This is a genomic window from Streptomyces chattanoogensis, assembly GCF_001294335.1.
Classification (GTDB): domain Bacteria; phylum Actinomycetota; class Actinomycetes; order Streptomycetales; family Streptomycetaceae; genus Streptomyces; species Streptomyces chattanoogensis.
Genome location: NZ_LGKG01000046.1, coordinates 1 through 53,760 on the forward strand (window position 1 = coordinate 1; position 53,760 = coordinate 53,760).

General features: G+C 69.0%; 61 protein-coding genes and 6 pseudogenes (1 of these 67 only partly in view). 37 read left to right on the forward strand and 30 right to left on the reverse strand.

What is annotated here, in order from left to right:
• The 3 genes from ADL29_RS07510 to ADL29_RS07520 all read left to right on the forward strand — a co-directional run.
• Positions 1 to 420 (forward strand): DUF4097 family beta strand repeat-containing protein (locus tag ADL29_RS07510; RefSeq protein WP_157878414.1); only part of this gene is annotated, 420 nt, incomplete at its 5' end.
• Between the two features lie 233 nt (positions 421 to 653).
• Positions 654 to 1,895, forward strand: coding sequence for a serine hydrolase domain-containing protein (locus ADL29_RS07515; RefSeq protein WP_053922933.1), 1,242 nt, complete (start codon positions 654 to 656; stop codon positions 1,893 to 1,895).
• 427 nt (positions 1,896 to 2,322) lie between these two features.
• Complete coding sequence (locus tag ADL29_RS07520) at positions 2,323 to 2,541, forward strand: EF-hand domain-containing protein (RefSeq protein WP_053922934.1); 219 nt, start codon at positions 2,323 to 2,325, stop codon at positions 2,539 to 2,541.
• A 284-nt stretch (positions 2,542 to 2,825) separates the two neighbouring features.
• Here the strand turns inward: ADL29_RS07520 and ADL29_RS07525 are convergent, their stop codons facing one another.
• On the reverse strand, positions 2,826 to 3,071 hold the full coding sequence (locus ADL29_RS07525; protein WP_053922935.1) for a hypothetical protein: 246 nt from the start codon (positions 3,069 to 3,071) through the stop codon (positions 2,826 to 2,828).
• Positions 3,072 to 3,201: 130 nt separating this feature from the next.
• Here ADL29_RS07525 and ADL29_RS07530 point away from each other — a divergent pair, with 130 nt between their 5' ends.
• Entirely contained in the window at positions 3,202 to 3,456 is a 255-nt protein-coding gene (locus ADL29_RS07530) for a hypothetical protein (protein WP_053922936.1), read from the forward strand.
• Between the two features lie 40 nt (positions 3,457 to 3,496).
• On the opposite strand, the gene ADL29_RS07535 is transcribed toward ADL29_RS07530, so the two are convergent.
• Positions 3,497 to 3,736, reverse strand: a complete 240-nt coding sequence (locus ADL29_RS07535) for a hypothetical protein (protein WP_063788410.1) — start codon at positions 3,734 to 3,736, stop codon at positions 3,497 to 3,499.
• 185 nt (positions 3,737 to 3,921) lie between these two features.
• Here ADL29_RS07535 and ADL29_RS07540 point away from each other — a divergent pair, with 185 nt between their 5' ends.
• Positions 3,922 to 4,806: an alpha/beta fold hydrolase gene (locus ADL29_RS07540; RefSeq protein WP_053922937.1), complete on the forward strand. Its 885-nt coding sequence runs from the start codon at positions 3,922 to 3,924 to the stop codon at positions 4,804 to 4,806.
• Positions 4,807 to 4,828: 22 nt separating this feature from the next.
• Here ADL29_RS07540 and ADL29_RS07545 read toward each other — a convergent pair whose 3' ends face one another.
• The 3 genes and pseudogenes from ADL29_RS07545 to ADL29_RS44965 form a co-directional block, all read right to left on the reverse strand.
• A complete protein-coding gene (locus ADL29_RS07545) occupies positions 4,829 to 5,284 on the reverse strand; it encodes a hypothetical protein (protein ID WP_157878415.1) in 456 nt (151 codons plus the stop codon).
• Positions 5,281 to 5,814: an RNA polymerase sigma factor gene (locus ADL29_RS07550; RefSeq protein WP_046925076.1), complete on the reverse strand. Its 534-nt coding sequence runs from the start codon at positions 5,812 to 5,814 to the stop codon at positions 5,281 to 5,283. Before ADL29_RS07550 ends, ADL29_RS07545 begins: the two co-directional genes overlap by 4 nt.
• 254 nt (positions 5,815 to 6,068) lie before the next feature.
• Positions 6,069 to 6,203, reverse strand: a pseudogene (locus ADL29_RS44965) (DUF4442 domain-containing protein); the annotation flags it as partial.
• A gap of 3 nt (positions 6,204 to 6,206) precedes the next feature.
• Here ADL29_RS44965 and ADL29_RS46800 point away from each other — a divergent pair.
• Positions 6,207 to 6,323 (forward strand): annotated as a pseudogene (locus tag ADL29_RS46800) (ATP-binding protein); the annotation flags it as partial.
• A gap of 119 nt (positions 6,324 to 6,442) precedes the next feature.
• Here the strand turns inward: ADL29_RS46800 and ADL29_RS07560 are convergent.
• Entirely contained in the window at positions 6,443 to 7,264 is an 822-nt protein-coding gene (locus ADL29_RS07560; RefSeq protein WP_053922940.1) for an alpha/beta fold hydrolase, read from the reverse strand.
• Between the two features lie 1,117 nt (positions 7,265 to 8,381).
• On the opposite strand from ADL29_RS07560, the gene ADL29_RS07565 reads away from it, so the two are divergent.
• From ADL29_RS07565 to ADL29_RS07580, 4 genes are all read left to right on the forward strand, one after another.
• A complete protein-coding gene (locus ADL29_RS07565; RefSeq protein WP_157878416.1) occupies positions 8,382 to 8,741 on the forward strand; it encodes a hypothetical protein in 360 nt (119 codons plus the stop codon).
• A 94-nt stretch (positions 8,742 to 8,835) separates the two neighbouring features.
• Entirely contained in the window at positions 8,836 to 9,507 is a 672-nt protein-coding gene (locus tag ADL29_RS07570) for an ABC transporter ATP-binding protein (RefSeq protein WP_053922942.1), read from the forward strand.
• A complete protein-coding gene (locus tag ADL29_RS07575) occupies positions 9,504 to 11,690 on the forward strand; it encodes a hypothetical protein (RefSeq protein WP_063788411.1) in 2,187 nt (728 codons plus the stop codon). The genes ADL29_RS07570 and ADL29_RS07575 overlap by 4 nt, the downstream gene beginning before the upstream one ends.
• A gap of 493 nt (positions 11,691 to 12,183) precedes the next feature.
• Positions 12,184 to 13,326, forward strand: a complete 1,143-nt coding sequence (locus tag ADL29_RS07580) for a hypothetical protein (protein ID WP_245689212.1) — start codon at positions 12,184 to 12,186, stop codon at positions 13,324 to 13,326.
• 66 nt (positions 13,327 to 13,392) lie between these two features.
• On the opposite strand, the pseudogene ADL29_RS42400 reads toward ADL29_RS07580, so the two are convergent.
• Positions 13,393 to 13,536, reverse strand: a pseudogene (locus tag ADL29_RS42400) (IS5/IS1182 family transposase); the annotation flags it as partial.
• A gap of 181 nt (positions 13,537 to 13,717) precedes the next feature.
• Between ADL29_RS42400 and ADL29_RS07585 the strand changes: the two are divergent.
• Positions 13,718 to 14,257, forward strand: a complete 540-nt coding sequence (locus tag ADL29_RS07585) for a hypothetical protein (RefSeq protein WP_053922945.1) — start codon at positions 13,718 to 13,720, stop codon at positions 14,255 to 14,257.
• 33 nt (positions 14,258 to 14,290) lie between these two features.
• Here the strand turns inward: ADL29_RS07585 and ADL29_RS43355 are convergent, their stop codons facing one another.
• Positions 14,291 to 14,464: a hypothetical protein gene (locus ADL29_RS43355; RefSeq protein WP_157878417.1), complete on the reverse strand. Its 174-nt coding sequence runs from the start codon at positions 14,462 to 14,464 to the stop codon at positions 14,291 to 14,293.
• A gap of 11 nt (positions 14,465 to 14,475) precedes the next feature.
• Between ADL29_RS43355 and ADL29_RS42405 the strand changes: the two are divergent.
• Positions 14,476 to 14,583 (forward strand): annotated as a pseudogene (locus tag ADL29_RS42405) (IS5/IS1182 family transposase); the annotation flags it as partial.
• Here ADL29_RS42405 and ADL29_RS44970 read toward each other — a convergent pair.
• From ADL29_RS44970 to ADL29_RS07600, 4 genes and pseudogenes are all read right to left on the reverse strand, one after another.
• Positions 14,570 to 14,677: pseudogene (locus tag ADL29_RS44970) on the reverse strand (IS5 family transposase); the annotation flags it as partial. The pseudogenes ADL29_RS42405 and ADL29_RS44970 overlap by 14 nt on opposite strands.
• Before the next feature lie 124 nt (positions 14,678 to 14,801).
• Entirely contained in the window at positions 14,802 to 15,035 is a 234-nt protein-coding gene (locus tag ADL29_RS07590) for a helix-turn-helix domain-containing protein (RefSeq protein ID WP_053922946.1), read from the reverse strand.
• Positions 15,035 to 15,619: a DUF2975 domain-containing protein gene (locus tag ADL29_RS07595; RefSeq protein ID WP_053922947.1), complete on the reverse strand. Its 585-nt coding sequence runs from the start codon at positions 15,617 to 15,619 to the stop codon at positions 15,035 to 15,037. The genes ADL29_RS07590 and ADL29_RS07595 overlap by 1 nt, the downstream gene beginning before the upstream one ends.
• A 394-nt stretch (positions 15,620 to 16,013) precedes the next feature.
• The gene (locus ADL29_RS07600) at positions 16,014 to 16,913 is read right to left on the reverse strand and encodes a bifunctional helix-turn-helix transcriptional regulator/GNAT family N-acetyltransferase (protein WP_053922948.1); all 900 of its coding nucleotides are present in this window, start codon (positions 16,911 to 16,913) and stop codon (positions 16,014 to 16,016) included.
• A gap of 268 nt (positions 16,914 to 17,181) precedes the next feature.
• Here ADL29_RS07600 and ADL29_RS07605 point away from each other — a divergent pair, with 268 nt between their 5' ends.
• The 3 genes from ADL29_RS07605 to ADL29_RS07615 are packed head-to-tail and all read left to right on the forward strand — an operon-like array spanning position 17,182 to position 19,629.
• Positions 17,182 to 17,757 (forward strand): hypothetical protein, encoded by a 576-nt coding sequence (locus ADL29_RS07605; RefSeq protein WP_053922949.1) that lies wholly within the window; start codon positions 17,182 to 17,184, stop codon positions 17,755 to 17,757.
• Between the two features lie 37 nt (positions 17,758 to 17,794).
• A complete protein-coding gene (locus tag ADL29_RS07610; protein WP_053922950.1) occupies positions 17,795 to 18,967 on the forward strand; it encodes a sensor histidine kinase in 1,173 nt (390 codons plus the stop codon).
• Positions 18,964 to 19,629, forward strand: coding sequence for a response regulator (locus tag ADL29_RS07615; protein WP_053922951.1), 666 nt, complete (start codon positions 18,964 to 18,966; stop codon positions 19,627 to 19,629). The genes ADL29_RS07610 and ADL29_RS07615 overlap by 4 nt, the downstream gene beginning before the upstream one ends.
• 618 nt (positions 19,630 to 20,247) lie before the next feature.
• Here ADL29_RS07615 and ADL29_RS07620 read toward each other — a convergent pair.
• Positions 20,248 to 21,495 carry an MFS transporter gene (locus ADL29_RS07620; RefSeq protein ID WP_053922952.1) on the reverse strand — a complete coding sequence of 416 codons (1,248 nt, stop codon included), beginning with the start codon at positions 21,493 to 21,495 and terminating at the stop codon, positions 20,248 to 20,250.
• A 301-nt stretch (positions 21,496 to 21,796) separates the two neighbouring features.
• On the opposite strand from ADL29_RS07620, the gene ADL29_RS07625 reads away from it, so the two are divergent.
• Positions 21,797 to 22,486, forward strand: a complete 690-nt coding sequence (locus ADL29_RS07625; protein ID WP_053922953.1) for a FadR/GntR family transcriptional regulator — start codon at positions 21,797 to 21,799, stop codon at positions 22,484 to 22,486.
• Between the two features lie 327 nt (positions 22,487 to 22,813).
• On the opposite strand, the gene ADL29_RS07630 is transcribed toward ADL29_RS07625, so the two are convergent.
• Complete coding sequence (locus ADL29_RS07630; protein WP_053922954.1) at positions 22,814 to 23,383, reverse strand: helix-turn-helix domain-containing protein; 570 nt, start codon at positions 23,381 to 23,383, stop codon at positions 22,814 to 22,816.
• 66 nt (positions 23,384 to 23,449) lie between these two features.
• Here ADL29_RS07630 and ADL29_RS07635 point away from each other — a divergent pair, with 66 nt between their 5' ends.
• Together ADL29_RS07635 and ADL29_RS07640 are read left to right on the forward strand one after the other, a co-directional pair.
• Entirely contained in the window at positions 23,450 to 24,130 is a 681-nt protein-coding gene (locus tag ADL29_RS07635) for an AzlC family ABC transporter permease (RefSeq protein ID WP_053922955.1), read from the forward strand.
• Entirely contained in the window at positions 24,127 to 24,462 is a 336-nt protein-coding gene (locus tag ADL29_RS07640) for an AzlD domain-containing protein (RefSeq protein WP_053922956.1), read from the forward strand. Before ADL29_RS07635 ends, ADL29_RS07640 begins: the two co-directional genes overlap by 4 nt.
• A 216-nt stretch (positions 24,463 to 24,678) precedes the next feature.
• Here the strand turns inward: ADL29_RS07640 and ADL29_RS07645 are convergent, their stop codons facing one another.
• Positions 24,679 to 25,149: a pyridoxamine 5'-phosphate oxidase family protein gene (locus ADL29_RS07645; protein WP_053922957.1), complete on the reverse strand. Its 471-nt coding sequence runs from the start codon at positions 25,147 to 25,149 to the stop codon at positions 24,679 to 24,681.
• Positions 25,150 to 25,515: 366 nt separating this feature from the next.
• Between ADL29_RS07645 and ADL29_RS07650 the strand changes: the two genes are divergently transcribed.
• Positions 25,516 to 26,157, forward strand: coding sequence for a hypothetical protein (locus ADL29_RS07650; protein WP_053922958.1), 642 nt, complete (start codon positions 25,516 to 25,518; stop codon positions 26,155 to 26,157).
• Positions 26,158 to 26,307: 150 nt separating this feature from the next.
• Here ADL29_RS07650 and ADL29_RS07655 read toward each other — a convergent pair whose 3' ends face one another.
• Positions 26,308 to 27,039 carry a DUF899 domain-containing protein gene (locus ADL29_RS07655; RefSeq protein ID WP_053922959.1) on the reverse strand — a complete coding sequence of 244 codons (732 nt, stop codon included), beginning with the start codon at positions 27,037 to 27,039 and terminating at the stop codon, positions 26,308 to 26,310.
• 632 nt (positions 27,040 to 27,671) lie between these two features.
• Between ADL29_RS07655 and ADL29_RS07660 the strand changes: the two genes are divergently transcribed.
• From ADL29_RS07660 to ADL29_RS07670, 5 genes are all read left to right on the forward strand, one after another.
• Positions 27,672 to 29,102 carry an MDR family MFS transporter gene (locus ADL29_RS07660; protein WP_245689213.1) on the forward strand — a complete coding sequence of 477 codons (1,431 nt, stop codon included), beginning with the start codon at positions 27,672 to 27,674 and terminating at the stop codon, positions 29,100 to 29,102.
• A 426-nt stretch (positions 29,103 to 29,528) separates the two neighbouring features.
• On the forward strand, positions 29,529 to 29,690 hold the full coding sequence (locus ADL29_RS43360) for a hypothetical protein (protein ID WP_157878418.1): 162 nt from the start codon (positions 29,529 to 29,531) through the stop codon (positions 29,688 to 29,690).
• A complete protein-coding gene (locus ADL29_RS46215; protein ID WP_342671144.1) occupies positions 29,687 to 29,899 on the forward strand; it encodes a hypothetical protein in 213 nt (70 codons plus the stop codon). Before ADL29_RS43360 ends, ADL29_RS46215 begins: the two co-directional genes overlap by 4 nt.
• A gap of 90 nt (positions 29,900 to 29,989) precedes the next feature.
• Entirely contained in the window at positions 29,990 to 30,238 is a 249-nt protein-coding gene (locus ADL29_RS46220) for an RNA polymerase sigma factor (protein WP_342671146.1), read from the forward strand.
• Positions 30,238 to 30,939: a hypothetical protein gene (locus tag ADL29_RS07670; RefSeq protein WP_053922961.1), complete on the forward strand. Its 702-nt coding sequence runs from the start codon at positions 30,238 to 30,240 to the stop codon at positions 30,937 to 30,939. The genes ADL29_RS46220 and ADL29_RS07670 overlap by 1 nt, the downstream gene beginning before the upstream one ends.
• Here ADL29_RS07670 and ADL29_RS46495 read toward each other — a convergent pair.
• The gene (locus tag ADL29_RS46495; RefSeq protein WP_053922962.1) at positions 30,923 to 31,201 is read right to left on the reverse strand and encodes an alcohol dehydrogenase catalytic domain-containing protein; all 279 of its coding nucleotides are present in this window, start codon (positions 31,199 to 31,201) and stop codon (positions 30,923 to 30,925) included. The genes ADL29_RS07670 and ADL29_RS46495 overlap by 17 nt on opposite strands.
• 250 nt (positions 31,202 to 31,451) lie before the next feature.
• Here ADL29_RS46495 and ADL29_RS07680 point away from each other — a divergent pair, with 250 nt between their 5' ends.
• Positions 31,452 to 34,568: a DUF4132 domain-containing protein gene (locus ADL29_RS07680; protein WP_169795202.1), complete on the forward strand. Its 3,117-nt coding sequence runs from the start codon at positions 31,452 to 31,454 to the stop codon at positions 34,566 to 34,568.
• 135 nt (positions 34,569 to 34,703) lie between these two features.
• Here the strand turns inward: ADL29_RS07680 and ADL29_RS07685 are convergent, their stop codons facing one another.
• From ADL29_RS07685 to ADL29_RS07710, 5 genes are all read right to left on the reverse strand, one after another.
• Positions 34,704 to 34,976, reverse strand: a complete 273-nt coding sequence (locus ADL29_RS07685) for a heavy-metal-associated domain-containing protein (protein WP_245689214.1) — start codon at positions 34,974 to 34,976, stop codon at positions 34,704 to 34,706.
• A gap of 33 nt (positions 34,977 to 35,009) precedes the next feature.
• Positions 35,010 to 36,134, reverse strand: coding sequence for an urease accessory protein UreH domain-containing protein (locus tag ADL29_RS07690; RefSeq protein ID WP_053922964.1), 1,125 nt, complete (start codon positions 36,132 to 36,134; stop codon positions 35,010 to 35,012).
• A 681-nt stretch (positions 36,135 to 36,815) separates the two neighbouring features.
• On the reverse strand, positions 36,816 to 37,466 hold the full coding sequence (locus ADL29_RS07700) for a class I SAM-dependent methyltransferase (protein ID WP_053922966.1): 651 nt from the start codon (positions 37,464 to 37,466) through the stop codon (positions 36,816 to 36,818).
• Between the two features lie 288 nt (positions 37,467 to 37,754).
• Positions 37,755 to 38,021: a hypothetical protein gene (locus ADL29_RS07705; RefSeq protein ID WP_053922967.1), complete on the reverse strand. Its 267-nt coding sequence runs from the start codon at positions 38,019 to 38,021 to the stop codon at positions 37,755 to 37,757.
• 487 nt (positions 38,022 to 38,508) lie between these two features.
• The gene (locus ADL29_RS07710) at positions 38,509 to 39,144 is read right to left on the reverse strand and encodes a TetR/AcrR family transcriptional regulator (RefSeq protein ID WP_053922968.1); all 636 of its coding nucleotides are present in this window, start codon (positions 39,142 to 39,144) and stop codon (positions 38,509 to 38,511) included.
• 269 nt (positions 39,145 to 39,413) lie between these two features.
• Here ADL29_RS07710 and ADL29_RS07715 point away from each other — a divergent pair, with 269 nt between their 5' ends.
• Positions 39,414 to 39,812, forward strand: a complete 399-nt coding sequence (locus ADL29_RS07715) for a VOC family protein (RefSeq protein WP_053922969.1) — start codon at positions 39,414 to 39,416, stop codon at positions 39,810 to 39,812.
• Between the two features lie 77 nt (positions 39,813 to 39,889).
• Here the strand turns inward: ADL29_RS07715 and ADL29_RS07720 are convergent, their stop codons facing one another.
• From ADL29_RS07720 to ADL29_RS07730, 4 genes and pseudogenes are all read right to left on the reverse strand, one after another.
• The gene (locus tag ADL29_RS07720) at positions 39,890 to 40,414 is read right to left on the reverse strand and encodes a P-loop nucleotide/nucleoside kinase family protein (protein ID WP_053922970.1); all 525 of its coding nucleotides are present in this window, start codon (positions 40,412 to 40,414) and stop codon (positions 39,890 to 39,892) included.
• 103 nt (positions 40,415 to 40,517) lie between these two features.
• Positions 40,518 to 40,658, reverse strand: a pseudogene (locus tag ADL29_RS44975) (GNAT family N-acetyltransferase); the annotation flags it as partial.
• Positions 40,659 to 40,663: 5 nt separating this feature from the next.
• Positions 40,664 to 41,338, reverse strand: coding sequence for a hypothetical protein (locus ADL29_RS07725; protein ID WP_157878419.1), 675 nt, complete (start codon positions 41,336 to 41,338; stop codon positions 40,664 to 40,666).
• Between the two features lie 241 nt (positions 41,339 to 41,579).
• Complete coding sequence (locus tag ADL29_RS07730; protein WP_053922972.1) at positions 41,580 to 41,996, reverse strand: hypothetical protein; 417 nt, start codon at positions 41,994 to 41,996, stop codon at positions 41,580 to 41,582.
• On the opposite strand from ADL29_RS07730, the gene ADL29_RS45975 reads away from it, so the two are divergent.
• Complete coding sequence (locus ADL29_RS45975) at positions 41,887 to 42,312, forward strand: baeRF2 domain-containing protein (protein ID WP_281181790.1); 426 nt, start codon at positions 41,887 to 41,889, stop codon at positions 42,310 to 42,312. The genes ADL29_RS07730 and ADL29_RS45975 overlap by 110 nt on opposite strands.
• A gap of 104 nt (positions 42,313 to 42,416) precedes the next feature.
• Positions 42,417 to 42,764 carry a VOC family protein gene (locus tag ADL29_RS07740; protein ID WP_053922974.1) on the forward strand — a complete coding sequence of 116 codons (348 nt, stop codon included), beginning with the start codon at positions 42,417 to 42,419 and terminating at the stop codon, positions 42,762 to 42,764.
• Between the two features lie 79 nt (positions 42,765 to 42,843).
• On the opposite strand, the gene ADL29_RS07745 is transcribed toward ADL29_RS07740, so the two are convergent.
• Positions 42,844 to 43,362, reverse strand: coding sequence for a type II toxin-antitoxin system HicB family antitoxin (locus tag ADL29_RS07745; RefSeq protein WP_053922975.1), 519 nt, complete (start codon positions 43,360 to 43,362; stop codon positions 42,844 to 42,846).
• Between the two features lie 788 nt (positions 43,363 to 44,150).
• Between ADL29_RS07745 and ADL29_RS07750 the strand changes: the two genes are divergently transcribed.
• The 3 genes from ADL29_RS07750 to ADL29_RS07760 all read left to right on the forward strand — a co-directional run bounded on the left by ADL29_RS07750 (position 44,151) and on the right by ADL29_RS07760 (position 46,933).
• Positions 44,151 to 44,582, forward strand: coding sequence for a hypothetical protein (locus ADL29_RS07750; protein ID WP_425424210.1), 432 nt, complete (start codon positions 44,151 to 44,153; stop codon positions 44,580 to 44,582).
• A gap of 591 nt (positions 44,583 to 45,173) precedes the next feature.
• On the forward strand, positions 45,174 to 46,316 hold the full coding sequence (locus tag ADL29_RS07755; RefSeq protein ID WP_053922976.1) for an LCP family protein: 1,143 nt from the start codon (positions 45,174 to 45,176) through the stop codon (positions 46,314 to 46,316).
• A gap of 308 nt (positions 46,317 to 46,624) precedes the next feature.
• Entirely contained in the window at positions 46,625 to 46,933 is a 309-nt protein-coding gene (locus ADL29_RS07760; protein ID WP_053922977.1) for a hypothetical protein, read from the forward strand.
• A gap of 16 nt (positions 46,934 to 46,949) precedes the next feature.
• Here the strand turns inward: ADL29_RS07760 and ADL29_RS07765 are convergent, their stop codons facing one another.
• Both ADL29_RS07765 and ADL29_RS07770 read right to left on the reverse strand, forming a co-directional pair.
• The gene (locus tag ADL29_RS07765; protein WP_063788412.1) at positions 46,950 to 47,420 is read right to left on the reverse strand and encodes a DUF5959 family protein; all 471 of its coding nucleotides are present in this window, start codon (positions 47,418 to 47,420) and stop codon (positions 46,950 to 46,952) included.
• 267 nt (positions 47,421 to 47,687) lie between these two features.
• Positions 47,688 to 48,590, reverse strand: a complete 903-nt coding sequence (locus ADL29_RS07770; RefSeq protein WP_053922979.1) for a helix-turn-helix transcriptional regulator — start codon at positions 48,588 to 48,590, stop codon at positions 47,688 to 47,690.
• 103 nt (positions 48,591 to 48,693) lie between these two features.
• On the opposite strand from ADL29_RS07770, the gene ADL29_RS07775 reads away from it, so the two are divergent.
• On the forward strand, positions 48,694 to 50,190 hold the full coding sequence (locus ADL29_RS07775) for an MFS transporter (protein ID WP_053922980.1): 1,497 nt from the start codon (positions 48,694 to 48,696) through the stop codon (positions 50,188 to 50,190).
• Between the two features lie 38 nt (positions 50,191 to 50,228).
• On the opposite strand, the gene ADL29_RS07780 is transcribed toward ADL29_RS07775, so the two are convergent.
• Positions 50,229 to 50,732 (reverse strand): hypothetical protein, encoded by a 504-nt coding sequence (locus tag ADL29_RS07780; protein WP_063788413.1) that lies wholly within the window; start codon positions 50,730 to 50,732, stop codon positions 50,229 to 50,231.
• Between the two features lie 432 nt (positions 50,733 to 51,164).
• On the opposite strand from ADL29_RS07780, the gene ADL29_RS07785 reads away from it, so the two are divergent.
• The 5 genes from ADL29_RS07785 to ADL29_RS07805 form a co-directional block, all read left to right on the forward strand.
• Positions 51,165 to 51,767 carry an EF-hand domain-containing protein gene (locus tag ADL29_RS07785; RefSeq protein ID WP_169795203.1) on the forward strand — a complete coding sequence of 201 codons (603 nt, stop codon included), beginning with the start codon at positions 51,165 to 51,167 and terminating at the stop codon, positions 51,765 to 51,767.
• A gap of 68 nt (positions 51,768 to 51,835) precedes the next feature.
• Positions 51,836 to 52,417, forward strand: a complete 582-nt coding sequence (locus ADL29_RS07790) for an MPN domain-containing protein (RefSeq protein WP_157878421.1) — start codon at positions 51,836 to 51,838, stop codon at positions 52,415 to 52,417.
• Positions 52,414 to 52,809, forward strand: coding sequence for an SgcJ/EcaC family oxidoreductase (locus ADL29_RS07795; protein ID WP_053922984.1), 396 nt, complete (start codon positions 52,414 to 52,416; stop codon positions 52,807 to 52,809). Before ADL29_RS07790 ends, ADL29_RS07795 begins: the two co-directional genes overlap by 4 nt.
• Positions 52,810 to 52,886: 77 nt before the next feature.
• Positions 52,887 to 53,252, forward strand: coding sequence for a VOC family protein (locus tag ADL29_RS07800; RefSeq protein WP_078970825.1), 366 nt, complete (start codon positions 52,887 to 52,889; stop codon positions 53,250 to 53,252).
• 337 nt (positions 53,253 to 53,589) lie between these two features.
• Positions 53,590 to 53,760 carry the 5' portion of a TAXI family TRAP transporter solute-binding subunit gene (locus tag ADL29_RS07805; RefSeq protein WP_063788414.1) on the forward strand. It continues 801 nt past the right edge of the window, so 171 of the gene's 972 nt are visible here — the first part of the coding sequence; it begins with the start codon at positions 53,590 to 53,592; the stop codon falls past the right edge of the window.

Below are 53,760 nucleotides of genomic sequence, written 5' to 3' on the forward strand. Positions count from 1 at the left end.
GTCAAGCTGCCCGCCGGTTCCCACATCGACGCCAGGGCGGCCAGCGCCGAACTCCGGACGGTCGGCCGCCTCGGCGACGTCGTCTTCGAAGGCGCGTACCGTCAGGTCAAGCTGGACGAGGCCGCGAGCCTCCGCCTCACCGCGGTCGACGGCGACGTCGAGGTCGGCCGGCTGGGTGGGGCCGCGGAGATCAGCACCGCAAGGGGCGACATCCGGATCACCGAGGCCATGGGCGGCAAGGTTGTGCTCAGCACCCAGTCCGGCGACATCACCGTCGGCGCCGCCGCCGGCGTCTCGGCCGCCCTGGACGCCGGTACCGGCCACGGCCGGATCCACAACGCCCTCAAGAACGATGGCACCGCCGATCTCGACATCCGTGCCACCACCCCCCACGGCGACATCACCGCCCGCAGCCTCTGATCCGCTCCCTGCAAGGAGCACCCTCAACGCCCCCGGCCATCGGGCCGAACGCGAACTCGCGAACGCCGTGGACGCCGCGCCGGGGAGGCGTCCCGCACGGCGAACGCAGCACGGCGACCGCCCTGGATGCGCGCAGCCATCGCCCGGGACGCGCCCGGCGGCAGCCACACCTCACCGCGACAACCACCCAGCCAGCCACTCACTCAGACACACCCCACAAGGAGCACACAGCCATGTCCCCCAACCTCACCGGCCGGCACAGCGACTTCTCCGAAACAGGGCTGCGCAGAATCCGCGACGTGCTGGCACGGCATGTGGAGTCCGGAAAGATTCCCGGACTCGTCGCCCTGCTCAGCCGGGGCGGTGAGACGCACATCGAAGCGGTCGGGACCATGCGCCACGACGGTGGCGCGCCGATGCGCCGGGACACCATCTTCCGGATGGCCTCGACGACCAAGCCGGTCACGATGGCGGCGGCGATGATCCTGCTGGACGAGTGCCGGCTGCGTCTGGACGACCCGGTGGAGCCGTGGCTGCCCGAACTCGCCGACCGGCAGGTGCTCAAGCGGATCGACGGCCCGCTGGACGACACCGTGCCGGCGCGGCGGCCGATCACCGTACGGGACCTGCTGACCTCCACCTTCGGGCTCGGCATGGATCTGACGGCGCTGGGCACCCCGATCATGGACGCGGTCTTCGAGCGGGGGATCTTCAGCCAGAGCGCGACAGCGCTGCCCGAGCCGGACGAGTGGATGCGCCGCCTGGGCACGCTGCCACTGATGCACCAGCCCGGAGAGCACTGGCAGTACCAGATCAGCCACGATGTGCTCGGCGTGCTCGTCGCCCGGGTCACGGGGCAATCGTTCGAGACGTTCCTGGGCGAGCGGGTCCTGGAACCGCTGGGGATGAAGGACACCGGTTTCCATGTGCCCGCCGGCAAGATCGACCGGCTGCCGCCCTGCTACACGCCGAACCCGCAGACCGGGGAGTTCACCGTCTGGGACGAGGCGGTGGGCGGGCAGTACAGCGCGCCTCCGGCGTTCCAGTCAGGCGGCGGCGGTCTCGTCTCCACCGTCGACGACTACCACGCCTACTTCCGGATGCTGCTCAATGGCGGGATGCACGAGGGCGAACGGATCCTGTCCCGGCCCGCCGTCGAGCTGATGACCACCAACCGCCTCACCCCCGAGCAGAACGCCGCCCGCACCACCATGGCCCGTAACAACGTCCATGTGGGCTTCGGCCAAGGGCAGCACGGCGGCTGGGGCATGGGGATGGCGGTGCGCACCTACCGCGGCGACTACGCGCCCATAGGCCAGTTCGGCTGGGACGGCGGCACCGGCACCTCGACCTACGCCGACCCCCACCACCAACTCACCGGAATCCTGCTCACCCAGGTTGGGATGTCCACCCCGGATTCGGCGCGGGCCATCCACGACTTCTGGACCACGCTCTACCAGGCCATCGACGACTGACACCGCGCCCAGGCCCCCGTGCGTCGGCTATCGTCCGAGCCCGCTTGACCGGCTCGGGCCGCAGCTGGGCGATCTCGGGCGGGGAGACGGTCGCCACGCGGGGAGAACGGGAAGTCGAGCAGCGTGTCAGCGTCCATCATGTTCTCCTCCGACGGAGGCGATGGCGGCAAGGCCCTGGGTTGCGGGAAGCGCGCGGACCAGGGCCCTGCGCGTACAGCAGCCAGGCATCGGCAGCAGCTGGTGCTAACAGTGCGGCGATGACGGAACACCGAGGCGATCCCGGGACTCATGCCTTCGGAAGCGGGAGTTGCGGGTGTTGGAGAGAGCTCGGCCCGCAACGGCTGGGCAGGACGGGCGCGCGCGTGTTGCTTTGGGCGGACGGATAGTCTGGGCCGCCGTCAGTGAAGATCGCAGAAGGGCGGAGCACATGGCAGACATCGTGGAGACGGCGGCGCGGAAGGTCTTCGAGCGCTACGACGTCGACGGGGACGGCCAGGTCACGGCGGAGGAATACCGGAAGGTCGTGGCGGAGTTGGAGGGTTCGCGGATCACTGAGTCGCAGGCCCAGGAGCTGATCGACTCGCTCGACACCAACGGCGACCGCCAGATGTCCTTCGAGGAGTTCTGGGCAGCCATGAATGGCTGACACTGCCGGGTCCGGCGCGTGACACTGCCGGACCGCGCTGATCCGCCGGCACTCCGATGAGGGGCGTCAGCACGAGGTTGCCGAAGGCGTTGACGTGAGGGTTCGCGCCGCATGGCAAAGGCCGTCGTCTCTCTGCATCGAGTGCGGGGGAGCCTGGCGAGTGGGGTGGGCTGCGCTGCTGCCGTCCCACCCCGGCCGTCCTTTGGTGCCCTCCGACAGCGTCCTCCGATAGTGCCCTCGGAGCTGGTACGCGTCAGCCGCCGATGTCGAATTCCACGGCGTGCTCACCGAGCTCCACGCGGTCCTTGCCGGTGTAGTTGCGGCCGTCGGTGGTTCCTGCCGCCGGTCTTCACGCCCGTGACGGTGACGCGGTAGGTGCCCATGGGAAGGTCCTCGAACTCCCGGACCGCGACCAGGTCGTACGGGACGGTTTTCCCGGCCACCGCGATGTCCTCGGTGGCGACGACTGCGCCGTCGGGCCCGGTAAGCGTGATGGTGATGTTCACGGTGGGCTCGAAGCCCTTGGCCACCCCGGACTTCTCCGCATCCGTTCGTTGAAGGCGGGGTAGCCGAGGGCACGGAACGGAAGGACGCGGAAGCCACGTCGACGTACGGCGCCGCAGGCTCGCCGTAATCGGCGGATCGGGGAAGGAGCAACAGGTGGCACTGCCGTGGCGACAGGACGAGGGGTGGCGACGCCGCTACCCGCAGCCGGGCCCCGACTGGACACAGGGCATGCCGCAGGGGCCGACGGATCCGCTCACGCCGATGGGGCGGATCGACCAGTACGGCAGGATGGGGAGCGCGCTGCGCGGTGGCTATCTCGCGTCCTGGCAGCGCAAGGTGATCCTCGGGTTTGTGATCGGGGCCGTAGCCGTCACCGTGGTGTCGTTGTTGCTGGTGTTCTTCGGCTGAGCGCAGGGAGCGACAGCAGGCTGACGGATCCCGTCGGCACTCACGAACCTCCGATGTCCCTCCGACTGGACACCGCATGCCGTGCGATCGTCGACAGGGTCAGCTCCCGCTCCTTCTCGATGACGAGCCAGCCCTTGTCAAGGAGGGACTGGAGGGGAGGGCGAACCTCGTCGCCCAGCTCCTCCGCCAGGTCGTCATCCGTAGGGGAGTGGCCTGTTTGAAGGAGGGCGGCCACGTGGAAGACGAGTGCTTCCTCCTCCGCGGTGATGTCGAAGTCCATGAGGCGAAGTATGCGCGCCCTCGTTCGCGGCATGCCGGCATCTGACCCGGGGCAGCCGTGGACGACGGAAATCGCCTGGTCGAGATCTGGACGTACGTGCACACAAACACGAGGGAACTTTTGCCGGACCGTGCGCCTCCTGGCGGGGTGAACGCGACTTCTCGTACTGGCGAAGGGACTCCCTCATGACCAACAGCGACCGCCCCATGCCCCCGCTGGAAGGGGCCGAGCACCGGTGGGTGACGGTCCGCGGCGCCCGGCTGCACATCGCCGAGTCCGGCAGCGGCAAACAGCCCGTCGTGCTGCTGCACGGTTTCCCGCAGCACTGGTACGCGTGGCGCGCACTCGTCCCGCTGCTGGCCGACGGCCACCGGCTGATCTGCGTCGATCTGCGCGGCTTCGGCTGGTCGGAGCAGACCAAGCGCGGTTACGACACGGACGGACTCGGCGACGACATCCTCGCGCTGCTGGACGCGCTCGGCCTCGACCGGGTGACCCTGGTCGGACACAACTGGGGTGCCGGGGTGGGCTTCCGGCTGTGCCAGCGGGCACCGGAGCGGTTCCGCGCCTTCCTGGCGCTGAACATGGCGCACCCGTGGACGCGCCACCGCGACGTCCTGCCGAATCTGTGGCGGATGTGGTTCACCGCCTTCATCGAGTACCCGGTACTCGGACGGCTCGTCCTGCGGCACTGGCCGGCCTTCACCCGGTATCTGCTGCGACGCGCGGTCGCCGATCCGGCGGCGTGGCGGGACGCCGATCTTGCGGAGTTCACCGAGGCGGCACAGGCCTCGGCCCATGCCGGGCAGGCGATGTTCTGGCAGTACGTCGTGCGGGACATTCCGGCGGGCTTCCGGGGCACCCACCGCCGACGGCAGCTCGCCGTCCCGACGCTGGTCCTGGGCGGTGAGCACGACCCGGTGATCCCGCCCGCCCTGCTGCGCGGCGGCGATCCGAACGCGGACGATCTGACCGTACGGGTCGTGCCGGGGGCCGGGCACCACCTGCACGAGGAGCGGCCGGAGTTGGTGGCCGAGACCCTGCGGGAGCTCATCGCCAGGACCGGATGAATCGCCAGGACCGGATGAGGGGTCAGCGCAGGGCGGCGCGTCGCTCCACCTCGCGGAAGAAGGCGCGAGTGCGGCGTGCGCCGAGCAGACGGCGGTACACGCGCTGCACGGGGCCGAGGGCGGCGGGCCGCGCCGCGCCGCAGACGGCGAGCCGCGTCCCGGTGCCGTCCGGCGCCGCGGCCATTCCCATCGTCACCAGCCGGGACTGCATCAGGCACCACCCGGGGCTCAGCCGTACGTCGAACGGCCCGCGCAGGCCGAGTACGTCCACGGCCTGCGCCGCTTTGCGCTCGCTGTCGCCGGGCGGGACCCTGAACTCCCGGACGAAGGAGATCAGATGGGGCAGCTCGCCCTCCAGGTCGGCGATGACCGCCCACACCTGGTCGAAGGGCAGAGCGATCCGTGCCTCGGCGTACAGGGGGGCGCGCAGTCCAGCGGCCAAGACGCGCAGCCGGGCGACCGTATCGGGTGCGTTCACCGTGTCCATGCCTTCCGGAAGGAGGAACGGGCCCTGTTCAGCCGTGACTTCACGGTGCCCTCGGGTACGCCGAGCAGCTCGGCCGTCGACCGCTCGTCCAGGCCTTCCAGTTCTCGCAGTACCAGTACGGTGCGGTGCTGAACGGGCAGTCGGGCCAGCAAGTCCCGGACTTCCGTGGTCAGTTCATTGCCGACGCCGGGCAGCAGGTCCCGCAGCCGGGCGATCTCCTCGGGGTCGGCGGGCGTCTCGCCTGCGGTACGCCGCGCCACCCGGACGGCCTCCCGCACGGTGACCGCTCGCACCCACCCGTAGAACGCCTGCGGATCCCGCAGTCCGCGCAGCCCCCGGAACACCGCGAGAAGGGATTCCTGTACGGCGTCCGCGGTGTCGGCCGGGGCAATCGGGCTGCACAGCCGGGTGACGTACGGCGTCACCAGCTTCAGCAGGTCATCCATGGCGAGGGCGTCGCCACACCGCGCGGCCCGTACGAGCGGCGCCGCCGCGTCCCAGGGCCGCACGTCGTCATCCATCGCCGCACACCGTATACGTAGCGCCTCGGACGGGGCGGCGCAGGGCGGGTCTCTCGCTCGTTCACTGCCTGTCGGTCACAGGACGAGGTACTCGCGGAGCTTGCCGCGGACGTGGGGTCGCTTGTCGCCGTTGGGGAGCCGCCCGCGCAGGGAGCAGCAATTCCTGCGTGAGCTGTAGGCCTGTGTCGCCGCCGAGCCGATCGGGCCGGGCGCGTGGCTGCCCGCCGTTGCCTGGGGACGGCAATGACTGCGGCTCACTGCTCGGGTCTGTTCACGCGGATCAGCGTCTGTTGGCCGGTGGCGACGAGTTTTCGCCGGCCGTCCTGGACGCCGAACACCTCCAGCTGGCACACGGTCAGGGTGCGTCCGGACTTCAGGACGGTTCCGACCGGCACCCGCGCCAGGCCCGCACCACGGACGAAGGTGGCCGTGGCCTCTTCCTGGTTGCCCAGCTCGCCCAGCTCGCCCAGCGCTGGGGCACTCGCTACGTACGCGACGGCAAGACGATCTGAGGGAACAGCCGCTGCGTCTTCCCGTGCCGAAGAGTCCCCTCCCCGCGCTGAGTGCGGGAGACGGCTTTCGGCTGCTTGGCTGCTTGGCTATGGGGCGACTTCGCTACGGGCTGTGCTCAGCCGAGGCAGTGGGGCTGGAAGCCTGGATCGGCCGGGCCCGTGCGCTCGAGGGCGCGCTGCACCCACTGGGCGACTACCTGGTCCTTCGTGGCCTGATCGTGCTCGGTCGTGTCGAGCGGGCACTTGTCCTGCAGGAGGACGTTTGTGACGTGGTCTGCCGAGCCGCTCAGGAAGGAGCTGGTGTAGGGCACCACGACCTCGTCGTACTTGGTGGCGAGCTGTGTGTAGTCAGGACCCGCGGGCGCCTCGGGGTTGGCGTTGAGCTTCTGGAGCAGTTCGGAGCCGGTGGTCTGGTCCACGCAGGACGGACAGACGGTCGCTCCGGCCGCGAGGGCCAGCGGGTTCGACGTGCCGTGGTTGGAGGGCACGATCCCGACGAGGTCGTCCACCTTGGTCGCACCGCCGAGGAACTTTATGTAGTAGCGCGGCATCATCCCGCCCTGACTGTGTCCTACGAGGTCCGCCTTCTTCGCTCCGGTCGCGCCGAGTACGGCGTTCACGAAGTCGCGCAGCTCGGCCGCCGAGTCCGGAATGGCGTCGGTGGCGGCATGTCCGTAATTGAAGGCGAATACGCAATAGCCCGCGTTCGCGAGTTGCGGTGAAAGCGTGGCCCAATTCTCGGCCATGGTCTTGAACGTGCCGTTGACCAGCACGACCGGTTCAGGGTGCGCCGAGCTCGGCTTGCACGACCAGTCATTGGCGCCGGCCGGCGGGACATCGGTGACGTCGGCGTGCGCGGTGGCGGCAGTGCCGAGGAGGCCGAGGGCCACCGTGGCGCAGGCGGCGGTAAGGATCTGGAGGCGGGAGCGCAGACGCATGGGCCGAACCTTTCTCATATCGGGCGGCGGCCCGAACCGGGGTCGGCAATGTCGAACGCCGAGCCGTATGCGGAATGGTTACTTCCGCGTTAACAAGCGTCAAGGCTTCTGAATCTGGTGGATGTCACACCGGTAAGCCCTTGCGATGGAGGGCGTGCCGTGTTTTACGCGTATTGCCCGTGTGATTGATCAAGGCGCCTTGATCAAATACCTTGATCGAGACGCCTTGATCGAGACGCCTTGATCGAGACGCCTTGATCGAGACGTCTTGATCGAGACGCCTTGGCCGAGACGCCTTGATCGAATAGGGCGTGGCGTGTCACTCCGGGGCGCCGAATTTCCTCGAAATTTCCGAATCCCCGCCGGTTGACGTCATCCAGCCGTCTCCGGGCTGTGACGAGGCGAACGCGATCCGGTGGCAGCATCGCGACTTCTGTCATTCCGCTCCACGGCAGGTGTCGCACCGCACGTGCGAGTGCGAGGGCCAGGACCCTCGCGCCCGCAATAAGCCAAGCCGCACACGTCGAGGATCGCGCGCCCGTCTCGCCAGGACAGCAGAAGTGCGGGCACACTCGCCGGCCCCTCCACGAAGTCAGGGCTGCGCCATCCCGAAGCACCCGCGGCGAGATGCTGGGTCTTGGCTTGGTATCGGCATCCGCATCGGCATCGGCAATTCGTACGGACATTCCGTACGGACATACGGACACGTTTGGCAACGCTGCTCGTTCAGGCCAAGTACGAGGAGACCTCGCCGTAGCTGACTGGCGAACGGAGTGAATCGCTCCAGGTGGCGGCATGCGCCCAAGAAGGCTGGGCATTCCCTTGCGGGCTCTGGGTCGGAGGAGTCCACCTGTCGCGATCGCGTGACGGTTGGCTTCCCGCCTGCCTGGGGCGGTCGAGGGTGGCCGATGTGGATGTCGGTTGGGAGTGCATTCTTCCGTTTCCTGATTTACGCAGGAGCAAGGTCTGAATCCGGAGAAATATGCCACTCCGCCCATTCGCTGGCTTGAAGATGCCTTCTTCGTCCCTTCGCCGGCTGTAAAGATCGTCAGCATTCATCACCTCACGATCTCCGCCAGTGGGGTAGTGGGGTCTGCACGACAACGGGAGGAGTCTCATGAAGAGAGCCGGCAAGTTAGTGTCACGGGCGGCTGTGGTGATCGCGGGGGTCGCCGTAGCGGCAGGGTCCACTACCGCCTTCGCGGACATGGACCGCTATACGTCCGGTGCGCATTCCTGGCGTACGGGGGGCGGCTATCAGGTCGGCCTGCAGGACACCAAGGGAGACGACAACTCCGTAAAGGCCGAGTACAACCGCAACGGCCATGGCAGTGACGTTTACACGCTGTGGAATCACAGTGGACAGGGCACCAAGGTGTACAGCAACAAGGGCGGCAAGGTGTGGGACATGCGTGTCTGCACCGAAATCGACAAGTGGCCCGACGACTGCTCCAACTGGTGGAGCGACGACCACTGATCCACAACGGCCCGTTGTGACATCGCGCTGCCCGGGAGACTCTTCGCCCCGGGCAGCGCACTGCTGATTTCTCTTCTCCTGAAAGGCCGATGGCGTGTCGGATGCGTTGCCCCTTGAAGTCCGCGAGCTGGGGTACGAGGTCGGGGGCCGACGCCTGCTGGACGGGCTCGAACTCACCGTGAGCGACGGCGAGTCCGTCGCCGTCATGGGACCTTCCGGATCAGGGAAGAGCACGCTTCTCTCGATCCTCCTCGGCCTCGTCCGACCTGATGCAGGATCAGTAGTGGTCGCTGGTCGTGATGTTGTCGCCTTGCGAGGCCGGCGCCTGGCAGAGCACCGCAGAAAGCACATGGGGATGGTCTTCCAGTTCGGGGAGTTGCTGCCTGAGCTTTCTCCGGTGGAGAACGTGGCGTTGGCCGCCCTGCTGGACGGTGTGGACCGTGATCGTGCTTATGGCGACAGCCGGAGGCTCCTGGAGGAACTCGGTGTGCCGGTCACCGAGACGGCGACCAGTGAGCTGTCCGGCGGAGAGCGTCAACGGGTAGCCGTAGCACGGGCGTTGATCGGCAGCCCCGCTCTGCTCCTGGCGGACGAGCCCACTGGGGCACTGGACGAAACGTCGCGCGACCACGTGGCCGAGATGCTGTTCGCCGTACCGGCCGCGCGCGGGTGCGGACTGCTCGTCGTCACCCATGACCCGGCCGTGGCACACCGGGCCGACCGCGTCATGCACGTGGAACAAGGCGTTCTGGTAGGCGCCCGATGAAGCGCGGTCGCATCCGCCATATGCTGCGCATCGGCAGGGCGGCCGGGCGGACCGCCGAAGGCGGCAGGGCCCGCTTCTGGGCGTTGCTGGCCGCTACAGCGATCGTGGCCGTGACGCTCTGCTCGCTGTCTGCCACGGCCGCGACATGGCAGGGCCGTGAGCAGCGCGGGGCGGCGCGGGTACCCGTCCTCGCCGGTCACGGGCAGCAGGGCTCGGCTCTGTGGAGCCGGTATTGGGACGGCTACCAGGGGCGCCAGTTCACCGTGGTCGTCATCGCCCCGTTGACCGCGGATGCGCCCTTGCCGCCCGGAGTGGCGCGCTGGCCAGGACCTGGCGAAGTGTTCCTGTCGCCGGCCCTGGCCGAGGGCCCCACAAGTGAGGACTTCGCCCACCGGTACGGAACCAGCGTCGGCACCATCTCGGCCGAGGGACTGGCATCACCGGGCGAGCGGCTGGCTTACGTCCGCCCCACCACGAAGATGCTGGGCACGGCCCGCATGGAGAAGATCACCGGGTACGGAGGCGCCGGTCCGGCCTTCGGCGACCTGCGGGTCATCGGCCCCCAGTCCTCGATGCTGGCCGTCATCGGCGTACTGCTCGGCCTTCCTGCCCTGGGGCTCGCGGCAGCAGCGGCCAGAATGGGCGCTGCCGGACGGGACCGCCGCGATGCTCTGCTGCACACCCTCGGTGCCGGGCGGGCGGCACGTGCCTGGATGGACATCGGCGCTGCGATCCGGCCCGTCTGCATCGGGGCAGTTGTCGCAGCCCTGGTCACCACCCCCTTCCTGCTGGTAGACGTACAGCTGCCGTGGATCGACTACACGCTGTACGCGCCGGACCTGCGCCGCGTCGGCGTGACGCTGGCGGCTGCCGTTGCCGCTTCCGTGGCGATGATGCTCGGGCTGGTCCTCTTGCTACGGCCCGCCGCCGCGCGCAAGGGGGCATCCACCAGGCCCCGCACAGCAGGCAGCGGTCTCCTGCGCCTCCTGGCCCTGGGATCCTGTCCTGCCTTCCTCGTCCTGGCTCTGACGTCGAAGTCCTTCGGCGCGCAACGCTCCGCGGCGGCTTATCTGTTCGCAGTCGTCGGAGTGTGGGTGACGCTTCCCTGGGTGATCGGCTGGGCCGCGTCCCGCATCAGCCGCCGCGCCTCGAGGTCGCCTCACCACAGCGGCGCCCCCGCGCGCCTGATCGCCGCCCGCACCACCGCAGCCCGGCCTGGAATGGTGGTCCGACTGGTCGCCGCAATGATCATCGCCATCGGCGTCATCGGGCAGACCCAGATCATCACCAGCCTCCTGTTCGCCCGCTCCGGGGACGTGGAACAGCTGAACTCCGCGCAAGGCCGGACCATGGCGCTCGTGCAAACCTCGGCACCGCGACTCACCTATGCCTTTACTGCCGCACTTCCCAAGGGGGCGCACGCGGTCGCCATCGGCACAGGGAACATCCAGTCCGACGGTTCCAGCGCCAGCCGTGTCCTCCAAGCACCGTGCAGCAGCCTCCGTGCCCTGCAGCTGCCCTGCCCTGCCCCCGGGCAAGAGGCCAACGTGCAGTACGGAGCCCTCGACAAACGCCTCAGGGTCTCCGGCTACCAGACCTTCGGCGAAACCCCCGCAGCCGTCCGCACCGGCCCGGTCAGCGCAATCAACTCCGCCGCAGGTCTGCAGGCCGTAGTCTTCACCGACATCGACGAACCCATGGACATCCCGGCTGTCAAACGCGCCGCCCACCTCTACCTGAGCGTGAAAGCCCTCACCGAGCCGGTGGCCGAAGACGGAGCCAAGTCTTTCGCCGTCGGCTACCAGTCCCGCTGGATTCCCTTCCTCGGCACCATCGGCACACTCATTCTGCTCACTGCCATGGCACTCGCCGCGCTCTCAGAATTTCTGCAGTTCTCCCAGACACTCGCCCCGCTCACCGTGCTCACCGGGCGCGGCCAGGTCTTCCACACCACAGCCTTCTGGTGCCTGGGAGCCCCGCTTCTGGGCGCCGGTGCCATCGGCACCTTCGTTCATGTCGTCCTGGTCCAGCCCGTCACCGGAGGAGAAAGCGGAGCAACCCTGTCGTGGAACCTCATCACGGCCGTCCTGACCGCAACGGTCCTCCTTGCCGCAGCCGCAACAGCCGCGGGCGGATTCACGGCCGCACGACGTGCACTGACGTGGCGTCCTCGGGCCGACTGACCCCAAGAGCGGCTGGGGGCGGGGCCGGTAGTCGGCCGGTGCTCGGGTTCGTTGTCGAGGACGACCGGGTGTGCTGTTGGCGGAGCCGAACTCCTGTCCCGTCAGCCCCGGCCGAGACGGTGAACCGCGACTGCGACTCGAAGTTGCCCGGCCCCGAACGCCTGATCCGCCCGGGCCGCGTCCCGCCCCGCCGGCGGGGGCGTCCGTACGGCGGCCGCCTGAGTGTGAGTGGCAGCTGTCGGAGCTGGTCAGTGGCAGCTGTCTGAGCTGCCCGCTTTCTCCGTTCTCCTGCTGCACCAGAGAAGCCGCGAGGCGGCAGTCCCTCCCGGCCGAAGCCGTAGGACGCCCGGCGCGCCCGGGCGGCCCGGCGTCGATGTCGCCCCGAAGTGTCCGGGGCAGCCGATATCGTGCGTATGTGCAGATCTACGGGGCGGATGAACGACCGGGGACCGCGTTGCTACTGGCGGCGGCCCCTGCAGGCAAGGGTGCGCTCGTGGATACGAGCAGGGTGATTCCCGCGCTGGCCGCTGTGGCACCGGCCGCGTGGACCGGCATCGCGGCCACCACCCTCATCGAGCTGGCCGACCCCGCAGACCCGCAGGCCGTGCTGACTCGCATTCGGGGTGCGGCCGCCACGGAGGGCCCGCTCACCGTCGCGCTCGTCGGCCAGTTACAACGTGACCGCAAACAGGGGCAGATCCATCTCGCGCTCGCCCGCACCGCGCCTGCGACGGTTCGCTACACCGGCTTGCCCTGGGCCTGGCTCGTCCAGACGCTGCAGCAGCGCCGCCCCCACACCACCACCGTCTACGCCGACCTGATCGCCGACGCCGAGGTCTGGCAACTGCTCCACGACCAGCCGCTCTCCTTCGGCAACGTCCCGGCGTACGGCGTCATCTCCCCGCCCCCGGGCCGCCGGCGGACCGCCCAGCCGCGCTATGCGCATGCCCTGGCCCAGGTTCTGCGCAGCGGCCACCGCCCCGGCGACGAGGAGCTGCACCACGAGGTTCTCCGCCGCGTCGACATTGCCGAGGGCGCTCTCTTCCTCGGTGCCATGCCGCCCGCGGCCCCCGTGAACGTCCCGCTGCCGCCCAGCAATCCAGCCCCGGGGCCGGTCCCCGCAGTTCCAGCGCCCCTGCCACAGCAGGCACGGCGAGCCGCCTCGCCCGTCCACATGCCCAGCGAAGCCGTGGTCCCCGTCGAGGCCGATCCGCACGAGCGCATCGCTGCCGCGTCGAAGGCCGGCCGCCATGACGAGGCAGCCGAGCTGGCGGCCGCCGCTGAACGGCACGCGGTACAGACGTACGGGGCGGATACGTTCGCGAGCGTCCACTGGGTCGAGGTCCGGGCGTTCCTTGCCACGGTCGCCCAGGACCCGAGCACCAGCTGCCGGTTGTGGCTCCAGGCCGCCGAGACCCGCCTCGACGTCCTGCAGCAGGCCCCTGACGCTCACGACGTCGAGACGAGCGTCGACAGAGCCCATCACCAGTGGCTGCAGCTGCGCGATGCCTCTGCGGCCCGCGCCTTCGCACCCCGGCTCGTCGCCCTGCGCCGCCGGGTGCCGGGCCGTCAGCCGGGCGCCCTCGAATCCATCCGGAAGACGCTGGAGCGGCTCACCACCCCGCCCGCGCAGTGACTGCCCGGGCGCGCCGGCCACCTGCGCGGCGATCCGCCGGCTAAGAGGTGGCGCGGATAGGGGCGGTCATGGTCGGCGGTTCGGGCGTTCGTCCCAGCGGTGAGTTGTCCATGCCCGTCGGATCAGACTGCGCACGGTGATGATCGTGTCGGCGAGGCCGAAGAAGGCGTCGACGACGGTGGCGCGCCGCTCGTAGCAGCGGGCAAGCCGAGCGAGCTGCCGCAGCGTCAGCCGTCGGCTCCGCCGCCTGGGGCTGGGCGGGCGGGAAGGCCAGGTGCTGTGAGTTCGGCGGAGCCGACGGTGGGTTCGCGGTGGCGGGTGCGCAGGGCGGGCAGGGGCGATACCGTCCACCGGACAACCGCTGATCTTTCGACCCGCTTCGGAGTAGCCCGTGAGTGACGCTTACTCTCCCGTTTCGGAACTCAATAGGCTCAAGGAGTTCGATGAGCGATGTGGAAGCGAGTACTACGCCAACGGGTTCGAGCTCGTTGAGTTCGGCAGGCCCAGCGGCGCCGAGACATACTCGGAGGAGCAGGAGTTCGTCGACAGCTTCTTGTGCTTCGCCCGCGCCAACAGATCCGGTTCGGACTATGCGTTCTGGCGCGTCGACGACCGTGAGGACCTGGCCGCTTTGCCCGTGGTGGTTTTCGGAGACGAGGGCGGAATATGTGTCGTCGCCAGCAACCTCCGGGACTTGTTTCGGCAATTGGGATGTGACTGGTGGCAGTGGCCTTCCTGGGAGGCGGCCCAGTTTGTGGAGCCCGACCTTGACGACAAGCCCAGCCCACGCCATGGGGACTATCTCGAATGGCTGAAGGAGAACTTCGGCCTTACCCCACCGGACAATCCCAACGAGCTCCGGGACGTCGCAGAGGCCGAGTTCGGCGCTCTGTTGGAGAGCTGGGTGGATCGCTTCTACCAAGACGAGTAGGAGCTGCGACCTGCGATGCTGGGCAACAGGCCGTCAGTTCCCCATCATGCGGCAGTACTCGGCGAGCGAGGCGACGGCCGCCTCTCCGTCGGCGTCGCCCCTTGCCCAACGGGGCTTGAAGTCGTGCGGATAGGCGCCGTTGGGGACACCGGCAACAGAACGGGCACAGGTCCCGGCGATCAGGGAGTTGCGACGCTCTGTAATCACTGAGGAGACCAGTGCCCGCGCTGCCATCATGGCTCACCGAACCGCCCTGGGAGCAATTCGCGGTCCTGCTGCCAGAGCGGCCGGAATATCACCCGGACCCTCCACTCGGCTGTCACCGCCGATCTTCTTGCTGACGTCGGCACCCTGGTCGCGGGCGGGGACGTTGGTGGAGGCCTTGACGCTCCGCGTGTCGATCACGCACGCGGTCGGCTCGGGACGGCTTTGGGTGATGCACGGGAAGTTAGGTGATGCGCAGGAAGAAGGGCGGAGGACGAGTAGGACAGGGCATTGAGGATCGGCCCGGCCGGCCCCCGGTGAACCTGCTGACGATGACTGGCTAGGCAGGCTCGTCGGGGGCGTGGGTGATCAGGTCTCCCGGCTGACACTGGAGGACATCGCAGATCCTCGACAGGGTCGAGAAGCGGATGGCTTTGGCTCGCCCGTTCTTGAGCACGGACAGGTTGACGACGGTGATGCCCACCTGCGCGGACAGTTCGGTGAGCGTCATGCCACGCTCGGTGAGAATCCGGTCGAGGTGGATCCGGATCGCGTGGAGTTCCTCGTCGGGCATCAGATGGTCCCTTCGAGGTCCTCTCGCATGCGCACGCCCTCGCGCATGATCTTCCCCATGATCACTGCGGCGAGGCCGGCGAGGACGAGCACCAGCGGTCCGGTGGCCGTCGGACCGGAGCCCGCGGACGGTGCCATGCTCCCGACGAGCCAGGACTGCGACCACCCCGCGACGAGGCCGGCCACCGGCGTGCCCACGGTGACGAACCAGCCGAGAACGGAGAGCCGTTGCGACGCCGTGTCGGTGAATGGCCCCTGCAGCTGGACGGCCTTCAGCAGCCGGGAGAAGAGCAGCAGTGCAAGGGAACCGAACAGCAGCCAGGGCAGTTCGCTCCCGAGGTCGGCGGCGCGCTGACCTGCGGAGGGGCTGTCCTGGCAGAGGCGCGTGGCGCTGCTGGACGCTTTCACGCCCTTGCCGATCGGCAGGTTGTCCGCCAGTGAGGCGTTGCGCCAGAAGTCCGTCTGCACGCAGACGGCCGCGTCGTCGAGTGCGTGCGCGACCCCCGTACCGATGAAGGCGAGCCCGCAGAGCACCGCCAGCCCAAAGGTCACCGAGGTCAGGGTCCTCGTGAGTCGCGTGTCCATCGCATGCTCCTATCGATTTTCGATATGCCAAGGCTAGAGGACCATATCGATATTCGACAAGTTCGTGGCGTCGACGAGACCGCCCGGCGGCTGGGAGGTCGGCTTTCGCCTGGGATCGGCTGGTGTGGGCGTCCGAGTCTCTCGGTGATCAGGTGGCCGCGAAGCCCTGCCGTGGGAACGTGGAAAACGGGAACACGGTCGGAGCCGGTGACGGCGGTCCGGGCGACCGTGAGCCTCCGACGTTCTCAGGCGTTCTCAAGGGGTGCCGGTTGGCTGGTGTGGTGCGACTGTCGTCGGGTGATGCGCCTGGTCATGAGCTAGCCGCCGTCGGTGGAAACCCGCTCGAACGGGTTGTCTCCTTGCGTAAAGAGGGGACCTGTCCAGTCCGGATCCCTTACCGCGACGGCGGTCCGGCGATCCGCTTCTCGAACCAATGGTGGGCGTAGGGTTCGTCGTTGAAGGCGGGGACCTCCTGGAAGCCGCAGGAGTGGTACAGGCCGATCGCGGCGCCGAGTGCCTTGTTGGTGTCGAGGCGCAGCACGTCGTGGCCGTGCCGGGCGGCGCGCGCCTCCAGCTCGGCCAGGAATCGGCGGCCGAGGCCGAGCCCGCGGGCGTGGGGAGCGACCCACATGCGTTTGATCTCCGCAGGGGCGTCGGGCGGCAGCTTCAGACCGGCACAGCCGATGGGCTCTGCATGCATCCGGGCAACCAGGAACAGGCCCTGCGGCGGCCGGAGTTCGCTCGCATCGGGCAGCAGGCTTTGCGCGGGATCGAAGCCCGTATCGAAGCGTGCCTGCAGCTCGCTGAAGTAGAACCGCAGGCAGAGCTGGGCATCGGGGTGGCCGGGGTCGACGGTGTCCAGCGTGACCGTCGCAGCGGTCAACAGTCGGTCGACCTCGGCCATCGCCGCGACTAGCCGGGCGCGCTGGGCGGTGTTGAGCGGCTCGAGCAGGGAGCCGGCCAGCTCGTCGCTGCGACCGTCGAGCATGGCGCGCTCCGAACGGCCCGCGTTGGTGAGCCGGACGGTGCGCACCCGCCTGTCGTGCTGCTGTGGCTCCACCGTCACCAGGCCGTCGGTCTCCAGCGAGCGCAGAAGACGGCTGATGTAGCCCGAGTCGAGCCCGAGGCGCTCGCGGAGCCGCCGTACGTCCTGGCCCTGTTCGCCGATCTCCCAGAGCAGCCGGGCCTCGCCGATGGGCCGGTCGCGCCCCAGGTAGTGGTCGTGGAGTACGCCTACGCGTTCGGTGACGGTGCGGTTGAACCGCCGTACCTGGCTGATCTGCGCTGCATCCATTCTCTGACTTTAGTCAGAGAATGTTGTGTGGGGCTAGAGACAGCGCGCAACGAGACGCAGCGCATGTCATCAACGCCCTGGGCAAGCGGCGAGACCCTCAGCAGGCCAGGGCCAGGGCCAGGGCCAGGGCCAGGGAGCTGGCAAAGGGGGGAGGTAGTTCCCCGCCCTACTTCCAGGGCCGTCAGCCTTTCCTCCCTCTCCCGGGGGAAGTCGAAGATGGGTCACGTCGGCGATGCCCAGGACGGCTGCCGCGGCGAGGATCCACCTCATGACCAAAACCATGGCCTTCACCACCGCCCCACTCCTCGTCACCGCCTACGCGGGCTTCCGCGCCCTGGACGGCCTGGACGGCGAGCGCGGTCCGGGTCCGGCCTGGACGGCCGGTCACCTCGCGTTCCTCGCCGCGTTGATCCTGTTCGTCACGGTGTTCCTGGAGCTGCGCCGGCTGGCGGGGCGCGGCCTGTTCGCCACGGCCACGGCCGTCGTCGGCCTCGTCGGTGCCGTCTGCTCCATGGCCCAGATCTCCGTCGACATCGTCGTCGGTGCGCTCGCCGCGGACCACGAGGCCATGCGGGCCATGTTCGCCGACGTCCAGAGCGTCCCCGGGGTGAACCTCGTCGTCTACACCGCGGGACCCGTGCTGCTCTACCTCGGCCTGCTCGTCATGTTCTGCCAACTCGCGCTGGCCCGGGCCGTTCCCGTATGGCGGGCGGTGGCGGTGGTGCTCGCCGTGCTGGTCTCCCTCCTGGGACTGGACGCGCTGCCGGCCGTGGGCCTGTTGCTGTGTGCCGCACTCGTACCGTTCCCCCGTCGCGGCACCTCTCCTGCCACCGCGCACAGTTGAGGGCCGTCGAATGCCCCATGGAAGAATCCGTCCCCTTATGCCCGCGCTGCCCATCTCCCCTTCGCTCCGCCGCCTGGCGAGTTCGCCGTGGTCGGAGGTCACGCTCGCCGTCGTCACCACCGTCGCCCAGATGGCGCCCCTGCTGTTCGAGCACAGCGACAGCGGACGCCCCTGGCACTGGTGGGGATACGTCGTAGCGGTCGGGGCATCGCTTCCCCTCGCGGTGCGGCGGCGCGCGCCGGCATCGGTCCTGCTGGTCTGCGCCGCGTTCGCCGGCCTCTACGACCTCGCCGCCCCGCTCGCTCCCCAGCCGCTCTGGTACGGAACCCTCATCGCGTTGCACGGGATGGCGTCCGTCTCCCCGCCCCGGGTGCGGATACCGGTGTTCCTGGCGATCTGCGCGTGCGGCCTCGCCTCGGTGGGCTCGCCGGACACCGCGACGCGCGGCGTCGTCCTGTACGTCGCCGCGTACGCGCTCGGCCGGGCTTCCGCCGGTTCCCGTGCCGAGGCGGCCGCGCTGGCCGAACGCGCCGCCCGCCTCGAACGCGAACGCCAGGTGGACGAGGAGCGCGCAGCCGAACGCGAACGCGCCCGGATCGCACGGGAGATGCACGACGTGCTGGCCCATTCAATCAGCCTGATGGTCGTCCAGGCCGAGGCCGGACCGGTGGTGCTGGACACGGACCCCACCCGCGCCTCGGCCGCGTTCGGCGCGATCGCCGGCACCGGCCGCGACGCCCTGGAGCAGTTGCGCCGGATGCTGGCCGTCCTCAAGGACGAGGACGATCCGCGCGCCCCGCAGCCGACCATCCACGACCTGCCCGCACTGGTCCGCCAGGTCGCAGGAGCGGGCCTGGAGGTGTTCAGCATCGCTGAGGGCGAGCCACGTCCGGTGCCCGCCGACTGCGGTGCCGCGGCGTACCGGATCGTGCAGGAGGCACTGACCAACGTCGTCAAGCACGCCGGCGCCGAGCGCGCCGAGGTGCGGCTGCGCTGGTGTGACGACGGGCTGGAGATACGCGTCATCGACGACGGCCGCGGCGCGGGGAAAGGCCTTCCGTCCGGCGGGAACGGCCTGATCGGCCTCCGCGAGCGGGCCGCCGCCTGCGGCGGGACCGCGACGACGGGCCCCCGGGAGGACCGCCTCCCGGGATTCGAGGTGAGGGCGCGGCTGCCCCTGGCCGCGCCGGAAGTGAGGGTGGTGGCATGACGATCCGCGTGGTGGTGGCCGACGACCAGGAGCTGGTACGCGCCGGATTCGCCATGATCCTGGCAGCGCAGCCCGACATTGAGGTCGTCGCGGAGAGCGGGGACGGGTTCGAGGCGGTCGGCGCCGCCCGTGCACACCGCCCCGACGTCGTCCTGCTCGACATCCGGATGCCGGGGATGGACGGAATCGAGGCGGCTCGGATCATCTGCGGCGAAACGGACTGCCGGGTGATCATGCTGACCACCTGGGGGCAGGACGACTACCTCTTCGACGCCCTGTGCGCGGGCGCGAGCGGCTTCCTGCTCAAGGATGTCCGGCGGGACGACCTCGTGCACGCGGTGCGCGTGGTCGCGGCGGGTGACTCGCTGCTCGCCCCTTCCGTCACCCGCACCCTGATCGCCGCCTTCACCTCGGGCGCCGCCGTACCGCCGCCGAGGAGCGAACGCCTGGACGTCCTCACCGCCCGCGAGCGCGAGACGATGCGGCTGCTCGGCGCAGGCATGTCCAACGCGGAGATCGCCACGGCGCTGGTGGTGAGCGAGCACACCGTGAAGACGCATGTCAGCAACGTGCTCACCAAGCTGGGACTCCGCGACCGGGCCCAGGCCGTGATCGCCGCCTACGAGACCGGACTGGTGGTTCCCGGGCGACTGGCGAACTGAACCGCGGCGGCGCCCTCGCGGACGGACCGGCACCCTGCAGTGCCACCGCGTGCGCCGACCCTCGGCAGCCTTTGTCGATGGCTCCCGGCAGAAGGCGACACAGGTTTCATGAGGGGCGACCCAGGCCTCACAAGGGCGGGCGGCTGGCGCTGTTGCGGCCACTGGCCGCTGCGTGCCGAGCGGACGGACTCGTGAGGCGTCCGCGTACCTGGACCAGGTGCATGGTTTGGGCCGGTCGGGCGAGCTCCCGGAACTGGTGGGTGAGCGTCCCTTTGCCGCTGCGGGGCCTTCTACCTGTGGTCGCCCCGACCCCACCCGGTTGGGACGGAGTTGGGCGACGCCAGGCTGAGCCTCACTCACGGCGCGGTCACCGGCTTTACGGATGGGCCGCGCTCTTCACCGAACCCTCTGCGACTCCACTGTCGGCGCGATGTATGGCAGGGTCCTGATGCTTCGGAAAGACGCGGGTGGGAGGACGGCGGTGCCGGACGCGGGCTGAACCGAGAGTCCGGGGTGGGCCGAGCGGCACCGCGCGCTGCAGGATCGGCAAGAGTTCGACGTGCGTTCCTTGCGTTCCTTGCGTTCCATGCGTTCCTTGCTGTCGATTGGCGAAGTGCCCTATTGCACCCTGTGGGTGTCTGCGGGCTCAGCCAGTGGCGGCGATTGCGAGCCAGGCACATGCAGAGCGCGGTCGGGAAGCCGGACGGCTATGACAACAGGAACCACGAAGAGCATGAACAGGGCGTAGAACACGGCGGGCAGCCCACTTGAATCGGCGAGCCATCCGAACATCGGGGAGCACAGGCCGCCCGCTGCCATCGCCAGTCCCAGGGTCAGCCCACTGGCCGTACCTGGACGATTGGGCAAGTAGTCCTGGCCAAGGGTCACTTGCGCGGCGAACGGCAGGAACATCGCCACGCCGAACACCCCCGCACTCAGCACCAGAACCGGGAACGCCGGAGCCCAGGCGACACCCAACAGGGCCGGAAGCGCCGCGAGATAGCCGACCCGCACCGAGGTCATCCGGCCGTACCGGTCACCCACCCAGCCGCCGAGCAACGTACCGGCCGCCCCGGCCGCGGTGTACGTACTGAGAACGGCGGCGCCCCCCGCCGCAGACTCGCCCAGATCACGCTGCGCGTGAAGCGACACCATCGACGTGACCGTGACGAACGGAATGGACCATCCGACGATGAGGGCCACCAGACGGGTAAAGGAACGCCAGTCATCCGTTTGTCCCTCACCACCGGACCCTGCCCCGGACCCTGTCCCTGCCTTGGCCGATGCGCCGGTGACGAGCGGAGCAGCCGCCGTGTGGCCCCGCGAGCGCATCCAGGGCCCCTTGAGGGCCCACAGGATGACCATGACCAGGGCAGGGATCGCCAGCAGATAGCTTCCGGCGAACCCCGCTGCCCCGATGACGAGGGTGACCAGCGTCGGAGCGATGGCGCCGCCGATGGTTCCGCCGACGGAGAAAATGCTCATGGCCTTCTGCGAGGATCCGCCGGCTGCACGGGCCTGACTGGTCGCGGGCGGGTGGTACGCCGCAATGCCGATCCCGGCCAGCGCCACACACAACCAGGTGACCAGGTAGTTGCCGGACAGCCCTGCCGCCGTCACACCGAAGGCCGCGGTTCCGAAGCCGGCCGGTACCAGCCAGGGCCGTGGCTTGCGGTCGGAGAGCGCGCCGAACAGAGGCTGGAACAGGCTGGATATGCCACTCGCTGCGAACGCCAGGCCAGAGACCGCTGCGTAGCTGTAGTGACGCTGGGACATCAGGAACGGCAGCATCGCGGGGATCGCGCCCTGATAGAGGTCATTGACCAGGTGCGTCCCGGCCAGGAAGCCGAGTTGTCCTTTTTTCATGTGGAAACGTCCGCTCTCGTTCTCCGTGATACGGGCTAGGGCCTCAGCTACTCAGGTCCTCAGAGGAGTTACCTTAGCGAGCGACGAAGGGACGAGTAAAACCCTTATGTGCCGGGCGGGTTGGACCGTCCAGCGGCGCTTCCGCTGCGCCGACTCTGGCACACCCGCACACCCGCACACCCGCTTCGCCTTCCTCTGTCCGACGGCGGCGTTCTCCCTTCCGCCTGGCCTCGGCGCCATGCCCAGTAGACTCAACGCAATCCAGGTCCAGCCATCAGACAAGCTGAGAGGTGAATGCGGTATGCCGCTCGGCGCTCTCCGTCCAAGCCCTCTGGTCGAACAGGCCACCCAGCACCTGCGCGACCAGATCACTGGAGGGCAGTGGCCGGTCGGGACCAAGCTCCCTGCCGAAACCGCCCTGGCCAAGACCCTCGGCGTGGGCCGCTCCACCGTGCGCGAAGCCCTGCGTGCCTTGGCCGGAGCCGGCCTGCTGCAGGCGCGCCAGGGGGCCGGCGTCTTCGTCATCGCCGACGAGCCCGAGAAGGACTGGGCCACCCGGCTGCGCCAGGCCGCAGTCACCGATATCTACGAGGTCCGCATGCTTGTCGAGGTGCAAGCCGCGCGCCTGGCCGCACAGCGCCGTACCAAAGCCGATCTCACGGCCATGCAGGCGGCTCTGGACGCCCGCCGAGCCGCCGCGGACGGTGATGACGCAGCCTTCGTCGACGCGGACATCGCCCTGCATGCGGCGGTCGTCGCCGGAGCCCACAACCCCGTCCTCACCGACCTGTTCGTCGAATTCGTCCCCGCGCTGCGCAAGGGGCTGATCGATCTGCTGGACATCCTCGGCCTACGCGCCCAGGAGCCGAATCACGGAGACGCCGCCCATGACGCTCTGGTGCGGGCCATCGAGCGCGGTGACGCCGATATCGCCGGCGGCACCCTCCAGGCTGAGCTGGAGCAGACCCTCGCCCGCCTCCACCGCCTCTGAATCACGGCGGTATGAAGCAGGAACCGAAGTGCAGGACCGCTCGTGCGGGTTCTCGATGAGGTAATGAGGGCCCGTTGTGGCCGATGACCTGGCCCGATGACCTGACCGATGGCCTGGTCGAAGGCGGGCCGCTGCCGTCGCGGGTGCCTCGTCGCCTGGGATGTTCTGGCCGGTGGATCCATACAGTGCGTCCGGGGTCTCTCGATGTCTGTGATGAGTGGGACGGGTGCGGCCCGGCCCGCAGCCCAGGTCGAGCGGTTTCTGCGGACTGGGCATCCAGTGCGTCGAGCATGGACGGCGGCCTGAGGATGCGGAGCTGATGGTGCGTCAGAGGTACTCGGAGGCGAGGATGGCCTGGGTCGCCGGTTCCCGCGCCTCGAAGACGTGTGCCTGGTCGCCCGGATAGGCCGCGTAATCACCCGGGCTCAGTTCCACGGGGTCGTCGGCCGGGCCGACCAGGGCCCGGCCGGCGGTGAGCAGGACGTGCTCGACGACTCCGGGTGCGTGCGGGGCTGAGGTGTGTGGCGTGCCTGGTTCGGCGTCGATGCGGTAGAGGTCGCGGCGGGCGCCGGGTGGGCAGGCGGAGAGCAGGGTGGCGCGATAGTCGGCCTGGGCTGAGGCGACCGCCTGGCCCTCGTCCGCTCTGATCACCTGGACCCGGGGCCGGGGCGGATCGAGAAGCCGGGAGAAGGGCAGCTCAAGGGCCGTGCACAACGCCCACAGTGTCTCCAGGCTGGGATTTCCCTGCCCGGCCTCCAGCTGGGACAGGGTGGATTTTGCGATGCCTGCTCGATGTGCGAGCTCGGTCAGGGAGAGCCCTGCGGCCTGGCGGCCCCGGCGCAGGGTGGCGGCGATGGAGTTCATAGGGGGCTTCGATGTGCTGCCTGCTTGGGCCATGCGTTCGCTCCAGAAGTCATTCGTTCGCCTTGACGAACACCGTCCAGGGTGTTCATTCTATCGGTCATGTATTCGTTATGGAGAACGCTCGATCGGCCGTTGTTGCGCGACATCGCGCTCGTGTGCCTGGCCGTGGGCGTGATCGGTCTCTCGTACGGCGCGATCGCAGTGGCCTCCGGCTTCCCCGTTTGGTTCCCGGTGGTACTGGGCCTGCTCGTGGTCGCCGCGTCGTCGGAGTTCCTGTTCATCGGGATCATCGCGGCCGGCGGCAGCCCGGTGGCCGCGGTCCTCGCCGGACTCCTGGTCAATGCCAGGCATCTGCCGTTCGGGCTCGCGGTGCCCGACGTCCTCGGACGCGGCGCGTGGCGCTTCCTCGGTACCCACCTGATGAATGACGAGACGGTCGTCTTCGCCCTGGCCCAGAAGGACACCGCCCGGGGGCGCGCCGCGTACTGGGCCTGCGGCCTGGGCATCATGGTCTGCTGGCCGGCCGGAGCCGCGATCGGCGGTCTGGCCGGCACCGTCATCCACGACACCGGCGCCTTCGGTCTCGACGCGATGTTCCCGGCCGTCCTCCTGGCCCTGATCCTCCCGGCGCTGCGCGGGGACAGGGACAAGCGGCGCGCCGCCCTGGCTGGTTCGGCCCTCGCGCTCGCCGCCGTCCCCTTTCTGCCCGCCGGTCTTCCCGTACTCCTCGCATTGGCCGGACTGTCGCTCACCACGGCGCGGAAGGAGGCTGTGCGATGAACTCTCCGATGCACAGCCCGGGCACTCTCATCGTCGCGATGCTCGTGCTCGCCGCGGGGACATACGGCTTCCGGCTCGCGGGCCCGCTGTTGCGCTCCCGTCTGACCTTCCCACCGCGCGCCGAGCGGTTGATGGAGACGTCCGCGATCGTGCTGCTGGCCTCACTGGTGGCCACGACCGCCCTCACGGAAGGGCACGGGGCCGCCGGTATTGCCCGGCCGTTCGGGGTCGCGGTGGCGGGTGTCCTCGCCTGGCGCAAAGCGCCGTTCCTGGCTGTGGTGCTGGCCGCGGCCGTGGCCACCGCGGTGCTGCGCCTGGTCGGAGTCGAGTGAGCGGTGCGGGTACCCGCCCTCGACGCACTTCATCTGTCGCGTCGCGCCACGCGGCAACGGGGCGTAGTCAATTCTGGTGGAGTGAGCACACGGCCTCAACCACCTCAGGCGACACCGCGCCGTGGCAACGCCGTACGACTGGCTCGCGGTCCGCTATGAGACGACGGTCCTCGTCGCGGCCATCAACGAGTGGCTCAGTGCCGTTCGGGACATGCCTTAGACCAGCCACGTCCCCTCACGCATCAGGGTCCGTCCGTTCATCTCGGGAACGGTTCCCCACGCCTGCAGAACCTCTGGGATGACCTGGAAGAAGACGTAAGAGGGATGATCCTCCCGAGGATCCCAGCCGTCCTTGGCCGCGAAGGCATCGCCCACCTCAACGGGGAGTTCCTCGCGGGTCAGCATGCGCGCGGTGCCGTGGACCAAGACCACGTCCCGGGTATGGCCGAAGCAAAGGCGGACCTTTCCCGTGGCAGACAGGTTGCGCCCGGTCGGGTTGGTGACGCGGGTGGACAGCCACACAGTCTCGCCGTCCCACCAGAAGGCAAGCGGAACGAGGCACGGCTCGCCGGTGGCGTCGGCCGTGGCGACCCATACATCGTTGTCCCGCGTGAGCCGTTCCAGCGCCTCGTGCTTGCGCTGCTCTGGGCTGCGGGGCCCGCGGAGACGAGAATCAACTGACGTCATGGCGCGAGGTTATGGCTTCAGGCGCTGCACCACATCCGTCAGTGGAAGTAGGACTCAGGGCCGAGAGTCGGTCTCATCGCGGCAGCCAGATGAAAAATGCAGGGCAATGCACCCCTGGGGAGAAAACGACCTCGGAATGTGTGGTTTTGAACCCGCGTCGGCCGCAGGAATGTCAACTGATCCCACTCTCACGGTCCTTCCCGCAGCAGATGCGAGGTCGGTCGGCAAGGACGGCCCAGGCCCTAACGATTCTTGTCCCTGACGTGACAGCGCGATCTGGTAGACAAGCCGCCTCGGTTCAGGGCACCTGCCGGGCGGCCTGCGCCGGGTCGGTGAGGGTGACGTGCACAGTTACGGGGAGACGGTATGTACAGCTTTTACGTGTTTGAAGGGTCGTTCCACCAGGGTGGAGGTGGGTGGGAGGACATCGAGGTCAGCAACAGCCTCTCAGAGATCAAGCAGGCCGCCATCGACTACATCCGGCTCGGCAACTGGGCCGACTCACGCGACGACTTCATGGTGAGGGCGTACGTGGAGGGCAAGCTGGCCGTGGAGGAGGACCTTTACCCGTTCCTTCAGGTCACAGTGTCCGGACTGACCACCATGAGCTTTCAGGAGAAGGGAGAGCCTCGAGGAGGAGTCCCCGAGCCGGGGAGCGAATACGAGGAGGAGTGGCGCGAGTACGAGGAGGAACAGAGCGAGTGCGAGCTCGAGGACAGGCGCGAGTGGGTGGAATACTTTCTCGTCCACGCGTTTGCGGAGACAGCGGCAGAGCGCCCCGACGACATCGAAGTGACGATCGACTGGGCACGCCTTGCGCTTCCCGAGCTGACACAGCCACTGCTGCCGGAGGGCAGGGGCGTCTTCGTCCGGCGGGACGAGCGCGGAAAGCGGTGGAAGGACGCCGTTGCGGTCGAGCGTGAGATCGGTCCGGACGAGGACCCTGAGGAACTGTTCGAGGGGCGCGGTCGATACCTCACGTATGGCTACAACTCCATGTTTCTGTAAGCGGCTTGGGCCGTCGCGTCCCGCGTCCGGCATCGCGCGTCCCGCGTCCGACGGCAAGGTCGTGCATCGTCCGCGACTCGACGTCGTCGGCTCCGCCGAAGCCGGTCAAGCTCCTACTCGGTCTTGGCACCCCCACAGTGCCAGGTGCGGTTATGTCGTCGTCGGGGGCCTCGCGCCGCGGCGGGTTTGGGCCAGCCATTCCGGGGCCGGTCTGGCGGAGTCGCCGTACGCGTCGTGCCAGTTCCACCATTCGTACGGCGGGGTTTGGGGGTAGCCCTCGGGCGAGTCCTCCCATGTCTCCTGCCGTCCGAGCGCGGTCATGTCGAGGTAGCTCCAGGTGTTCCCCAACGGCTCGTCGCCGCGGGCGTTGATGAAGTAGGTGCGGAACACGCGGTCGCCATCGCGGATGAACGCGTTCGTGCCGTGCCATTCATCCACACCGAAGTCGGTGTCGAAGTCGTCGGTGATGGTGTACCAGGGCATCGTCCAGCCCATCCGCGCCTTGAGGCGTTCGATGTCCGTCTGGGGCGCGGGCGAGGCAAAGGCGAGCGTGGTGTCGCGGGCGTTCAGATGGGCGAGGTGGCCGACGTGGTCGGCGACCATGGAGCAGCCGCGGCAAGCGTGATCGGGCCAGCCGAACACGTCCGGCTGGAAGAAGGCACGGTAGACGATCAGCTGACGACGCCCGTCGAACAGGTCGAGCAGGCTCGCCTTGCCCTCGGGGCCGTCGAACGCGTACTGCTTCTCCACCGCCTGCCACGGCATCCGGCGACGCTTGGCGGCCAGCGCGTCGCGGGCGCGGGTCAACTGCTTCTCCTCCGCGAGCAGCTCCTGGCGCGCGGCCTCCCACTCCTGTGGCGAAACGATCGGGGGTGTCTTCATAGTGACGTTCACCTTCCGGTTCGGTCCGGGGTCATGCCCTGGGCCGGGGACGTGAGCGGGGAGCCGCTCCGCCGGCCCCTGCGTCCAGGGTCGGCCGTCACCTGAACGGACGCACGTCGAGCGCGCCGCGACCCGGCTGCCCCATGAAGAGACGGCAGGGGGGCATTGCATTTCAGCCAATTACTGGCGACAGTTTCGGATCTACTTTTAGGCAGTCTGTAGCTGGGAGATCCGTAGGTTCCGCTGATGGTGACGGCGGTGCCAGTGCTTGCACTGAATGGGGACGAGGCGAATCCGTACGGCGTGACGGGGTGATGGGGTGACGGGGAGCTCCTGCCGTTGGCGTAGGGGGAGTGGCTGGTGGTCTGTGCGGGCCTGGAGGTCCTTTCGACAGGCGGCGGATACCTTCGTGAGCAGGCGAAAATTCGAGTGAGATCGGCGCGACAATGCGGAACACTCGGGCCGACCGATGAGTTTTGCCATGCCTGCCGGTCTGTACCGCTATCACCACCCACGTTCGTGCCGACAGCCCTTGGCTGCGAGGCGACTGTGACCAGGAACCCCAGCGAGGTGCTGCCATGCCAACTGCGATCCAAGAACGACCGGCCGTGAAGACGGGCCGCATACCGACCGTGGTGCGGCTGCTGGTGCTGGCCACGTTCGTGGTGATTCTCAACGAGACGATCTTGATCAACGCCATCCCGCGGTTGATGGACTCGTTGCGCATCACCGAGCAGTCGGCACAGTGGGTGTCCACCGCGTTCATGCTGACCATGGCCGCCGTGATTCCGATCACCGGCTGGTTCCTGCAGCGGGTCACCACCCGCCAGGCTTACGCCATCGCGATGGGCGTGTTCCTCGCGGGTACCGCTCTGTCGGCCGTCGCGCCGTCCTTCGAGGTACTGCTGCTGGGCCGGATCGTGCAGGCCGCAGGCACAGCCGTGATGATGCCCCTGCTGATGACCACGTTGATGATCGTGGTGCCTGAACATGACCGCGGCCGGGTGATGGGCAACGTCACCCTGGCGATCTCGGTGGCGCCCGCGCTCGGGCCTGCCGTGTCCGGACTGATCCTGCAGGTCGGCTCCTGGCGCCTGCTGTTCGTGGTCGTCCTGCCGATCGCGGCTCTGGTGACCGTGCTCGGGCTGCGCAAGGTGGAAAACATCAGCGAGCCGCAGGTGAGCTCCATCGACTGGCTCAGCGTCTCCGTGGCGGCGCTCGGCTTCGGCGGCCTGGTGTACGGCCTGAGCCTCCTCGGCGAAACCGACGGCGGGATCGGGCTCGGCATCGGCATCGTCGTCACCGGCATCGCGGCCATCGCGGTTTTCGTGATCCGCCAGCTCAAGCTGCAACGTAGCGGCGTGCCCCTGATGGACCTGCGCACCCTCGGGCACCGCACCTTCGGCCTTTCCTTGGCCCTCATATCCATCGGGTTCCTGGCGATGCTCGGATCGATGATCCTGCTGCCGCTGTACCTGCAGAACATGCGCGGGCTCAGCCCGCTGGAGACCGGCCTGCTGGTCATGCCGGGCGGTCTGGCCATGGGACTGCTTGGGCCGACCGTGGGAAAGGTGTTTGACCGGTTCGGCAGTCGGCCGCTGGTGCTGCCCGGCTCGATCGGCATGGTGCTCGCCCTCGGCGGTTTCACCCAGGTCTCGATGACGATGCCGTACTGGCAGGTGCTGGGACTGCACGCGCTGCTGATGGTGAGCCTGGCGGCGACGTTCACCCCCGTCTTCACGCTGGGCATGGGCGCGCTTCCCCCGCACCTGTACTCGCACGGCAGCTCGATGCTCGGGACCTTGCAGCAGGTCGCCGCGGCGTTCGGGACCGCGCTGGTGGTGACCGTGATGACCGCGCGCACCGGTCACCTGGTGGCCGACGGCGTCGCCGCCGTGCCCGCCCAGCTGAGCGGGATGAAGCTGGCCTTCGGCGTCGCCGCCGCTCTCACCTTGGTGACGATCCTCGTTGCCGCGAGACTGCCGCGCCGGATCGCTGCCGCCGACTCCCAGGACGACGACAGGGCCGCGGACCAGCCCACCGAAGATCTTCCGCGCGGCTGACCTGCCGCGCCTCCTCGCGTCGCCGACAGGGGGACCTCGATCTCGGGTGGCAGACCGGCGCGGCGCGGGATGTAGCAGCCTCGTAAGGCCCCTGGGTCGTCCCGGAAAAACACCGAAGTCCGGTCCTCCCGGAGGTTCCGCACAGGTCAACGCCGACCAAAGCGGAGTTGCGGCGCGGGACAGAGGGGCTGGTCAGACACCCCATGGCGTTCGAGATCGGCAGCATGGAGGTGGGTGAGCGTTCGGGCAATCCCGCCTTGAACAAAGGAAGCTGACAGCTCGTTAATCGAACGTAAGATTCTCCGCTCACCTGATGCACGATCCGGCCCCGGGAATCGCTATAGAGGGCAGAGGATGCACAAGGCGTCCTCGGGACGCAGTGGGAGGAACGCGTCTCACCAACCATCGGAGGGGATTCCCGACTCCGTGAAGCTTCATCTCGTAGAAGACCTGCTGACGGCCGCAATGGCAGTGAGGGTCTTCGGGCGTGACGCTCTGACGGTCCTGCGCCGTCTGGCCGCAGCAAGCGTGCTGATGGGCATGTCCGAGCTGCGTGGCAGGCGCGAGGCCGGCGGAGGTGAGCAGTGACCCGCCGCAGCGCAACGCTCCCCATGACCGAGCTGCCCGCCGACTTCCGGGCCTTCCACCAGCTCTACCGCGGAGCCTACGTCCACTGGGCGGAGCTCTACCTGAGCAATCGTGCCGACGCCGAAGAAGCCGTCGACCAGGCCTTTGAGCAACTCTTCCTGGACTGGTCCGACGTCCTGGCCAAGGAGAACCCCAACGCCTACGCCTGAGGCATAGTCAAGCACCGCACCATCGACTGTGCCCGCGCCCGCGGCAAACGCCCCGTCCTCATCGACACCGCGGCCTTCGAGACCGCCGCGCTGCGGGACGCCGTCGACAAGATCGGCGAACTCGAAGAGGGCCTGCACATCTACGCGGCCATCCGCGCGCTGCCCGAGCGCCAGCACGACACGATCGTCCTGCTCTACTGCCTGGGCTACAGCGTCGGCGAGGCCGCCGACATCCTCGGCGTCAGCCAGGCCGGCGTCCGCTCCACCGCCCGCTACGCCCGCCACCGCCTGCGCGAAATCCTGGACACCGACAACCGCACCGAGCGGGAGGAGAAGTGATGAGCGAAGCTGTCGACCGGGCGCTCGCCAAGGCCCGCCTGCCTCGCCGGCCCTACACCGCCACCGAGGCGGCCGAGGCCCGGCTCACCGCGCGGATCACCCAGCGGATGTGGCACGGCGCGCTGACCTTCGACGACCAGATGGAACCCGCCCGCACCGCAGCCGTACGGACCCCGGAGCGGGCCGGACTGCCGCGCCGGGTCCATCACCGGCACCTGCGCACCCTGTGCGAAACCGTGGTGGCCAAAGACCTGCACAAGCTCGGCACGTTCCTGTCCCGGCGGATCCTGGAACCAGAGGGTGCGCGGGTGCTGGGCTGTGTCCTGCATCTGGCGGATCGCGTGGACAGCGCCCAGTTCTGGTGGCAGTTCGCCGCCGGCGCGGACGACACCGGCGCCGCCTGCTGCCTGTATCTGCACCACATGGCCCTGGGCGAGACGGGCCAGGCGCGGCTCTGGTACGACCAGGCGGGGTTCGAGGCCCACTTCCCCCGCACTCCCGAATGGGCAGACCGGCGGGATCTGATGGCGGCCCTGCGGATCCTGGAATTCCTGCGAGAGGACCATACGCACTTTTCTGCCGCCGCCACCGCGGTGATCGCCTACGTGCCGCACGCCCTCGGCTTCGTCGACGATGTGGAACTACCCCTGCCCGACGCCGACTTCGCCACCCGCATCGAAGAACTCACCGCGTGCAACTGAACCGGGCCGGCTGCCGCCGTGGCCGCACTGGCGCGGACCGGCTTCGCGGTGTGCCTGCGGCGAGATGACGTGGGCGAGGGATGCTGTCCAGCGTGGCGGGTGCCAGGACCACCTCGGCGTAGGCGCCTGAGGTGGTCAGTGCGGTGACGGCCTTGCCGACACGGCGTGCGTCGATACCCGCCGCGACCGCGACGATGTGGCCGGAGGCCTCGAGCCCTGGGACGAAGGGGCGCGGGGCGGCGGAGTGGCCGTCCCTGACCATGGTGTCGCGTCCCGCTGGATCCGGGCGTAGGCCAGACCTGAGCCCGCGGTCCCCGTCCGCGTCTCCTGGCTGAACCCGGTGGGGAGGCCGGGCCGTGTTCGCCGTACCGGCGCTGGAGTCGGAGGCGGCCGACCTCCGGCCGTGACGAGGGTGTTCGCGGTCTGCGGAGAGCGATGTCAGTGGCTGCTAGTACCTTGAGATGGCCTGCTCGGGGAAGTGCGGGCACCGATGCACCACGGGGGTACACACGATGAGTTCGACCACTGCATGGAGGGCTGCCGGGGACTATGAGCTGACACTCGATCCCTGGGCCGGGCCGAAGCCGGTGCTCCGCTGCCGCACCGCGGCGGGGCGCGAGCTGAAGAAGGTGCCGCCTGTGCTCAAGGCCGAGCCGCTGGTGCGGGAGCTGACCGCTCTGGCGGAATGGATCGGCGACCATGCCGCCCAGGCGCTGACGAGTGTCGAACGGTGGATGACGCAAACCCTGCCGGTGCCCGCCGCGTTGATACGGCAGGTGTGGCCCGACCCGTACTGGCAACGCGCTCTGCGGTACGCGGTGATCGCGCCGTGCGGCGGTGCGGGGGACGGGGCGGGCGAGCCGGATGTACGGCGCGCCGGGGTGCTCACGGGTGTCGCACCGGGGCCGGGCGGTGCCCTGACGGTGACGGGACTCGACGGGGAACGCGAGCTGGACGACGCCATCATCGTGATCCCGCATCCGGTGCTCCTCGACCCGCGCGGCACCGGGCTGCTGCAGCGCTGGCGGAAGCTGCTGGATCCGCTGGGCGGGGAGCAGGGGATCGAGCAGCTGAACCGCTCGGTGTACGTCCGGCCGGACTGCTCGCCGGCGCCGGGGGCGCGGAGCACGCGGGAGGGGCTCACGGTCTTCCACGGCGCCGCGTACGAGTCCGGTGCCCGCTTCGAGCATGTGGTGACGCGCTTCGGCGGACGTATCGGCGGGGAGCGTGCCGGTTTCACCTTCGGCCATCAGGGACGTGCGTACGGCATGGTGGCCGATCTGCGCTACCAGGGACCTGCCGCGCCGGTGACCGTGCATGACTTCTGGTTCACCGACGGCCGGGGGCGGCAGGGGCTGGGGACGTACGACGCGGTGCCCCGGGCCGTCTGGTCCGAGGGGATCAGAGCGATGGCAGCCCTCTACGACGAGCGGGAGGCCGCTGCGGGGCGCTCGTCAGGGACCATGCCGGCCGACTCGGCCTGCGGGTACCAGTCCTTTCTCGTCGCGTGCGCGGAGTACGCCGCGGCGGGCGCACCGGAGGCCGGCCCACCGAAGCCGCGGCAGCCGGCCGACGCACGTCAGCTCCTCGACGCGGGCGCGGTGTTGGCGGGCGACCCCGCCGGTCCGGACGAGGAGCTGCTGACCGCGCGCCGCTACGGATCGCCGTTGCTGGAGGACGGCGGGTGTTTCGTACGGCTGGTCGTGGCGCGGGCGGTCGAGGCGCAGGACGCGGTGGCGCGGGCGCTGGGCCTGGAGCCGGACGCGGGCGAGGCCGCGCCGGTCGGCAGGACGCCGGTACGTCCGCTGGACTTCCTGTCCCGGGTCTGCCGGGTGCACCCGGAGTTGGCACGGCAGGCGATGGGGCTGCTCGCTCCGCTGCGCGCCTGCGCGAAGGCGGCCGGGACGAAGCCGGGCCGGGCCGCGACCCAGCTCCGGACGAGCCTGAAGAAGCTGACCGCACCTCACCCCGAACTCCTGCCGTACGCCCTGGACGAGGGCGCGCGGATCGTGGCCGCAGCGGGCAGTGTCGCGATGGCCAGGCCGCTCTACACCGAGGCGCGGGCCGCCGAGAAGCGGCTGGGCGGCATCGACGAGAGTGTGCTGCGGGAGCTCGTCTCGGAGTTCCGCGTGCTCGGCGTCGTCGACGAGAAGGCGCTCAGGCAGTACCGGGGCGACCTCGCCGCGCGCTCGTCGGCGAGCGAAGCGTACGAGAGCTATCGCCGGCTCGTCCTCGAATGGTGCCGCAGGGAAAGCGAGACCCCCACGTCCGTCGTGCGGGACGGGGTCACCCACTACCGGCAACGTGACATTCCCGCGTCCTTCGCCGACGAGCTGGCGGCGGGAACCGACGGTCCGCCGGCCGCCGACGACACCCACACCGAGATCTTCCACCTGCTGCTGCGCAACGGCGGACTGCAGAAGGCAACGGCGCCCGTGTGGGAGGCATGGGCGGCGCCTCTGGAACGGGACCTGGTGGAGCACCCCGACACGGCCGGACACCTGAGGACCCACCTGCCGCAGCCCCAGGGCTCCTCGGCCGCGGCGAAGACCAGGGCCGCCGAGGCATGGCTCGCCCTGATGGCACGCGTCGGCCTGCTCGAGCGGCTCACCGGGGAGACGGAGCCCGTCTCCGCCGGGTCGGCGAAGGACGCGAACGCCTGGCTGACGCTGTTCCTCCGGCAGTACGCGGGGCTACGGCAGCCCGTCGCCGGCCTGGAGCCGGTGGTGGCGTCGATCGCGGCACGGATGCGCGAGGCGGGCGAGACCCGTGCGCTACTGCTCGGGCTGGAGACCGATGCACTGGGGGGTGACTTCTGGGGCGTCGGTGTCGACCTCGGGGTGCTCGCCCTGATGAAGCGGGTGGGAATGCCGCTCGGTGAGCCGGCGGACGAACAGGGCGTCTTCGCCCTGCAGTGGATACAGCGGCGGGGGACCGACGGTGTCGAATCCGTACTGGCCGACCCCGCGTTCCGGGAGCCGATCCGCGCCGAACTGACCGGCGCCGTACGGGGGAGCCTGGGATACACCGTCACACGGCACTGCCTGACGCCGTTCCCGAAGGTCACGAAGCGGGTGGCCGCGCTGGAACCACTGCGGGCACTGATGACCGGGATCCTCGACGAGCGTGCGCGGCGCGTGCGGGAGGGCGGCGCGGACGCGCTGTTCGCTCTCCAGGACCTGCTGCTCCATGTGGAGCCCTTCGTCGTTGCCGGGGCGGCGCACCACTTCGACGCGTACGTACAGGAGGCACTGGCCGCCGAACCGGCCGCACTGCTCGCGGACACCCTGCGCGCCCGCTGCCTCGCCCACGGGCACGACGGCGACCGGACGGCCGCATGCGGACTGCGGGAGGTGACCGCCGACCACGCGCGGGAACTGCTCGAATCGACGGACGCGGCCACCCGGCACCGCCATGCGCAGATGTTCGCCGTGGAGCCGGCCACCCGCAGGAGCAGGTACCTCGACTTCCACCCGGGATCCGGGTTCGCGCAGGATCTGCTGCCCGGGATCGAGGAGGCACTGCCGGAGATCACGGACGACGCCTGCCGATCGCGGGCCCTGGGGGTTGTGCAGGGCGTGCTGTGGTACGAGATGTGGCAGGCAACGCTCCGGAGGTTGGTGCGCTGACGCCGATTCGGTGCGCCCGCATGGCACTTCGCCCAGTGCACCGGACCGCGCCCAGTGCAACGGGGCGGGCCCGGTGCAGCGGGGCGGGCCGGCCGGGAATCTCCCGGCCGGTCCGCCGGTACGGCGATGAACGCGTCAGCCCGCGGTGCGTGCCGTGTAGTCGCCCGCCGCCTCCACCGCTGCAACGAGCACGGCAGGATCGACGTCGGCACCCTCCTCCAACCGGACGACGCTGCGCCCGGCGCGGACATCCGTGGTCGCCGAGCGCACTCCGGCCAGCTCCTCCAGCTCGTCGTCGATCAGCAGACCGCAGCTGTTGCAGTGCATGCCCTCAACGAGGAGTTCCACCTGCGGGCCGACGGCCTCGGCCTCGGCCTCGGCCTTGTTCCTACGGTGGAAAAGCTTCATTTCTGGCTTCCTTCCGGTCCGTTCCTGAGCTTGTCAGGAGAAGTTGATGGCGCCCGTCTTCATGCCCATGGCGCAGGAGAATCGGAGAGTCCCGGGCTTCCGCCTGCCCAGGTCGATCTTCGTGTCACCGTTCTGCTCGACGATTTCCCGGACACCGAGCTCGGGAAGGGTGAAGGCGCGGGCGCAGCCATTCGCGCCCTGGCCATGCAGCACCAACGTGGTGGGCACACCTGCCTTCGCGGTGAACTGAGACGGCGTGTAGAAATCCGTCACAGTCACGGTGACGATCTGCCTGCCGGACGCGTCGGTACGCACCGGAGCACCGGGATCCGACACCTCCTCGGCTCCAGAGCCTCCCTGATCACCGCCCTCGATGGTGAACGGGGAACTCGCCGCGGCCGTCTGCCTGTCCGGGCCGTCGAAGGAGCCCCAGCCACCCGCCTGCAGTGCCGAGGCCATCGTCCACACGGCAATGCTCAGCACCACCACACCGGTAAGCGAGGCCAGCCGACCGGAGAGCGCCCTGGCACTGCGGCGGAAGGCGTAGCCGATGACCGCGAACAGCGGCGCGGTGCCCAGCACGAACCCGGCCATCACCGCGGCCCCGGCCACCGAAGAGCCGGAGGTGACGGCGAGCAACTCCATCGACAGCGTCACCCCGCACGGCACCAGCACAGTGGCAAAACCGATCAGCGCAGGCGTGACGACCGCATCAGTCTTGGCGCTGCGTCGCATGAACCGGCCGAACGAAGCCGGCGGCCGGGGCACCAGCCTGCCCACCGCCTTGACCCCGAACAGATCCAGCGAGAACAACACCATGAGCACCCCGGCAGCCAACAACAGCACCGCCTGGGTACGGGGACCGGGCTGCAGCGCATCACCGAAGGCGCCCAGCAGAGCGCCGAGCGCGGTGTGGGATACCAGCTTCCCGGCCAGGAACGCCCCCACGGGCGCCAGCGGTGCGGCCCCTTGCACGAGGCGCGTAGAGCCGGAGAACCGGGGAAGCGACTTCGAGACGGGGGACGAGTCGGGGACGGAGGTGCGGCGGCGGGTGACGGCGCCGGCCAGCAACCCCCCTTGAACGGCGGCACATGAAGCACCACCGGCGAGCAGACCGGTGCTTGCACCGGTGATCAACAAAGCGACGGACGACGGCATGCGTCGTTACTCCTGTTCTGCAACGACGGCACGCGCACACATGGAATCCGGGCGTGCCGAGGCGGACGTGAGGAACGTGGCGTCCCGCGAGGCAACTGCCTTACGGGCGGGGCACCATCACGTCCGTGACACGCACAACCGCTGTAGATCAGGAGGAGCCATGTGCGGCGGGGCATGGGGCCGTGCCACCAGCAGTGCTGGGGAACACGTCATCGCGTCTGACGCGTTCGCCGGAACCGGGACCTGCCCCGTCGGCCCGTCCTGGGCGAGGGTGGCCTTCAATGTCCCGCACCGCTGGTCGACCATGGGGCAGTCCGGGGCATGGTCCGGCGAGCCGTGCACGGCCGGAGCCGGGGCGGGGGCGGGGTGTCCGGCAGCCATGGCGGCCTCGGCAGCCGGGGAGGCCATCTCCATCGGTTCCGGCATCGCCGTCAAGGGACGCGTCATCCCCGACAGGCATACGAAGAGCGCGCACACCAGCAACGCACCGGACCACGTCCGGAGCGACAACGGCAAGCGGCGCACCATGCGCGCCATGCTAAGCCAGGCACCACACCCGACTCACCCACCCACCCACCCCATCCCGAGCCGCGGCCTGCCACATGACGCGGAACAGCGACCGCTACGGCGAGATGCCGCCCCGCCTTGCCCCGCCCCGTCCCTCACCGCTCCCGTCGGCCGCTATCGCGCACCGGCAGTCGGCGGCCGGGCGATCCCGATGATCGAGGGTGAGGCCGGATTGGGCCGCCCCTCGGGCCGGAAGTCGAAGTGCCGTACCTTCTCGACGGCGAATCCGGCCTCCGCGATGGCGCGCTCGGTGTCCCGGGTGAGGTGGCATCCGCCGCCCAGCCGTCGCCACAGCGGGTTCAACAGCTGCTGCCACCGGAAGGCGCGGGCGTTCTGCGATCGGACATGTTCGTAGAACCGCAGCTCACCGGTCGGTCTGAGGACCCGCGCAGCCTCCGTGAGCGCGCCACGGACATCCTCGATCGTGCACAGGACGAGCGACACCACGGCCACATCGACGCTGCCGTCCTCGACCGGCAGCCGCTCCGCCCGGCCCGGCCGCACCTCCACGGGCACGGCAGCGTCTCCCGCAGCCCGCTCGGCGAGGGCACGCAGCCTCGGCTCCGGTTCCACCGCAATGACCTGCTCCACCTCCGCCGGATAGTGCCGGAAATTCGCGCCCGTACCCGCGCCGATCTCCACCACACGGCCGCGTACCCCCGCGAGCAACTCCCGACGGTGCTCGATCGAACCGTGCGCCTCCATATAGGCGTTGATCTTCGGGTAGACGCGCGCGAACAGCGGATGCGAAACCGCCTTGACCATGCTGTGCTCCTCGCCCGGGCAAGTGCCTTACGGGAACCAGTGAAGCGCTGCCGCGAGCCGCCGCTCAGCGACTCGCCGATGGCCAGACCGTGCCGCCCCGTCAGCCCAGAGCCCAACGGCCACGCTTGGTCCTCATGGTGGAGAGCGGCCGGGGGGGACCAGCCATCGCGACGCGGTCGGCCCGTGCGACGCCCGGCAGGCGCCGGTTCGTCGCACTGATCCCACGAGGACCGGGACGAGGAGCCCGCACCGCGTCGGTGGCGCGTGCTCCTCACCCTGGCTTGTTGCTCAGCCGAAGAAGCGGCGGAGCGGGGCGATGCGGCGGATCACCAGCCAGTCCAGCGCCAGGATGAGCGCCATGGAGATCCCGGCGAGGGGCATCACCACGCCGAGGACCAGCATGATCAGCGCGACGCCGCGGGTGGCGCGGGCGTCCTGCGCGCGCCGGGGTGCACCGAGGCCCTTGCCCGTCGGGCGGCGGTGCCACCACATCACGACACCGCTGACGGCCAGGCAGGTGCCGAGGATCGCTTCCAGAGGCGTGGGTTGCGGCACCCACCCGGTGTCGGTGCCCCGGGATACGTTTCCTGGTGTTGACGGCCCGCGCACGCCGGGTCGCTCGTGAAAGGTGGGCCGTGAGCTTCCACATGCATTTGCGCGCCGTCCCAGACTCCGAGGTCCGGCTCGATTACGCCTGGCTTGAGGAGTTCATGCGGGCTGCCTGGGACTGGGACGTCCATCAGGCGGAGTATCAGGCGGGGATCGCCGAGTCCATCGAGAAGGACTTCCGTTCGGTGCACGAACTCTACGCGGCGGGCAGGGGGCTACCCGAGGGGCGAGATGGGTTTGGGAACTGCCCATCTTCGGCGGTGACATCGTCCACCACCCTGACGACAGGCAACCGCCCTTCGTTCACCTGCCCCCGGACACGATGCGGCAGGCGTCAGACTTCCTGGCCGACGTTTCGTTCGACGCCCTCTGGGAGGCGGTGGGCCCCAAGCTGCACACAGCCTTCGGCCCCGGCTGGGCTGAAGAGGGGTTGCTAGGCCGCCTCGAGCGCGGCGGCCAGGAGGGCGTCGACGTGGTCGGCCTCCGGGATCAGTGCCGCCTCGATCTCGTCGTCCGTGCGGCCGGCCAGGGTCAGTTCCTGGATGCGCCGGAACAGGAGGCGGTCCGCCCCGGCGATCAGGGCGGCGGCGGCCCGAGGCGCGATGGCCTGGGCGGGGCCTGAGTCGGAGCCGGGGGCGGCGGTCGCCAGCGCCTCGGCGAGTGCCTCCTCGCGCTGGTCGTGCAGTTCGCGCAAGCGGGCGATGAGGGTGGGGCTGTCGGCGACCATGCGCGCGAACGCGGGACCGGTGAAGCCGATGACCGGACTGTGCTCCAGGAGCGCGGCGCGGCGGGCCCGCGCCAGCGCCGCGAGCGGCGTCTCGTCGGGCTCGCGGTCGGCGACGGTGCGGGCGAGACCCTGGGTGAACGCCTCGTGGTGGTCGAGGGCCAGGTCTTCCTTGCGGGGGAAGTAGTTGGTGACCGTCTTCTTGGCGACACGGGCTGCGGTGGCGATCTCGGTGATGGTGGTCTGCTCGAAGCCCCGCTCGATGAAGAGCGTGGTTGCGCAGTCGGAGATCAGCTGCCTGGTCTCCTGCTTCTTGGACTCGCGGAGCCCCGGGGCGTTGGCCATGAAGGCAATCTTACCCTCGACGTAAAAATATCCTTGACCGTTGGGTGCGTCGATTGTAAAGTTACGTCCGTAGTAAATTTTTCCCCAGGGGGGAGCCGGATGCGCAAGCTCACCTCCGCACCGAGTTCGCCCCGCACCACCTCACGCTCGCCGACCACCGGGCCTTCGAGGGCGGCAGCCTCGTCCTCACCTGCACGCAAAGGCCCGCCTGGCGCCGCCCCTCCGCCCTGGATCCGTCTCCCGCCTGAACCGCCCACCAGGAGTCCCGCTTGAACGTCACCACCTCCACCCTGTCCCTCACCGTCGCGGACGTGGACGCCTCCCGTGACTTCCTCTGCACCTACCTCGGCTACCAGGTGGCCATGGCCGCCGACGGATTCGCATCCCTGACCCGCGGGGATGCCGCCGCCGACATCGTGCTGCTCCGCCGGGGCGCGGAGGTGCTTCCGCCCGAGCAGCGGGACCGGCTGGCCACCGGCCTGATCCTCGCTCTCACGGTCACCGGCATCGAGACGGAGGAGCGGCGCCTGCGCGAGGCCGGCGCACCCATCACCATGCCGTTGCGTCAGGAACCCTGGGGTGAACGACTGTTCCAGCTGACCGATCCGAACGGCATCGTCGTCCAGCTCGTCGAGTGGGCTGCACCGGAGGACGAGAACGCGGCATAAGGCCACCCCTGGTGCCCCGAGTCGGAGAGGCCTGGGTGACTCGGGGCACCAGTACCGCGCCGGGTTGGGCCGGGCAGTCACGCGAGCGACGGCCACCGATCGGTGGCCCACTCCGGCCATCCCGGCCATCCAGGAGGCGGATCTGCAAGCTCACGTCCCTCGAGTTCCGCGGCGTCGGGCTCCTCGAACAGCGTCCGCCAGTGGGAGAGTTCTGCCTCGCTCATGGCGAAGGTCTGATCCGGGGTGGCCGACTGGCGATGGGCGATCCGAGCACGTTGGGTCTCATGGTCCACCGGTACGTACACAAGACGACAGGACGCGCCCGCAGACTCCACCAACCAGCGGATCGCGGACCTCTCGTCACGAGACCAACATCCGAAATCCAGCACCACGTTGGTTCCCAGCCTCAGCGCCTCCAGGGCGAGCCAGAGCAGCCGTCCTTCCAGCACATCGCGCTTCCCGCCCGCCTCCGGCTCGCCGAACAGCGGGATCATCCACTCATCCGGCGTCAGCCGCAGCGCGCGGTGCTCCTTGGCGAGCTGCCGAGCCCTCGTGGTCTTTCCGGCCCCGGGCAGGCCGACGGTCAGGAACAACGTGGTCATCCCCGGATCGTGTCAGGAAGACCAGGTGACGGACGAATGCATTCTCTGCCGAGGTCGACGTGATGTGACCAATTGCCAGGCAGCCATGGGCCGGCCACGTTCAACCGGACAGGCATGCCGCTGCGTCGCACCGCTCCGGCCAGTGAGCGTCCTCAATCTGGCGCAGCGCCACGCAGCCGCCGAACGCGCCGCCCACCTCGATGACCCAGGTGTGCGCGGGTCCGCACCCGTCCCGCAGCCGCTGCCACCCTAGGTCCGGTCAGGAGCCTTGATCGGGACACAGGGGAACTTGTCGGTGTCCACCTCGGCCTGCTTCGTGGGACCGCACAGCTCGAACGACGTGGCCTTCTCCGTGTCCGGCAGGCTGAACCCCACCACGCCGATCTTGGTCGCGCCTCGCTCGACGTTGTCGCCGAGGAAGGATTCGCTCCAGCTGTAGTTGCGCCACTTGCTGCCTGCGTCCTCCTGGACGTCCTCGAGGTCAGCGAGCGCGCTGCTGGGGTACGCCTCGGTGAAGCAGTAGCCGCTCTCCCCGAAGTCGCACGGCCGCTCCGTCGACTTGAACTTCAGCCGGAGGTAGCTGAGTTTCACGTTTTCCACCCCGCGGTCGGCAAGCTCCCCGGTCACGGCGACATAGACGGAGACATAGTGCTTGCCGGGGTCGGCCGACTTACCTACCAATTCGGGTGTCCAACGGGTGTCCACGGGCTTCACCCGCACGCCGAGCTGCATCCCCGGTTCGGTCGTCACGAAGTCCTTGCCCGGGAAGTCGGCGAACTTGGTGTACCTGGGCTGCGAGGCGGTCGGTGCCGACGTCGCGCTGGTGGACGGCGCGCCGCTCTTCGCGTCACCGCCGCCGCCCGAACATCCCGCGACGAGTACAAGAGAGCCCACGGCAAGCGCCGTCAGCATGCGAGTCGACACGAAATCCCCCTCAGGCCAGAAAACCGAGCCGCATCATAGCGGGGACCGCATGCGCGCGCTCCGGCGAACGGTGGGCAGAACTGGGAATGCACGCATGCGATCGTCCCGGTCGGGAGGGAAGGCGTGCCGCGGGTGGCCGGAGTCGCCAGAGTTGCGGGTGGCCGGAGTCGCCAGTGTCTGGTCGGGCTGTGTACAGAGGTGCCGGTACCTTGCCCACAGTCCGGCACCTTGCGCACGGCGATCACTGGTTCGCGACGACCTGCTCGCCGAAGGCGCGGATGCGGACTCTCTGGCCGCGGTGGCGAGCACCGTGGGCAACGATGCCATGGTGCCTGGCACGCATGGCCAGGCATTGTTCACCGCGCACGGGAAGCTCGTGCGGGAGGATGAGCTGCCTCTCCCTCCCGCACGGGACACCGCTCACTTCGGCAGGCTGCCCGACACCATGTCGCTGATCGTGCAGCACGCGCCAGGCATCCCGTACGTGGCAGCGCGTGTCCAGTACACAGGCCGCCACTCCACCGATGCCGAAGCCACCGTCCGCGTAGATGCCGAGGCAGGGGTCTGGCCCGAGGCGAAGGTCGCGCCCCAGGGACGTCTTCACGAGGAGATCCCGGTCGGCGAATGGCTGCCCACCGCGGAGCAGCTCGGCGACCATCTGGACGCCCTGGCCCGGCGTAACGGCTCCCGAGGTGCTCGTGCTCGCCGGGGATGTCTGGGCCCGGGGCATCCTGGCTCGCCGGCTCCCCACGTCTCTGCACGGCCGCATCCTCACCGCAGGGGGAGGCCCTGCGCCCCAGACCGGACGGGCCCTGCTGGAGGGCCAGCTCGACCGCTTGTTCACCGGTCGCATGACGTCGCACGACCGCGCCCTGGTGGGCACCGGAGCGGAACTGATCCTCGTACGGGAGGAACAGGTCAACCTCCATGAGGGAGTCGGCGTACTCCTGCGCTACGCCGACCGAACGGCGTGACACCGATAGGCGCGGGGGTCTGTTGTGAAGGTGCGTGCGGCGGGGGGCGTTCCGTAGTAGTCCTGGGGGTGTCCTGACACACCATTACTTACTTGGAGCCGTCGATGGCCGTTCGCCGTGTCATGCCCATCCTCCAGTCGGACGCAGTGCAGGAAAACCGGGAGTTCTATGGCCTGTTGGGCTTCGCGGAGGTGATGAACCTCGGCTGGATCATGACGCTTGCCGCGCCGTCCACTCCGGCGGCACAGGTCAGCTTCATGTCCAGTGACAAGACCGCGCCGGTCACGCCGGACCTGAGCGTGGAGGTGGACGACGTGGATGCGACCTATGCGGTCGTGCGGGACAGCGGCGCGGAGATCGTGCACCCCTTGCAGGACGAGGAGTGGGGTGTGCGGCGGTTCTTCGTGCGCGACCCCAACGGCCGGGTGATCAACGTGCTGAGCCACCGTTGACATCGACCTCATGCTGCGGCCCGCACCGCCCGGCGGCACCGGGGCCTTCGCCGTGTGTCAGGCATCCGTCGGTCAACCTTCAGGCACCGCCGTGCAGAGATCGGGCATCATCGGCCACCGCCCAGCGGGGGCGGGGCGGTGGTGTCGGCCGTTGCTGCCTGGGGTGCGCAGCCCCGCTGCTGTTGGGCGGGCCAAGGAGCCGTGGACGCGCGTCGGCGGAGGCTCGGGCGGCCCGGCTGAGCTGGGACATCTCCTGCTGAGACACGCCGAGCAACCGACAGGCGTCGCCCGGGCTCATCTGCAGGTCCTCGGACAGTGTGCGGGCGGCATCGGCGAGTGCCGTCCGCTCCGCGGCCTCGGCCGCGGCACGCTCCCTGCGCGCCACCAGCACACTCTCCAACAGTCCGGCGATCTCCGGAACCACCAGCCTCAAGTCGACCGTCTCCGGCCGTATGCCCAGCGCTTCACCGATGGCGTCGCGCGCCATGTCCTCGGCCTCATCGAGCGTGCGGCACTGGGTGTGGATCGCGAGTTCCGGAACATCGACGGCCCACCACCGGCCGATTCTGTAAAGCCGGGTTTCGTAGTGAGTGCTCACGGGACTCGGCCTCCTTGCGTTCTTACGGTGTGCATTTCGCGGACGTGCCGCGCCTGTCGCGGCATGCCTCGGGTACCTCTCGGCCGATCGGGCGCGGAGGGGCGGGGCGCACGGATTGGGGTGCGCTTCCGTCAGTGCGAAGGGTTGCTGACGTCTGTGACAGCAAAGCCGTCAGCCGACGCGTGCAACTCTCATCAGGTGCACCCGCGTCGGTGATGCCGACTCGGCCGCCGGCGTTGTCCGTACGAGGCTCACGGGTGAGGTGCCCGCGTAGTAGTCCATCTGCGATCTTTCTGTGTTGACTGCGCCATCGGGGCACCGGCGACCTTGATCAAGTTCGCACGTGGGATCGAGCGGCTGCCACGCTAACGGCCCCCGCATAAGGCGGCACGCAGACTATGTGATGCTTCCGTGCACATTCCTTGGCGGCGGTTCTCTCATCCGGTCATGTCGCCATGAATGCCGGGATGAGGCGGAGGCGCGGCGCCTGACCGGACTGCGCCGGCCGAGAGAGAGCGCCTGCCGACGTCGACCCCTGCAGCCCTCGCGGTAGTAGAGCTTTCCTCCCCGGGTGGCGCGGACACGCGCTTAAGCGGAAGTGGCTGTTTGAGGCATGAATGTGAAATGGAGGTGAAGACGGTTTCGGAAACGCTGGGCGGGCAATGCGCCGGGCCATGAGTTACCCCAACGACGGCATGCCGCAAAATGCCCCATACAATCCCAGTGCAAACCCTACCCGCCGCGGCGGTTCAAACGCCCCACAGAGCGGCGACACGGCCCCTTTGCCCATGGCCGGGGCGTACACCCCGCGCAATGGCAATCCCCCTTCTCCTTATCATTCCGAGCCCGGTGCGCCGTACGCGGGTGTTCCGGACGCTCCGTACGACGTGCCCAGGAACCGGGCGAGTAGCCGGGAGGGTAACCGGGCCGGCAGCCGGAAGGGTTTCGGGGTGGACCGGACGGCATTGATCATTCACAGTCTCGGCGATATCGCCGCGATATTCCTCGGGTTGTGGATCCTGCTGTATCTGCTCGACGCGAACCAGGCGAACGTCTTCGTCGACTTCGTGCACGGCATGGCCGACTGGCTCGCCGGCTGGTCGCAGGACATCTTCACCATGGACACCGAAGGGCTGCGCGTCTTCTTCAACTACGCCCTTCCCGCGGTGGTCTACCTCGGCATCGGCCATGGCGCCGCCGCCTGGCTGCGGCGCCTCTGAGGCCGCTGTTGTTCGGCTCAGGGGCCCGGCCGTTCGGCGCTCCTGAGCACACGACGGGCCTGCGCCTGCACCACTGCGGGCGCCGGCGCCCTCCAGCACTGCCGCGGACCGGCCGTTCCGGTACGCCGCGAAGCGGGGCGGTAACGGGATCGCCTCGCGCGGCGCTGAGGGGGGTGTGGAGCCGGAGAGCTCATCATCAGCCCGCCGGGCGACCGTTGCGACCTCCGCATCGACACCACCGACCCAGCCCCACGCCAAGGAGATCCCATACCAGGCAGAACAACATCTGCCGCCGTTTCGGCGGCGGCCCCAATGTGTGATGCCGAGGATCTCATCTTCCCTGCGTGATCGATCCCTCTGCTGACCGCGTATATCCGGTGCCGCAGATATCCGGTGCCGCATACATCTGATGCCGCCTTGTCGGAATTCCTGCGATCGACCGCGAGTGCCCGTTCAGGTACTCCTTGCGTTGCATGCCAGGACATTGCAGGTAGCCCCCTTGGCGAGCATGCATCGATTCTGAAACACTCCAGTGTCAGCCCGTTCCTCGATTTGCTTTCGGGGGGTGCTGAGGAATGCACACTGCCGGGCATGAATCAGAGGCCCGACGGCAGGAACGTCGATTTTCAGGACCGGTATCAGCGCGGGCATGCCACACCTCGCCCGGACGCGACGCATGTCACGGAACCCCAGCGGCCGTCGGTGCCGCCTCAGCCAAGGGGCAGCGGCCCGTACGACGCCGGGCGGTATCCCCGCCGGGGCGGTAAGGCCAAGCGGATTCTGATATCCGTCCTCGTGATCCTTCTCGTGGTGGCCGGCGGCACGTATGTGTGGGCCGACTCCCAGCTGCACAAGGACGTCGACCTCAGCAAGGTCATCGAGCGCCCCGCAGAGGGCGACGGCACCAACTACCTGATCGTCGGCTCGGACAGCCGCAAGGGCATGTCGGCGGTCCAGCGCAAGTCCCTGCACACCGGCGGCACCGCCGAGGCGGGCCAGCGGACCGACTCGATGATGATCCTGCACGTCGGCTCCAACGGCCCGACGCTGATCTCCCTGCCGCGCGACTCGAACGTCACCATCCCGAAGTTCCGCGGCTCCGAGTCCGGCCGGACCCGGGCCGCGATGGGCGCCAACAAACTCAACGCCGCATACGCCTACGACGGCCCACAGCTGTTGGTCCGCACGATCGAGTACAACACCGGGCTGCACATCGACCACTACGCCGAGATCGGCTTCACCGGCTTCGCGAACATTGTCGAGGCCATGGGCGGCGTCGAGATGAACCTCGACAAGGGCTTCAAGGACAAGTGGTCGGGCGCCGACTTCAAGGCAGGCAAGCAGACCCTGAACGGCGCCCAGGCGCTCGCGTACGTCCGTACCCGGCACGCCTTCGCCGGCAGTGACCTGGACCGCACCAAGAACCAGCAGAAGTTCCTGGCCGCGCTCGCGAACCAGGCGGCCTCGCCCGGCACGCTCCTGAACCCGTTCGAGCTCTACCCCGTCATGGGTGCGGGCCTGGACACCCTCGTCGTCGACAAGGACATGAACCCCTACCTGCTGGCCAAGATGTTCTTCGCCATGAAGGATGTCAACAGCGGCGAGGGCAAGTCGATGAACATGCCCCTCTCCGGCAGCGTCGGCGGCAACCTTGCCTGGGACATGCCCAAGGTCAAGCAGCTCGTCAACGAGCTGAAGAACGACCAACCGGTCACGGTCACCAGCGACCGGTGACGGGTGACGCTCCGGTGAGAACTCCGTAGGCCCAGGCCCCGACCCCGGCTCCTCAGGGAGGCGGGGCCCGGCCTCCCTCGTGCGCGGACAAGTGATCGCCGAAGGTGCGGGGCCTGGCCGAGTAACGCGCAGCACACCGCCGGCGCAGAACTGGGTACGGGGCGCGGATGAGCGCCCCGTACGCGATCACGGCCAGGGCGACTCCCGTGGGGGGTGGCCGCCCTGGCCGTCATCACTCGGCCGTGCCGTCCAGGCGCTGCCCGCGCCAGATTGCGACTCCACTGAGCAACGTCCCCGACTCCACGCCGATGAATGATCAGTACAACCGGGGGCGGGGCGGCACCGCCGCCCAGCGGACAGCCCTGATCGTCCACACCGTTGCCGACATCGCCGCCGCGTTCCTGGCGCTGTGGATCCTGCTCTACCTGCTCGGAGCGAATCAGGGCAACGCCTTCGTCCAGTTCATCGAAGGCGTTGCCGACTCGCTCGCCTGGTGGGCGCGGGACATCTTCACCATGGACACCGAAGGGCTGCGCGTCGCCCTCAATTACGGCTTGCCCGCCGTGCTCTACCTGCTCATCGGGCACGGGATAGCCGGGCGGGTGCGCCGCCTCTGACTGCCGGCTCAGGTGGTCACCGCCCGCGGTTGGGGCTCCACTCGTAGGCTCCCGGGGCCGTCTCGACGACTTCGCGGGGCCAGGCCAGCCGGACCCGTTCCAGGCGCCCGCGGTGCTCGGCGATCCAGTCTCCCTGGGGCCGGATTCCCAGGACCGTCGTCAGGCGGTCCGGATCGCTGACCTGGATCGTCAGCCAGTCGTCTCCGTGCATGTGGATGTCGAGGCTCAGGGCGCGGCCTGAGCCGATGCCGACTGTTCGGCCGGGTTCCAGGCGGGACAGCTCCTGCTCCCAGGCGTCCAGGTCCTCGTGGCGGAGGGAGAGGTCGAGCCGGGCGTCGACGAAGCTCGCGGAGGCCAGCACGTCCGCGCACAGAATGTCGTGGCCGGTCAGCACGCCTGGCCTGGACCGTCCCGTGACGCGCACGATACAGCGGTTCCCGTCCGGATCGGCGAGGTGGATCAGGTCCATCGGTGCGGGTTCCGTCATGTAGGTGCTCGCTTTCGTGCGCCGGTGTGGGCTGCATCGTCTCCTGTCGCCGGACGAGCGACACCGTCAGGCCCATGCCTGGAGAATCACGTACCCGGGGCCAAGCTGGTGGCCGGCGACCGGACGACGTCGGTCGGATCTCCCGGACTGTGGAGAGCTGCCGGGACCGCTCACCAGGCCTGTAGCAGGTCAGACCCGCCATCGCGAGTGTGCAGCGGCTCTTGGGCGCCGGCGTTCGCACGCTCGTGACGAAGCAGTTCGCCGTGGCTACCTGTCCAGATGCCGGGCCGCCTCGGCGCGGGCCGCGGCCCCGGGTTTCTGCTGCCCGGCGACTTGGTTGGACAACAGGCGCAGTGCGTCGGCCGAGGCGGTGTCGTTGGGTGTGTAGACCTCCAGCCGGTGGTCGGGGCTGTCGGGCTGGAGCCACACCTGGTAGTCGATATCGATGTCACCGACGGTCGGGTGCTGCAGGTGCATGGTGCCCACGGTGCAGTCCGCGACGTCGCCCTCGGCCCACAGCTTGGCGAAGTCCCGGCTCCGCATGGCGAGTTCGCCGATCAGTTCGGCCAGCCGGGCGTCGGTGGGATACCGGCCCGCGGTGAGCCGCAGATAGGCCACGTGGATTCGGGCGAGTTCGTCCCAGTTCCGGTGAAGCTCTTGGGTGAGGGGGTCGAGGAAGAACATCCGTGGGATGGACGGCCGTCGCGCGGGATCGTGGGGAGCCGTGAAGTCGATGTGCTCGGCGACGAGGGCATGTCCGGTGCGGTTCCAGGCCAACACGTCGCCGCGGCGGCCGAGCACGACGGCCGGCGTGCGGTCTCCCAGGGACTCCAGGAGCGCGAGCACCCGTTGCTGCGGCCATTCCGGGCGGGGGCGGACCAGGCGCGGTGTGGTGGGCTGACGTGCGAGGTTGTGCAGGTGGGCGGTCTGGGCCGGATCGAGCTGGAGCACGTTGGCGAGCGCATTGAGGACCTGTGGGGAGGCAGTACCGGTTTGACCTTGCTCCAGTCGCGTGTAGTAGCCGACGCTCACTCCGGCGAGTTGGGCGAGTTCCTCGCGGCGCAGGCCCGGTACCCGGCGGGAGGTGCCGTAGGTGCGCAGTCCGACGTCGGCGGGTGTGACCCGGTGGCGGCGGGACTTGAGATAGGCCCCGAGACTCTCCAGTTCCATGACGTTGAGCGTAGGTGCCGCGGTCCCTGCCTGGGTGTCCCTGTGAGGTGTACCCATGACGGGGGGATGGTTGCCGGGCGGACGGCATCGCACCGTCGGTGGCATGAATGCACAGCGTGTTTCTCACTCACCCGGCCCCCGGGCGTGGCTCGGCCTGCTGGTGGTACTCGGCCCGGTACTGCTGGTCGCGATGGACGGCTCGGTCCTGTTTCTGGCGATGACCAAGATCTCGGAGTCGCTGTCGCCGACTGCCGATCAGACGTTGTGGATCCTGGATGTCTACGGATTCGCCGTCGGGTCCCTGCTCATCGCGTTCGGGAACATCGGCGACCGGTACGGGCGGCTGAAGCTTCTGATGACCGGCACGGCGGTGTTCGGCGCGGCCTCGGCGGGAGCGGCGTTCGCCCCTGGGCCGGAACTGCTGATCGCCTTCCGGGCGTTGACGGGTGCGGCCGGTGCCACGCTGCTGCCGTCGGCGCTGGCGGTACTCAGCGAACTGTTCACCGACCCGCGCCGGCGGGCGAAAGCGATCGGGATCTTCGCAGCCACCTTCGCCGCCGGCTTCGCGATCGGCCCGGTCGTCGGCGGACAACTGCTGAGCAGCTTCTGGTGGGGGTCGGTGTTCCTGATCAATCTCCCCGTCGTCGTGCTCTTCTTGGTCCTGGCCCCGGTCCTGCTCCGCGAGGTACGTGCCACCCGGACCGGCCGCATCGACGTCCTGAGCGTGGTGCTCTCCGCCGCAGGCATCCTGCTGACCGTCTACGCGATCAAGCACGGCGCCACGGAGGGGCTGACCGCGACGCCGGTGGCCACAGGGATCGTCGGCATCGTCACCCTGGGCTGGTTCGCGCGGCGGCAACTCCGCCTCGCGCACCCGCTGATCGACTTCAGCCTCTTCCGCGACCGGGTGTTCACGATCGCGGCCCTCACCGGGCTGCTGCCTCTGGCCGCATGGTCGGCAATGGCCTACCTCGGCGGCATCTACCTCCAGTCCGTCCTTGGACTGACGGTCCTGGACGCGGCTCTCGTCGCGCTGCCGGGCGCGGCTGTGCTCACCGTCACCTGCATCGTCACACCGGCACTGGTCGCGCGTACCGGCACACGGACAGCGCTCATCGGCTGCCACTGCTTCATCGCCGCCGGTCTGCTCCTGCTGCTGGTCACCAGCGTCTCCAGTGGTATCGGCTGGTACGTGGCCGCCACCGTCATCGCCGGCCTCGGCTACGGCATCTCCTTCAGCGTCGTCGCCGACACCGCCGTGGCCGCGGTTCCCGCCGAACGCGCAGGGTCCGCGGCAGCAATCGCCGAGACCAGCAACGAGATCGGCAACGCCCTCGGCATCGCGCTCCTCGGCTCGCTCGCCGCCCTGATCTTCCGGCTCCAGGGGCCCGGCGTCGCCGGTACCCTCAACGAAACCCTGCAGGTCCCCGGCCTCACTGCCGCGGTCATCGGCGAAGCGAAGTCAGCCTTCGTCACCGGTCTGCACCTCGCCGCCGTCATCGCAGGCATCCTCCACGCCGCACTCGGCGCCTTCGCCCTGCGGCACCTGCCGAGGGCCTTCACCAGCACCGACGACGCCAGTCCGGACCCTGTGTCCTAGGCCCGCAGCCTGGATTTCCGCATTCCCACTGGCTCCGCTCATGACCGGCTGTCCGCGCTTGGATCAAACACAGCGGTCCGGCCGACCGCGGCAAGCAGTTCGAGCGGCAGCTCCTTGTCTTCCTGGCCGATGGTGAGCGCGAGCCAACGGCCGGACCCCTGGTGCGTCCACACCTGCATGCTGCCCGCCAGCTGGCTCAGGAAGTTGATCGGTTCGGACACCGCCTCCCCCTCGTAGCCGGCTTTCGAATACGGCCACAGGTCGACGACGCGCGGCTCGCCCCAGCGTGTCGTGAGCGCTGCGCTCAGGGCATCGAGGCATTCCCGCAGGCCGGCGTCGGCCTCGCGCGCAGCGTGGCCGTCGCCGTCAACCCCAAAGTCCTGACTGGCTCGGAGGATGCGCACACGATGCTCAGGGCCACCGCACCCGGTGTCGTCATGGAAGTTCGTCTCCGGGAAGGGCTGTGCGAGCAGCCCGTCCATCAAGGAGAGGCACTCCTCAAGAGCTGCGCTCGAAGAGGCTCCGGACTCCGTGGTGGTCATGAGCGCAGACTATGGGACTGCACAGACAACCAACCTGGCGGACCACCAACCTGGCGGACCACCAACCTGGCTGCGCTCGGTGCGGTGACCGGGGTGACGGGCGGGCCGTCTGCGTCTGCCTGGTATCCGCACCGGGCCGGGCGGTGGCGGGCGCCGGGGCATGCTGTTGGGCGCGGCTCAAAGAACACGCAGCCCGGCCGTTGTCAGAGCCTGTCCGGCGGATCATGTGCCTGTGTGGCGCAGCGGCTCGGCCGTCTGCACGATCTCGGGCACCGGAAGGGCACCCCGCCCCCAGCAGCTTACTTATCCGATTATCCATCTATTGAAATGTATCCCTGTCACAGTTTTCCTTAAGAGGGAGCTGGGAAATCTCGACCCGAGAGCCTGAAAGGGCAAACGAATACGAGACCGAAGGGGTGGGGTTTCCTTATGGTGGACCGGCGTGCCGAGGGCGATCTGCTGGAGCGAAAGATTGACGTCTGTTTCGGACATGTGGACGTCGACGGAGACGGATTCTTCGACGAAGCTGATGTGCTGGCAATGGCGGCCAGGATCATCGCTCACCAACATATCCCCATCGATTCGGAACCGGCGGTAGGCCTCTTCAAGAGCTACCAGGAGTTCATGCACAACATCCTGCAGCATCTCGATTTCGACGGGGACGGAAGGGTCAGCCCCGAGGAATGGCGCAAGGGAATCATCGGCGTGTTCGGTGACCAACCCGAGCAGTTCGACGTCCTGTTCCGGCCGCTGGCCGAGGCCATCTGGCGTGTCTGCGACCGCGACGGCGACGGCACCGTCAACGCCGAGGAATTCCTCTGCTTCCAGAAGGCCATGGGGAGTTCCCCGGAAAACCGGCAGCTCGCCTTCGAAAAGCTCGACGTCAACGGCGACGGATCGCTGTCCGTCGACGAAATCCTGAGCGCCTACCGGGAGTACTACACCAGCCGCGACCCACAGGCGCGCGGCAACTGGCTGTACGGCGACGTGTGGGACACCGCAGTCCCGGGGGCGGCGGCGAAGGCCGGTCTGTGAGCTCTGAGATCACCGGGCGGAGGGCCGGATCGTCCGGGGGCGAGGCTGCGCGGTGCACCACCGTCGCGGTGAGCCACGGGACGCTCGAGCCGTTTCTGCACGCCGCCTTCGAGGCGTACGAGGGGTGCTCGCCTGCCGAGCCCCCCTCGTCCTTCGCCCTCCTCTTGGGCACCCTCCGCAACGGCCGGGCGCTGATCGCCGCGACAGAGTTCGCGCGCAACGCCCGGTCCGCGGACCGGACCGCCACGGAAGAGTTCCGCACGACGATCGTCCCGCGCTTCGGGACGGCCTACGACAACATCCACCGCGGATTCTGGTGCGATTCGCGCGATCTGCTGCGCATCCACCGCCAGGCGGCCGCACAGGGCCTGGAGGTGCTCGGTTCGATCCATCTGCATCCCGACTGGCACCGGATCGGCCCACCGAGCGAACGCGGCCTGCGAATCAGCGAAGCACCGACGCCTATGGACGCCTATATGTTCGCCAGCACCGGCTGGCTGGTGAACATGATCTGCTACGTGGAGCGCCAGGAGGGCCTGCTCTGCTACACGCTGGGAGCCTGGCGCCCAGCTGGTGGCCCCGACGCAACGGCCTGCGCCCCGCTGCGCATCCAGCTCCACGAGCACCGCGAAAGGGGCGTGCCGGCATGACCGCGGCCGATGCCGACGCGGCGGAGATGCGGTCCGCTTTCCTGGCCCTGGAGACGGCCTGGGCCCGGTCCGACGCCGATGCCTTCGGCCGGGTTTTCTCCGTCGACGCGGATTTCACCTCCGTACGCGCCGACCATTACCGCGGCAGCGCGCAGATTGCCGCGGCTCACCGGCGCCTGTTCGCCACGGTTTATGCGGGAACCCGCCTGACGGTGACCGTCCTGCGGGTGACCCATCTCCGGCCGGACTTCTCCGTGGCGCGGGTGGAGAACAAGGTGCACGCCCGGAAATCGGGCGCCGCTCTCGTTCTGCACGCCCAGGCGGTATTGGAGCGCCGACCGGAGAACTGGCTCATCGTCGCCTTCATCAACATGCTGCCGGTCCGTCAATAACGGCGGCTGGCGGCAGACACAGAAGACAACAGGAAACCAAGGCCAACTGACGCCGATAGAGAAAGGAGTACCCTCTCGTGCCTGTGCCCAGAATTCGTCATCTTGCCCTGTACGCCCGGCAGCCGGCAGAGCTGGCGCGTTTCTATCGAGAGCGCTTCGGTATGGAATTGCTCGCCGCCGACGAGTCCGGTAATCATTTCCTTCATGACGGCTATCTCACCCTGGCCCTGCTCAAGCTCGATATGGGCGGCGAGGCCCCCGCCGGAATAAACCACTTCGGATTCCACGTCGACGACATCGGCCGACTCTGCTCAGAATTGGCGAACGAACCCGTCGAGCCACCCGAACGCCGGGCCTCCCCGCGCCCCTACGCCGAATTCCGCGCCATCGATCCTGAGGGCAATTGGTTCGACCTGTCCGAGCACGGCTACGGGGTTGACTAGGCAGTTTCGTGGGGATCGCCGATCGTCGGTCCAGGTGTGCCGCCTCGCGGCGATCGCGCCGTCGGCCCGAGCAGTACGGCAACGGGAGAGGGGCGCCAGGCAGACCGCGCTGCTCGTGGCGATGGCCAGGTGGCCGGTGCTGCAGGGAGCCTGGCCGGTGGGCCGGGGCGCGGAGCCGCTCGCCCAAGGAAGACCGACAAGGAGATCGCCGCCGACCTGACGATCTCCCGGCGCACCGCAGAGCGCCCCGACCGCTCCGTGACCAGCCGCCCGCCCCGCCCGTACCCGCCGCCTCGAAGCCTGGCCGCCCTGTGCGGTTCGTGGTTACACTCCGCCCGTGACCAGCGCGGATGCGGGGCTCGACCGCCGGAGTCTGCTGGGGATCGGCGTCGGCGGGCTCGTCGCCGTGCTGGCCGGGTGTGCGGCGGAATCCGGACCCGTACGGCGGCTGCGGTTCGCGACGGGGCCGCAGGGCGGGCCGTACCACGCCCTCGGCCGGGCGCTGGCC

Coding starts and splice junctions, on each gene's coding strand:
- ADL29_RS07515 (WP_053922933.1), top strand. CDS start 654: ATGTCCCCCAACCTCACCGGCCGGCACAGCGACTTCTCCGAAACAGGG.
- ADL29_RS07520 (WP_053922934.1), top strand. CDS start 2,323: ATGGCAGACATCGTGGAGACGGCGGCGCGGAAGGTCTTCGAGCGCTAC.
- ADL29_RS07535 (WP_063788410.1), bottom strand. CDS start 3,736: ATGGACTTCGACATCACCGCGGAGGAGGAAGCACTCGTCTTCCACGTG.
- ADL29_RS07540 (WP_053922937.1), top strand. CDS start 3,922: ATGACCAACAGCGACCGCCCCATGCCCCCGCTGGAAGGGGCCGAGCAC.
- ADL29_RS07550 (WP_046925076.1), bottom strand. CDS start 5,814: ATGGATGACGACGTGCGGCCCTGGGACGCGGCGGCGCCGCTCGTACGG.
- ADL29_RS07560 (WP_053922940.1), bottom strand. CDS start 7,264: ATGCGTCTGCGCTCCCGCCTCCAGATCCTTACCGCCGCCTGCGCCACG.
- ADL29_RS07565 (WP_157878416.1), top strand. CDS start 8,382: ATGAAGAGAGCCGGCAAGTTAGTGTCACGGGCGGCTGTGGTGATCGCG.
- ADL29_RS07575 (WP_063788411.1), top strand. CDS start 9,504: ATGAAGCGCGGTCGCATCCGCCATATGCTGCGCATCGGCAGGGCGGCC.
- ADL29_RS07590 (WP_053922946.1), bottom strand. CDS start 15,035: ATGCCCGACGAGGAACTCCACGCGATCCGGATCCACCTCGACCGGATT.
- ADL29_RS07595 (WP_053922947.1), bottom strand. CDS start 15,619: ATGGACACGCGACTCACGAGGACCCTGACCTCGGTGACCTTTGGGCTG.
- ADL29_RS07600 (WP_053922948.1), bottom strand. CDS start 16,913: ATGGATGCAGCGCAGATCAGCCAGGTACGGCGGTTCAACCGCACCGTC.
- ADL29_RS07605 (WP_053922949.1), top strand. CDS start 17,182: ATGACCAAAACCATGGCCTTCACCACCGCCCCACTCCTCGTCACCGCC.
- ADL29_RS07610 (WP_053922950.1), top strand. CDS start 17,795: ATGCCCGCGCTGCCCATCTCCCCTTCGCTCCGCCGCCTGGCGAGTTCG.
- ADL29_RS07615 (WP_053922951.1), top strand. CDS start 18,964: ATGACGATCCGCGTGGTGGTGGCCGACGACCAGGAGCTGGTACGCGCC.
- ADL29_RS07620 (WP_053922952.1), bottom strand. CDS start 21,495: ATGAAAAAAGGACAACTCGGCTTCCTGGCCGGGACGCACCTGGTCAAT.
- ADL29_RS07625 (WP_053922953.1), top strand. CDS start 21,797: ATGCCGCTCGGCGCTCTCCGTCCAAGCCCTCTGGTCGAACAGGCCACC.
- ADL29_RS07630 (WP_053922954.1), bottom strand. CDS start 23,383: ATGGCCCAAGCAGGCAGCACATCGAAGCCCCCTATGAACTCCATCGCC.
- ADL29_RS07635 (WP_053922955.1), top strand. CDS start 23,450: ATGTATTCGTTATGGAGAACGCTCGATCGGCCGTTGTTGCGCGACATC.
- ADL29_RS07640 (WP_053922956.1), top strand. CDS start 24,127: ATGAACTCTCCGATGCACAGCCCGGGCACTCTCATCGTCGCGATGCTC.
- ADL29_RS07645 (WP_053922957.1), bottom strand. CDS start 25,149: ATGACGTCAGTTGATTCTCGTCTCCGCGGGCCCCGCAGCCCAGAGCAG.
- ADL29_RS07650 (WP_053922958.1), top strand. CDS start 25,516: ATGTACAGCTTTTACGTGTTTGAAGGGTCGTTCCACCAGGGTGGAGGT.
- ADL29_RS07655 (WP_053922959.1), bottom strand. CDS start 27,039: ATGAAGACACCCCCGATCGTTTCGCCACAGGAGTGGGAGGCCGCGCGC.
- ADL29_RS07670 (WP_053922961.1), top strand. CDS start 30,238: ATGAGCGAAGCTGTCGACCGGGCGCTCGCCAAGGCCCGCCTGCCTCGC.
- ADL29_RS46495 (WP_053922962.1), bottom strand. CDS start 31,201: ATGGTCAGGGACGGCCACTCCGCCGCCCCGCGCCCCTTCGTCCCAGGG.
- ADL29_RS07680 (WP_169795202.1), top strand. CDS start 31,452: ATGAGTTCGACCACTGCATGGAGGGCTGCCGGGGACTATGAGCTGACA.
- ADL29_RS07685 (WP_245689214.1), bottom strand. CDS start 34,976: ATGAAGCTTTTCCACCGTAGGAACAAGGCCGAGGCCGAGGCCGAGGCC.
- ADL29_RS07690 (WP_053922964.1), bottom strand. CDS start 36,134: ATGCCGTCGTCCGTCGCTTTGTTGATCACCGGTGCAAGCACCGGTCTG.
- ADL29_RS07700 (WP_053922966.1), bottom strand. CDS start 37,466: ATGGTCAAGGCGGTTTCGCATCCGCTGTTCGCGCGCGTCTACCCGAAG.
- ADL29_RS07710 (WP_053922968.1), bottom strand. CDS start 39,144: ATGGCCAACGCCCCGGGGCTCCGCGAGTCCAAGAAGCAGGAGACCAGG.
- ADL29_RS07720 (WP_053922970.1), bottom strand. CDS start 40,414: ATGACCACGTTGTTCCTGACCGTCGGCCTGCCCGGGGCCGGAAAGACC.
- ADL29_RS45975 (WP_281181790.1), top strand. CDS start 41,887: ATGCCGAGGCAGGGGTCTGGCCCGAGGCGAAGGTCGCGCCCCAGGGAC.
- ADL29_RS07730 (WP_053922972.1), bottom strand. CDS start 41,996: ATGGTCGCCGAGCTGCTCCGCGGTGGGCAGCCATTCGCCGACCGGGAT.
- ADL29_RS07740 (WP_053922974.1), top strand. CDS start 42,417: ATGGCCGTTCGCCGTGTCATGCCCATCCTCCAGTCGGACGCAGTGCAG.
- ADL29_RS07750 (WP_425424210.1), top strand. CDS start 44,151: ATGGCCGGGGCGTACACCCCGCGCAATGGCAATCCCCCTTCTCCTTAT.
- ADL29_RS07755 (WP_053922976.1), top strand. CDS start 45,174: ATGAATCAGAGGCCCGACGGCAGGAACGTCGATTTTCAGGACCGGTAT.
- ADL29_RS07760 (WP_053922977.1), top strand. CDS start 46,625: ATGAATGATCAGTACAACCGGGGGCGGGGCGGCACCGCCGCCCAGCGG.
- ADL29_RS07765 (WP_063788412.1), bottom strand. CDS start 47,420: ATGACGGAACCCGCACCGATGGACCTGATCCACCTCGCCGATCCGGAC.
- ADL29_RS07770 (WP_053922979.1), bottom strand. CDS start 48,590: ATGGAACTGGAGAGTCTCGGGGCCTATCTCAAGTCCCGCCGCCACCGG.
- ADL29_RS07775 (WP_053922980.1), top strand. CDS start 48,694: ATGAATGCACAGCGTGTTTCTCACTCACCCGGCCCCCGGGCGTGGCTC.
- ADL29_RS07780 (WP_063788413.1), bottom strand. CDS start 50,732: ATGACCACCACGGAGTCCGGAGCCTCTTCGAGCGCAGCTCTTGAGGAG.
- ADL29_RS07795 (WP_053922984.1), top strand. CDS start 52,414: ATGACCGCGGCCGATGCCGACGCGGCGGAGATGCGGTCCGCTTTCCTG.